This is a genomic window from Pseudomonas sp. PS01303 (assembly GCF_029959385.1).
Classification (GTDB): domain Bacteria; phylum Pseudomonadota; class Gammaproteobacteria; order Pseudomonadales; family Pseudomonadaceae; genus Aquipseudomonas; species Aquipseudomonas rustica.
In genome coordinates this window covers 1-41749 of record NZ_JASCPK010000039.1, presented here as the reverse complement: position 1 = coordinate 41749, position 41749 = coordinate 1, and the positions used below count along the sequence as shown (strand labels likewise).

Annotated in this window: 35 protein-coding genes; 18 read left to right on the top strand and 17 right to left on the bottom strand. The window is 58.9% G+C overall.

The genetic code is table 11. From position 1 onward, the window contains the following. Positions 1 to 244: 244 nt before the first annotated feature. Positions 245 to 709 carry a hypothetical protein gene (locus QMX93_RS13630; protein ID WP_282356533.1) on the top strand — a complete coding sequence of 155 codons (465 nt, stop codon included), beginning with the start codon at positions 245 to 247 and terminating at the stop codon, positions 707 to 709. 136 nt (positions 710 to 845) lie between these two features. Here QMX93_RS13630 and QMX93_RS13625 read toward each other — a convergent pair whose 3' ends face one another. The 8 genes from QMX93_RS13625 to QMX93_RS13590 form a co-directional block, all read right to left on the bottom strand. Beyond that, positions 846 to 1826, bottom strand: a complete 981-nt coding sequence (locus QMX93_RS13625; protein ID WP_282356531.1) for a peptide ABC transporter ATP-binding protein — start codon at positions 1824 to 1826, stop codon at positions 846 to 848. Next, on the bottom strand, positions 1826 to 2794 hold the full coding sequence (locus QMX93_RS13620) for an ABC transporter ATP-binding protein (protein ID WP_129389065.1): 969 nt from the start codon (positions 2792 to 2794) through the stop codon (positions 1826 to 1828). Before QMX93_RS13620 ends, QMX93_RS13625 begins: the two co-directional genes overlap by 1 nt. A 10-nt stretch (positions 2795 to 2804) precedes the next feature. Beyond that, on the bottom strand, positions 2805 to 3731 hold the full coding sequence (locus QMX93_RS13615) for an ABC transporter permease subunit (protein WP_212544085.1): 927 nt from the start codon (positions 3729 to 3731) through the stop codon (positions 2805 to 2807). Between the two features lie 11 nt (positions 3732 to 3742). Beyond that, complete coding sequence (locus QMX93_RS13610) at positions 3743 to 4753, bottom strand: ABC transporter permease subunit (protein ID WP_053117067.1); 1011 nt, start codon at positions 4751 to 4753, stop codon at positions 3743 to 3745. Between the two features lie 73 nt (positions 4754 to 4826). Further along, on the bottom strand, positions 4827 to 6422 hold the full coding sequence (locus QMX93_RS13605; RefSeq protein ID WP_212544084.1) for an ABC transporter substrate-binding protein: 1596 nt from the start codon (positions 6420 to 6422) through the stop codon (positions 4827 to 4829). A gap of 76 nt (positions 6423 to 6498) precedes the next feature. Next, on the bottom strand, positions 6499 to 7917 hold the full coding sequence (locus QMX93_RS13600) for an OprD family porin (protein WP_212549726.1): 1419 nt from the start codon (positions 7915 to 7917) through the stop codon (positions 6499 to 6501). A gap of 174 nt (positions 7918 to 8091) precedes the next feature. Then, positions 8092 to 9690 (bottom strand): ABC transporter substrate-binding protein, encoded by a 1599-nt coding sequence (locus tag QMX93_RS13595; RefSeq protein WP_282356526.1) that lies wholly within the window; start codon positions 9688 to 9690, stop codon positions 8092 to 8094. Between the two features lie 302 nt (positions 9691 to 9992). Next, complete coding sequence (locus tag QMX93_RS13590) at positions 9993 to 11618, bottom strand: ABC transporter substrate-binding protein (RefSeq protein WP_159815357.1); 1626 nt, start codon at positions 11616 to 11618, stop codon at positions 9993 to 9995. Positions 11619 to 12790: 1172 nt separating this feature from the next. Between QMX93_RS13590 and QMX93_RS13585 the strand changes: the two genes are divergently transcribed. Next, positions 12791 to 12979 carry a hypothetical protein gene (locus QMX93_RS13585; RefSeq protein ID WP_282356525.1) on the top strand — a complete coding sequence of 63 codons (189 nt, stop codon included), beginning with the start codon at positions 12791 to 12793 and terminating at the stop codon, positions 12977 to 12979. Positions 12980 to 13056: 77 nt separating this feature from the next. Further along, on the top strand, positions 13057 to 13242 hold the full coding sequence (locus QMX93_RS13580) for a hypothetical protein (RefSeq protein ID WP_282356524.1): 186 nt from the start codon (positions 13057 to 13059) through the stop codon (positions 13240 to 13242). Positions 13243 to 13357: 115 nt separating this feature from the next. Here QMX93_RS13580 and QMX93_RS13575 read toward each other — a convergent pair whose 3' ends face one another. Further along, positions 13358 to 14074 carry an SIMPL domain-containing protein gene (locus QMX93_RS13575; protein ID WP_053117072.1) on the bottom strand — a complete coding sequence of 239 codons (717 nt, stop codon included), beginning with the start codon at positions 14072 to 14074 and terminating at the stop codon, positions 13358 to 13360. 415 nt (positions 14075 to 14489) lie between these two features. On the opposite strand from QMX93_RS13575, the gene QMX93_RS13570 reads away from it, so the two are divergent. Both QMX93_RS13570 and QMX93_RS13565 read left to right on the top strand, forming a co-directional pair. Continuing rightward, the gene (locus QMX93_RS13570) at positions 14490 to 15752 is read left to right on the top strand and encodes an ATP-binding protein (RefSeq protein ID WP_053117073.1); all 1263 of its coding nucleotides are present in this window, start codon (positions 14490 to 14492) and stop codon (positions 15750 to 15752) included. Next, the gene (locus tag QMX93_RS13565) at positions 15745 to 16305 is read left to right on the top strand and encodes a response regulator transcription factor (protein WP_003221630.1); all 561 of its coding nucleotides are present in this window, start codon (positions 15745 to 15747) and stop codon (positions 16303 to 16305) included. Before QMX93_RS13570 ends, QMX93_RS13565 begins: the two co-directional genes overlap by 8 nt. A gap of 65 nt (positions 16306 to 16370) precedes the next feature. Here the strand turns inward: QMX93_RS13565 and QMX93_RS13560 are convergent, their stop codons facing one another. Then, complete coding sequence (locus tag QMX93_RS13560) at positions 16371 to 16715, bottom strand: hypothetical protein (RefSeq protein ID WP_282356522.1); 345 nt, start codon at positions 16713 to 16715, stop codon at positions 16371 to 16373. A gap of 249 nt (positions 16716 to 16964) precedes the next feature. Between QMX93_RS13560 and QMX93_RS13555 the strand changes: the two genes are divergently transcribed. After that, positions 16965 to 18692 carry an ABC transporter ATP-binding protein/permease gene (locus tag QMX93_RS13555; RefSeq protein ID WP_053117074.1) on the top strand — a complete coding sequence of 576 codons (1728 nt, stop codon included), beginning with the start codon at positions 16965 to 16967 and terminating at the stop codon, positions 18690 to 18692. A 194-nt stretch (positions 18693 to 18886) separates the two neighbouring features. Beyond that, entirely contained in the window at positions 18887 to 19633 is a 747-nt protein-coding gene (locus tag QMX93_RS13550) for a FadR/GntR family transcriptional regulator (RefSeq protein ID WP_282356520.1), read from the top strand. 7 nt (positions 19634 to 19640) lie between these two features. On the opposite strand, the gene QMX93_RS13545 is transcribed toward QMX93_RS13550, so the two are convergent. After that, positions 19641 to 19997 (bottom strand): hypothetical protein, encoded by a 357-nt coding sequence (locus tag QMX93_RS13545; protein WP_212544078.1) that lies wholly within the window; start codon positions 19995 to 19997, stop codon positions 19641 to 19643. A 508-nt stretch (positions 19998 to 20505) separates the two neighbouring features. On the opposite strand from QMX93_RS13545, the gene kdgD reads away from it, so the two are divergent. The 5 genes from kdgD to QMX93_RS13520 all read left to right on the top strand — a co-directional run bounded on the left by kdgD (position 20506) and on the right by QMX93_RS13520 (position 27272). Next, the gene (kdgD, locus tag QMX93_RS13540) at positions 20506 to 21417 is read left to right on the top strand and encodes a 5-dehydro-4-deoxyglucarate dehydratase (RefSeq protein ID WP_093435890.1); all 912 of its coding nucleotides are present in this window, start codon (positions 20506 to 20508) and stop codon (positions 21415 to 21417) included. A gap of 62 nt (positions 21418 to 21479) precedes the next feature. Continuing rightward, a complete protein-coding gene (locus tag QMX93_RS13535) occupies positions 21480 to 22925 on the top strand; it encodes an aldehyde dehydrogenase family protein (RefSeq protein WP_212549725.1) in 1446 nt (481 codons plus the stop codon). Positions 22926 to 23150: 225 nt separating this feature from the next. Next, positions 23151 to 24512 carry an MFS transporter gene (locus tag QMX93_RS13530; protein ID WP_053117078.1) on the top strand — a complete coding sequence of 454 codons (1362 nt, stop codon included), beginning with the start codon at positions 23151 to 23153 and terminating at the stop codon, positions 24510 to 24512. 11 nt (positions 24513 to 24523) lie between these two features. Next, positions 24524 to 26077 carry a galactarate dehydratase gene (gene garD / locus QMX93_RS13525; RefSeq protein ID WP_053117079.1) on the top strand — a complete coding sequence of 518 codons (1554 nt, stop codon included), beginning with the start codon at positions 24524 to 24526 and terminating at the stop codon, positions 26075 to 26077. 253 nt (positions 26078 to 26330) lie between these two features. Beyond that, a complete protein-coding gene (locus tag QMX93_RS13520; protein WP_282356514.1) occupies positions 26331 to 27272 on the top strand; it encodes an AEC family transporter in 942 nt (313 codons plus the stop codon). An 83-nt stretch (positions 27273 to 27355) separates the two neighbouring features. Here QMX93_RS13520 and QMX93_RS13515 read toward each other — a convergent pair whose 3' ends face one another. The 6 genes from QMX93_RS13515 to gatC all read right to left on the bottom strand — a co-directional run bounded on the left by QMX93_RS13515 (position 27356) and on the right by gatC (position 32566). After that, positions 27356 to 27733 (bottom strand): carboxymuconolactone decarboxylase family protein, encoded by a 378-nt coding sequence (locus tag QMX93_RS13515; RefSeq protein ID WP_187676762.1) that lies wholly within the window; start codon positions 27731 to 27733, stop codon positions 27356 to 27358. Then, positions 27730 to 28791 carry a calcium/sodium antiporter gene (locus QMX93_RS13510; protein ID WP_282356508.1) on the bottom strand — a complete coding sequence of 354 codons (1062 nt, stop codon included), beginning with the start codon at positions 28789 to 28791 and terminating at the stop codon, positions 27730 to 27732. The genes QMX93_RS13515 and QMX93_RS13510 overlap by 4 nt, the downstream gene beginning before the upstream one ends. Before the next feature lie 46 nt (positions 28792 to 28837). Further along, on the bottom strand, positions 28838 to 29209 hold the full coding sequence (locus QMX93_RS13505) for a septal ring lytic transglycosylase RlpA family protein (protein ID WP_282356506.1): 372 nt from the start codon (positions 29207 to 29209) through the stop codon (positions 28838 to 28840). 145 nt (positions 29210 to 29354) lie between these two features. Next, on the bottom strand, positions 29355 to 30800 hold the full coding sequence (gene gatB, locus QMX93_RS13500) for an Asp-tRNA(Asn)/Glu-tRNA(Gln) amidotransferase subunit GatB (protein ID WP_282356505.1): 1446 nt from the start codon (positions 30798 to 30800) through the stop codon (positions 29355 to 29357). Positions 30801 to 30810: 10 nt separating this feature from the next. Beyond that, on the bottom strand, positions 30811 to 32262 hold the full coding sequence (gene gatA / locus QMX93_RS13495) for an Asp-tRNA(Asn)/Glu-tRNA(Gln) amidotransferase subunit GatA (RefSeq protein WP_025109475.1): 1452 nt from the start codon (positions 32260 to 32262) through the stop codon (positions 30811 to 30813). A gap of 16 nt (positions 32263 to 32278) precedes the next feature. Beyond that, positions 32279 to 32566, bottom strand: coding sequence for an Asp-tRNA(Asn)/Glu-tRNA(Gln) amidotransferase subunit GatC (gene gatC, locus QMX93_RS13490; protein ID WP_007915356.1), 288 nt, complete (start codon positions 32564 to 32566; stop codon positions 32279 to 32281). Between the two features lie 212 nt (positions 32567 to 32778). On the opposite strand from gatC, the gene mreB reads away from it, so the two are divergent. From mreB to QMX93_RS13460, 6 genes are all read left to right on the top strand, one after another. Next, entirely contained in the window at positions 32779 to 33816 is a 1038-nt protein-coding gene (mreB, locus tag QMX93_RS13485) for a rod shape-determining protein MreB (protein ID WP_002555108.1), read from the top strand. 143 nt (positions 33817 to 33959) lie between these two features. Next, the gene (gene mreC / locus QMX93_RS13480) at positions 33960 to 35090 is read left to right on the top strand and encodes a rod shape-determining protein MreC (RefSeq protein WP_282356535.1); all 1131 of its coding nucleotides are present in this window, start codon (positions 33960 to 33962) and stop codon (positions 35088 to 35090) included. Continuing rightward, positions 35090 to 35581, top strand: a complete 492-nt coding sequence (gene mreD, locus QMX93_RS13475) for a rod shape-determining protein MreD (RefSeq protein ID WP_053117085.1) — start codon at positions 35090 to 35092, stop codon at positions 35579 to 35581. The genes mreC and mreD overlap by 1 nt, the downstream gene beginning before the upstream one ends. 86 nt (positions 35582 to 35667) lie before the next feature. After that, positions 35668 to 36264, top strand: coding sequence for a Maf family protein (locus tag QMX93_RS13470; RefSeq protein WP_282356503.1), 597 nt, complete (start codon positions 35668 to 35670; stop codon positions 36262 to 36264). Positions 36265 to 36322: 58 nt separating this feature from the next. After that, complete coding sequence (rng, locus tag QMX93_RS13465; protein WP_053117087.1) at positions 36323 to 37780, top strand: ribonuclease G; 1458 nt, start codon at positions 36323 to 36325, stop codon at positions 37778 to 37780. A 75-nt stretch (positions 37781 to 37855) separates the two neighbouring features. Continuing rightward, positions 37856 to 41659 (top strand): YhdP family protein, encoded by a 3804-nt coding sequence (locus tag QMX93_RS13460; RefSeq protein ID WP_282356502.1) that lies wholly within the window; start codon positions 37856 to 37858, stop codon positions 41657 to 41659. The last annotated feature ends 90 nt before the right edge of the window (positions 41660 to 41749 follow it).

The following is a 41749-nucleotide window of genomic DNA, read 5'->3' as shown; positions in this document are numbered from 1 at the left end:
GCTGCGATCTTTTGATCTGGATTTTATCAATCAGAATCTAAAGATCGCAGCGTGCCGCAGCTCCTACAGTTTTAACAACGTGTTGTCCGGATCGAGCAAGATCGACTTTTCGTCTGGAGCCGTTTGTCAGATTTTCAGGATTATGTAGAGATACCTGTCAGATATGACAGTAGACGGTACGTCGTTGAGTCTTTAAGAATGTCCTTGCAGTCTTGGATTTTTTATGACTAAAAGGAATGACACTATGAGCTTTAAAAAAAGCGAGCATACAGTAGGGGAAATGACGATATCGGGGCTTGATGTTGGAGGTGTTACAACTGAAAATGTTTCAGCCTTGGTGATTAAAGACTATCCCCATTATCAGTTTGCAGGTATTTGGGGTGATGGCAAAAAGATGGTTTTGTATATTGATGCGCACCTTGAAAAAGACGATGTTTACGACATAGGGCCGGGAGAGGAAGGTTCGGTTGGGAGAGTCTCTTATGAGGATGGCAAGAAGTATTATGACGGCCGCTCCGGGACAATCACGATTACAGAATTCAATGGCGAGTTACAGCAGGTCAGCGTTTATGTTGACGTGCTGCTGGGGCGCGATGGCTCAGAAGAGAGTATTGCTGTCAGGATTAAGGGGGCGTTTAAAGGTTTTGACATGCATGGAAAAGACTCGCCTGAAGCGCTTGCTCTAATCAAAAGTGCAAGAATTTCTTAATATCTGTGAGCGCGACAGGTGCAGCCCTTTAATGTGGTGTATGACATTGAATTAAATAACACTTGTCTCCCTTGTTTAAGTTAGAAGAAATATCCACAGCTTGTTGAAACGCCCACCCTTAAGTGGGCGTTTTTTATTACGCCGCGCCGTCGAGGAATTGCTCGGCGTAGTGGCAAGCCACCTGCCGATTATCCAGCGGACGCAGTGCCGGTTCTTCGGTGCTGCAACGCTCGGTCGCGTACGGGCAGCGCTTGTGGAAAGCACAGCCTGGTGGCGGGTTCAGCGGGTTAGGCAGTTCGCCGACGATTTTGATTTTCGGCTTGTTCGGATCCGGGTGAATGGTCGGGGTCGCCGACAGCAGCGCCTGGGTGTACGGGTGCAGCGGGCGTTCGTAGATGTCGTTCTTCGGGCCCATTTCCACCGGGCGGCCGAGGTACATCACCATCACGTCATCGGCGACGTGTTGCACCACCGCCAGGTTGTGGGAGATGAACACGTAGGCGGTGTTGAACTCCTGCTGCAGATCCATGAACAGGTTGAGCACCTGCGCCTGAATCGATACGTCGAGTGCCGAAGTCGGTTCGTCCGCCACCAGCACTTTCGGTTGCAGCATCATCGCGCGCGCCAGGGCGATACGCTGACGCTGGCCGCCGGAGAACATGTGCGGATAACGCTGATAGTGCTCAGGACGCAAGCCGACCTGCTTCATCATCGCCTGGACTTTCTCGCGACGTTCGGCGGCGGACAGGTCGGTGTTGATCAGTAAAGGTTCGCCGAGCTGGTCACCGACTTTCTGCCGTGGATTCAACGAGGCGTACGGGCTCTGGAACACCATCTGCACGTCTTTGCGCAGTTGCTTGCGCTGAGCCTTGTCGGCCCCGGCGACTTCCTGCCCGGCGATTTTCAGCGAGCCGGACGAAGGCTCTTCAATCAGCGTCAACGCACGGGCGAGGGTGGATTTGCCGCAACCCGACTCGCCTACAACAGCGAGGGTCTTGCCGGCTTCCAGTTCGAACGACACGCCGTTGAGTGCGCGCACGGTCGCGTGACCCTTGAACAGGCCACGGGAGACTTCGTAGTGACGGGTGAGGTCGCGGGCGGTAAGTACGACGGCCATTACGCCACCTCCTGGTTCAGCGGGTAGAAGCAGCGGGCGAGGCTGTGGGCTTTCGGATCAAGGCCTGGACGCTGCGCGCGGCAGCTGTCCTGCACGTACGGGCAACGCGGCGACAGCAGGCAACCCTGCGGGCGGTCGTAACGGCCCGGAACGATGCCCGGCAAGGTCGACAGGCGTGAGGCGCCAAGGCTGTGCTCGGGAATCGCCTTGAGCAGCGCTTCGCTGTACGGGTGCGCCGGGATGTCGAACAGTTGCGGCACTTGGCCGACTTCCACGGCTTGCCCGGCGTACATCACGCAGACGCGCTGGGCGGTTTCAGCCACGACTGCGAGGTCGTGAGTGATCAGCACCAGGCCCATGTTCTGTTCTTTCTGCAACGCCAGCAGCAGATCCATGATCTGCGCCTGAATCGTCACGTCCAGAGCCGTGGTCGGTTCGTCGGCGATCAGCAGTTTCGGCTCGCCGGCAATCGCCATGGCGATCGCAACGCGCTGGCTCATACCGCCGGACAGTTGATGCGGGTAGGCGTCCATACGGCTGGCGGCGCCCGGGATTTCGACTTTTTCCAGCAGTTCGATCGCACGTTTGCGCGCTTGCTTGCCGGACATTTTCAGGTGCAGACGCAGCACTTCTTCGATCTGGAAACCGACGGTGTAGCTCGGGTTCAGCGCGGTCATCGGATCTTGAAAAACCATCGACAGGTCTTTGCCGACGATTTGCCGACGCTGACGGTTGCTCAGCTTGAGCATGTCTTTGCCGTCGAAGTTGAGCGAGTCAGCGGTGACGATGCCGGGATGCTCGATCAGGCCCATCAGCGCCATCATGGTCACGGATTTACCCGAGCCCGATTCGCCGACGATGGCCAGTACTTCGCCTTTGTCGACTTTCAGGTCGAGGCCGTCGACCACCGGGGTCGCGGTCTTGTCGCCGAAGCGAACGTTGAGATTCTTGATTTCTAGCAGTGACATGGGAATCTCCTCAGGCGGCGTTCTTGAGTTTCGGGTCGAGCGCATCGCGCAGACCGTCGCCCATCAAGTTGATTGCCAGCACGCTGAGCAAAATGGTCAAACCAGGCAGGCTCACCACCCACCAGGCGCGCTCGATGTAGTCGCGGGCCGAAGCCAGCATGGTGCCCCACTCAGGGGTTGGCGGTTGTACACCAAGGCCGAGGAAGCCCAACGCAGCGGCATCGAGAATCGCCGAGGAGAAGCTCAGGGTCGCCTGAACGATCAGCGGTGCCATGCAGTTCGGCAGCACGGTGATGAACATCAGGCGTGGCAGACCGGCACCGGCGAGGCGCGCGGCGGTCACGTAGTCGCGGTTCAGTTCGCCCATCACGGCCGCACGGGTCAGACGCACGTAGGACGGCAGGGAAACCACAGCAATCGCAATCACGGTGTTGATCAGGCCAGGGCCGAGGATGGCGACAATCGCCACAGCCAGCAGCAGCGACGGCAGGGCCAGCATGATGTCCATCAGACGCATGATGGTCGGGCCAATCATCTTCGGGAAGAAACCGGCGAACAGACCGAGGAGGATCCCCGGAATCAGCGACATCACCACCGACGACAAACCGATCAGCAGCGACAGGCGCGAGCCCTGAATCAGGCGCGACAGCAAATCACGGCCGAGTTCATCGGTGCCGAGCAGGAACTGAATCTGCCCGCCTTCAAGCCACGCCGGCGGCGTCAGCAGGAAGTCGCGGTATTGCTCACTCGGGTTGTGTGGGGCGACCCACGGCGCGAACAGCGCGCAGAAAATCACCAGCAACATGAACATCAGGCCGGCGACCGCGCCCTTGTTCTTGGAGAAGGCTTGCCAGAATTCTTTGTACGGAGACGGGTACAGCAGGCTTTGATCCGCGGTGGTGGCGGACGTCGCTACTGAGGAAGTTGGAGTGCTCATTGGATTGGACCTCAGCGCTGATGACGGATGCGTGGGTTGGCAAAGCCGTAGAGGATGTCCACTACGAAGTTGACCAGAATCACCAGGCAGGCGATTAACAGGATGCCGTTTTGCACAACCGGGTAGTCCCGGGCGCCGATGGCTTCGATCAGCCATTTACCGATGCCGGGCCAGGAGAAAATGGTTTCGGTCAGGACTGCACCGGCCAGCAGCGTGCCGACTTGCAGGCCGACCACGGTAAGTACCGGAATCAGCGCGTTACGCAGACCGTGGACGAACACCACGCGCGACGGCGACAGGCCTTTGGCCTTGGCGGTGCGGATGTAGTCTTCGCGCAGTACTTCGAGCATCGACGAACGGGTCATCCGCGCGATCACCGCCAGCGGAATGGTGCCGAGCACGATGGCCGGCAGGATCAGGTGATGCAGCGCGTCGAAGAACGCCCCGACGTCATCGGCCAGCAGCGTGTCGATCAGCATGAAACCGGTGCGCGGCTCGATGTCGTAGAGCAGGTCGATCCGCCCGGAAACCGGCGTCCAGCCCAGGCTCACCGAGAAGAACATGATGAGGATCAGGCCCCACCAGAAGATCGGCATCGAATACCCCGCGAGGGAGATGCCCATCACCCCATGGTCGAACAGGGATCCTCGCTTGAGTGCCGCAATCACCCCGGCCAGAAGCCCGAGAATGCCGGCGAACAGCAGGGCGGCCATGGACAGTTCCAGGGTCGCCGGGAATAGAGAGGAGAACTCGGTCCATACGCTGGTGCGCGTGCGCAGGGATTCACCGAGATCGCCTTGAGCCAGTTTACCGATGTAGTCCAGATACTGGGCATACAACGGTTTGTTCAGACCTAGGCGTTCCATTGCCTGAGCGTGCATTTCGGGGTCGACCCGACGTTCGCCCATCATCACTTCCACGGGGTCGCCAGGGATCATGCGAATCAACGCGAAGGTCAGCAAGGTGATGCCGAAAAACGTGGGGATCAATAACCCCAGTCGGCGGGCAATAAAACTAAACATCTTGTGTAGTACCTCATCAGCCGGTTAGGCGTGCCCGGCGTCCCTGGGGTCAGGGACGCGGGGAGTTTCTTATCTACTTCACCTGGGTGGTGGCGAAGTTATTGGTTGTGAGAGGGCTGATTTGATAACCCTCTACGTTGTTGCGCATTGCCGTGAACATCCTGGTGTGGGCCATGCTGATCCATGGCTGATCCTGATTAAACAGCACTTGCGCCTGTTCGTAGAGCGCGGCGCGTTCGGCCGGATCTACTTTAGCCCGTGCTTCATCCAGCAGTGCCTGGAATTTCTCGTTGCACCAACGTGCATAGTTTTCGCCGTTCTTGGCCGCTTCACAACTGAGCATAGGCGTCAGGAAGTTATCCGGGTCGCCGTTGTCACCCGCCCATCCGGCAGACACCATGTCGTGCTCGCCGTTCTTGGCGCGTTTAAGCATTTCGCCCCATTCCATCACACGGATGTCGATTTTGATCCCGACTTTCGCCAGATCAGCCTGCATCATTTGCGCGCCGAGCATCGGGTTCGGGTTGGTCGGGCCGCCGCCGTTACGGGTAAACAGAGTAAACACGGTGCCTTCCGGTACTCCGGCTTCCTTGAGCAGGGCGCGGGCCTTGTCCAGATCGCGTGGTGGGTTCTTCAGGTCGTGGTTGTAGCCGAGCAAGGTCGGCGGGTAAGGGTTGACCGCTACGGTAGCGTTGCCCTTGCCGAACAGCGCGTTGACGTAGGCTTCCTTGTCGAAGGCGATGTCGATGGCCTTACGCACGCGCACGTCGCTCATGTATTTGTGCGTGGTGTTCATGGCGATGTACGAGACGGTCATCGCGTCGAGTTCTTCGACTTTCAGGTTGCTGTCTTTCTTGATGCTCGGGATGTCATCCGGCTTCGGATACAGCGCGACCTGGCACTCATTGGCCTTGAGCTTCTGCAGGCGCACGTTGTTGTCAGTGGCGATCGCCAGAATCAGCGCTTCGGCTGGTGGCTTGCCACGGAAGTAGTCCGGATTGGCCTTGAAACGAACCTGCGCATCCTTGGCGTAACGCTGGAAGATGAACGGGCCGGTGCCGATCGGCTTGCTGTTCAGGTCGCCGGTCTTGTTGGCCTTGAGCAACTGGTCGGCGTATTCGGCCGGGTAGATCGAGGAGAACGCCATCGCGATGTCGGCCAGGAATGGCGCTTCGCGGCGGGTCAGGGTGAACTTGACCGTGTTGTCGTCGACTTTTTCTACGCTTTTCAGCAGTTCTTTGAAGCCCATGCTTTCAAAGTACGGGAAGCCCACGCTCGACAGTTTGTGCCACGGGTGATTCGGATCCAGCTGGCGCTGGAAGCTCCAGACCACATCGTCGGCGTTCATGTCGCGGGTCGGCTTGAAGTATTCGGTGGTGTGAAATTTGACGCCTTTGCGCAGATGGAAGGTGTACGTCAGACCGTCTTCGCTGATGTCCCAGGATTCGGCGAGTGCCGGGATCACTTCAGTGCTGCCGGGTTTGAAATCGGCCAGGCGGTTGAAGATGGTTTCGGCCACAGCGTCTGCCGTGACTGCAGTTGTGTACTGAACCATATCGAAGCCTTCCGGGCTGGCTTCGGTGCAGACGACCAAGGGCTTGGCCGAGACGCCAACAGCGACACTCAGCAACGCAGCCGCGATGGCCGCACGTAGGGGAAGCATTTTCATCGATAACCCTCTGCAATCGGTTGAAGACAAAAAGCCGAACGGCCGACTCATCATGAGTCAGCCGTCGGCAGGCGTGTTACAGAATGTTGAACGGAATGGTGGTCACCAGACGGAACTCGTTGATGCTGCCGTCAGCCTGGTTTTCGCTGGCACGGTGAGCGGTGTAAGTGCCGCGAACCGTAGTGGCTTTGAGCGGGCCGCTCTGTACCGCATAGGTTGCACCGATGCCGTATTCATAGTGGGTTTCGCCGTCCATCGCCTGCACGCCGTCGTAGCCGCCACCCTTGTAGTGAGTGCCGTCGATGCCCCAGCCGCGCGCCTGGTAGATGTTGAATTTCAGGCCTGGCACGCCGTATTCGGCCATGTTGATGCCGTAGGAAACCTGGAAGGATTTCTCGTTCGGGCCGTTGAAGTCGGACAGCAGGGAGTTGGCCAGGTAGATGCCGTTGGTTTCGTGCAGGTAGTCGAAGTACTCGTTACCGTTCACTTCCTGATACGAGAAGGTCAGGGTGTGGGCCAGGTGAGTCAGGCCGAACGACAGCGAGTAGGTGTCGTTGTCGATTTCGCCCAGCAGCTTTTTGCCTTCGTCGACGGTTTTGTAGTAGTTCAGGCCGGTGGTCAGGCTCAGTACCGAGCTGTCGCCCAATACGTGCGTGGCGCCGAAGTAGTACTGGTTCCAGATGTCTTCGGCCTGCGTGCCCCAGAGGCTGGTGGTCAGGCTGGCGAATGGCTGGTAGGAAATACCGGCGGTGTTGACGTGATCGGATTCCACCCGGCCGTTGCCGTACTCAGTGCGGAATTTTTGCAGGCTCTGCTCCGAACGTGGCGAGACGCGGTCGAAGGTCGCCACGTCGAACGCCAGGTTGTTGAGCTCTTCGCTGTGGATCGCGACACCTTCGAAGCTCGAAGGCAGGGCACGGTTACCGATCACGTCGACTTGCGGGCTGCTGAAGTTCATGCGGCCGGCGGTCAGGGTGGTGTTGGAAACACGCGCCTTGATGTTGGCCAGGCCCAGTTTGCTCCACTGATCAACGGCGTCGCCGTTGTCTTTGTGGGTCAGGGTACGGTTGTTACCGGAGGCCGGGCCGGTTTTCGGCGCGCCGCCATTACCGGAGGCCAGGTTCTCGCGATCACGCTCCAGCGCGAGGGCGTTGTAGGCCGCGATTTCAGTGCTGAAGCCGACAGTACCCTCGGTGAAGCCCGAGTTGTACTTGACGATGGTGCCCTGAACCCAGTTGATCCGGCGGTCGGTCTCAGCCAGTTGACCGTCCTTTTTGTAGGCGAACTTGGCGCCACGCTTCAGTTGCTCGTTGGCGTACCAGTTACGGGTCGAACCGCTGATCGATTGACCTTCGACGAAACCGGTGGCTTCCGCCTGGGCGCTCTTGTCGTTGATCGTCACCGGGGTGAACGCCTGGCTCTGGGTTTCCGCATAAGCGGTTGCGGTGATGCTGCTTATGGCCAAGGCCAGTATCGCGGTGCTGCTCAGTTTCATGGGTGAAGCTCCTTTACTTTCTTTTTATGCCGGCTTTTTTGGGTTGGCCGGTTATTGGTTTAGAACTCATTCACACATCGCAAACGTTTGCCAATTGCCTGATTGGCGAATTTCGGCAAAGCGCTTGCGTGAGGGGCTAGACGGGCCCCTCAGCGTTGCGGCTAATCGGTTGGGTTAATCGATGCTGACACCCGAGAAAACGTTGCGTCCGAAGGGGCTCACCTTGAACCCTTCGATTTTCGTGCTCAGCGGCTGGTTGACCGTCGAGTGGGCGACAGGCGTGATCGGCACTTGCTGTTTCAGCAACTGCTGAGCCTGTTTATAGAGAACGGTGCGCTGGTCGCGGTCGGTGACGACCTTGGCCTGTTTGATCAGCTTGTCGTACGCCGGATCGCACCACATGGAGTAGTTGTTGCCGCCAATGGCGTCGCAGCTGTACAGCGTGCCGAGCCAGTTGTCGGGATCACCGTTGTCGCCGGTCCAGCCAATCAGGCTGATGTCGTGCTCGCCATTCTTGGTGCGCTTGATGTACTCGCCCCATTCGTAGCTGACGATTTTCACTTTCAGACCGATCTTGGCCCAGTCAGCCTGGAGCATTTCGGCCATCAGTTTGGCGTTCGGGTTGTACGGACGCTGCACCGGCATCGCCCACAGGGTGATTTCGGTGCCTTCCTTGACGCCCGCAGCCTTGAGCAGCTCTTTGGCTTTTTCCGGGTTGTAGGCGGCGTCTTTGATGCTGTCGTCGTAAGACCACTGGGTGGGTGGCATGGCGTTGACGGCCAATTGGCCGGCGCCTTGATAAACAGCGTTGAGAATTCCTTGTTTATTCACCGCCATGTCCAATGCCTGACGCACTTCGAGCTGATCGAACGGCTTGTGGCGGACGTTGTAGGCGATGTAACCGAGGTTGAAACCCGGTTTGGAGATCAGTTGCAGTTTCGGATCGTTCTTCAGCGCGTCGACATCGGCCGGACGCGGATGCAGGGTGATCTGGCACTCGTCAGCCTTGAGCTTCTGCACGCGCACGGAGGCGTCGGTGTTGATCGCGAAAATCAGGTTGTCGAGTTTGACCCGGCTCGGATCCCAGTACTGCTTGTTGCCGGTGAAGCGGATGTTCGAGTCTTTCTGATAGCTCTTGAACACGAACGGCCCGGTGCCGATCGGCTTCTGGTTGATGTCGCTCGGTTTGCCGTCGGCCAGCAGCTTGTCAGCGTATTCGGCGGACAGAACGGCGGCGAAGCTCATGGCGAGGTTCTGGATGAACGCGGCGTCGACGCTGTTGAGCGTGAACTCCACGGTCAGCGGCCCGGTCTTCTCGACCTTGGCGATGTTCTTGTTCAGGCTCATCCCGTTGAAATACGGGAACTCGGTCGGATAAGCCTTACGGAATGGCTGCTGTGGATCAAGCATGCGATTAAACGTGAACAGCACGTCGTCGGCATTGAAGTCGCGGGTCGGCTTGAAGTACGGCGTTGTATGAAATTTCACACCTTCACGTAAGTGAAACGTGTACTTGAGACCATCCTCGGAAATGTCCCACTTGGTGGCCAGACCCGGTACGACATTGGTCTCGCCTTTTTCGAACTCGACCAGACGGTTGTAGATCGGTTCGGCGGCATCGTTATCGGTGGCCGTGGTGTATTGCGCGGTGTCGAAACCCGCGGGGCTGCCTTCAGAGCAGAACACCAGACTTTTGCTGGCGGCGAAACTCGCGGACGTGGCGGCCATCAGGCCGGCGCCCAGCAATGCGGAAAAAACCAAGGTATGGCGCATGACGCTCCCTCTTTTTTTAGTGTTGTGCAATGCGCCGCGTCTCGTCCTGAAACGTTGTGGTCGCATTGAGCTCAATCCAATACGTACGGCAAACCGGTGGCCCACGCAGAAACTGGTCAGAACCCGACGGTATTTGCCGTGGGCCTGGCAGTAAATGCGTAAAAGCCTGAAAACCTCGTAGGAAAAGGCGACGCGGCCCCCCCCCACTGCAGGTGTCTGCAGCGGAATCGGCTGTAGGCAAATTCCTAACTTCCCGGCAGGTAAAACAGCGGCGACGTCATAAACGTCGCCGCTGCAGTGCCTTATTTGCTGACGCTGACGCCGTAGAAGGAATTCAAGCCGAATGGGCTGATCTTGAAGTCCTGCACGTTGGCGCGCATGGGTTGGTACACCGTCGAGTGAGCGATAGGTGTCATTGGGACTGCATCTTTGAGGACGTGTTGTGCCTCCTTGTACAGTTCGGTGCGCTTACCTTGGTCGGTTGTACGCTTGGCTTCTTTAACGAGGCCGTCGAACTTCTTGTCGCACCACTTGGAGAAGTTGTTGCCGCTGAGCGAGTCGCAGCCGAACAGCACGTTCAGCCAGTTGTCCGGATCACCATTGTCACCGCTCCAGCCAATGATCATGGCCTGGTTCTCGCCACCTTTGGAGCGCTTGATGTACTCGCCCCACTCGTAGCTGGTGATCTTCACTTTCAAGCCGATCTTGGCCCAGTCGGACTGGAGCATTTCGGCCATCAGTTTAGCGTTCGGGTTGTATGGACGCTGAACCGGCATCGCCCACAGAACGATCTCGGTACCTTCCTTGACGCCGGCTTCCTTGAGCAGCTGTTTGGCTTTCTCAGGATCGTACTTGGCATCTTTAATGGTGGTGTCGTAAGACCACTGGGTCGGCGGCATGGCGTTGACGGCCAGTTGGCCCGCGCCCTGGTAAACCGAATCGATGATCTGTGGCTTGTTCACCGCCATGTCCAGCGCCTGACGCACGCGCAGGTCAGCCAGTGGGTTGGCCTCGTTGCTGCCTTTGACCTTGTCCATCACGTTGTAGGCGATGTAACCCAGGTTGAAGCCGGCCTGGTCAGGCATCTTCAGTGCTGGATCTTCTTTCAGCGCTTTCAGGTCGGCCGGACGCGGGAACAGGGTGACCTGGCACTCGTTCTTTTTCAGCTTCTGAATACGTACCGACGGGTCGGTGGTGATGGCGAAGATCAGGTTGTCGATCTTCACGTCTTCAGGCTTCCAGTAGTCCTTGTTCCCGGTGTAGCGGATGTTGGAGTCTTTCTGGTAGCTCTTGAACACGAACGGGCCAGTGCCGATCGGCTTCTGGTTGATGTCGGCGGCTTTGCCTTCCTTGAGCAGCTGGGCAGCGTACTCGGCGGATTGCACCGACGCGAAGCTCATGGCCATGTTCTGGATGAACGCTGCGTCGACTTCTTTCAGGGTGAACTTGACGGTGTGGTCGTCGACTTTATCGATCTTGGTGATGTTGGTGTCCATCCCCATGTCGGTGAAGTACGGGAATTCGGTCGGGTACGCCTTACGGAACGGGTCATCCTTGTTAATCATGCGATTAAAGGTGAACAGCACGTCGTCGGCGTTGAACTCACGAGTCGGCTTGAAATACGGGGTGGTGTGGAACTTGACGCCTTCACGCAGGTGGAAGGTGTAAGTCAGGCCATCGTCGGAGATGTCCCACTTGGTCGCCAGACCAGGAATCACAGCGGTGCCGCCGCGTTCGAACTGGGTCAGACGGTTGAACATGGTTTCAGCTGAGGCGTCGAAGTCGGTTCCGGTGGTGTACTGGCCCGGGTCGAAACCGGCCGGGCTGCCTTCGGAGCAGAACACCAGGTTAGTCGCAGCGGATGCGAAAGGTGCGGAGGCTAACAAGCCTGCGCCGACTAGAAACGGAATGACCGCGTGTTTAAGCATGTTGGCCTCATGATTTGTTGTCATTTTTTAGTAGTGAGGTACGACCTCGTGAGTCGTGCCTGCGGATACTTATGCAGGGGCCATACCCATTGCAAGATCCAGAGTGTGTGCGAGCGTTAAACGGTGGCACGTACGTACCTTAATGTCGCATCTGTGTAAGTTTTGACGCATTTGACCGTTTGCGCGGGTTTTTTACGGTGCAAATGGAGCCCCAAAACGGTGCGTTGGTCACGTTGTGTGCGCCGGGGTGGGGCTGGGTGTTACTTATTTATACTGTTGGTTTTTGTAGGATTTTTCTGAGGTTTGGGTGGGGGCTTGGTGGGGGTTGGGTTGGGGATTTTTTTGGAGGTTGTACTGGGTGCAACTGGGGTGCTTCTTTTGGTAGCGCCTTGGGTGAATATCCGGTTTTTCGGGTGTTGCGGATTATGGTTCCGCCCTTACGGCGGGTCACTTTGGCAAACGCCGGAGTGCCGGCCCAGCCCAAAGTAACCAAAGGTCTATGCCCTGACGTCCGGCCCTCGCTAGGGCTCGGGTTCCTTCGCTTCGGGTTCATCCGGGGGCATCGCCTACGGTTTGCTTCGCTGCACCTCCTCTCGATGCTTTCCCCGTATGAATCCCTCCCGCTCAGCCTCCCGACGGGCTCTAAGATCAAAAGCAGGCGAGCTGACACTCGGCCTAATTGAGTGCGAGTTCGCCGCGATTCCATGTAGGAGCTGCCGAAGGCTGCGATCTTTTGATCTTCGTTGGATTCGCCCCTCACCCCCAGCCCTCTCCCGAGGGAGAGGGGGCCGATGGTGGGCTTCTCAAAATCTGAGTTCGACTCGATATCTCACGTCGGCGTACCTCGCCCATACTCCCCGATCAGTCCCCTCTCCCTCTGGGAGAGGGCTAGGGTGAGGGTTTGCTTTTGGCTGTTTAAGTTTGCATCCGTGTTTCAGGGGCGAGTTCAGACTCTAGTGCACTGGAAGGACTTACTTTCGCTCACTGTTTTCAAATATAAAACGGAAGATATTTATTTCGAATAGTTCTCCGAACTTTACGTATTTCGACGGCTACCTGTTACTTCTGACAGTAGACGGATTTTCTGATGTTGGGTTGAATGCCACTGCGCCTGTGCGTTTTTTCTTTTACGGGCATCGATGGATTGCAGAACATCTACAGGAAGGGATGATATGAGTTACCCAATTGTAACTGACTATAAAGGCTTCGAGATTCACGAAAATAACCCAAGCGATGCAGGGGATCATTTTCAAGGGTTTTACGCGGACGGTCGGCAATTTACCGGCCTTTGCAAATCCAGATCCGAGGTTGAGCACCTGATTGATGCCAGCCGAGCATACATCGGCCGTGCAGGCGAGTAACTGTCTTGTAAACCAGACGGATCACTGATGCATAGTGATAAAGAGTGTTTACCACTTTTTTGCACGGAGTGATGGTTATGAACTATCCAAAAGTTATCGAGTACAAAGGGTGTTTGATTAAAGAATATGACCCGCAGTATCAGGCTAACTCTTTTCAAGTGTGTTACATGAACGGGGAACCTATGGGAGGGCTGGAGAAAACCTTAGCTGATGCGAAAGCGCAAATCGATGACATGGATGTTAGTTATTACGATGAAAGTTGAGTCGATGGGGAATGTTAATTAGTTCATAGTCAGATCTGGCCAATCTGCTCTGCAAGTCACAAAAAAACCGGCAATCACTGCTGATCGCCGGTTTTTCATTCAGCCCAAAATCAAATCACTGCATCAACACTTCAATCGAGCCATCCGCCGTCATGCTGACCTGGCTTGTACCCGCTTCAACTTCCGGCGTTACCGGCGCTGCATCCATCGCCGCCGCTTTCATCATCATCGGGGCGCGCAGGTACGGTTGTGGGTAACCGTTGCTGTTGAGGTTCAGGTTGACGATTTTGTAGCCCTTGCCGCCGAGTGCGTCGGTGGCCAGTTGGGCGCGGTTTTTGAAGGCGGTGACGGCTTCTTTGAGGAGTTTGTCTTCGCTGGCCTTGCGGGTCGGGTCGGCGATGGCGAAGTCCATGCCGCCCATTTTCAGGTCGCCCAGCAGTTCGCCGGTGAGTTTGGACAGGGCGGCGAAGTCGGAGCTTTCCAGGCGCAGTTCGGCGCGTTCACGCCAGCCGGTGATCTTTTGGCCTTTGGTGTCGTAGATCGGGTAGCTGTTGCGGCTGCCCTGGCGCAGGGTGATGTCTTTGACTTGTTTGGCCTGGCCGAGGGCCTTGTTCATGGCGGTGCTGATGTCGGCGGCGAGTTTGGCCGGGTCGGTGTTTTGTTCTTCGGTGTAGAGGGTGACGATCATCAGGTCGCGGGCGACTTCCGTGCTGACTTCGGCGCGCAGGGAGATCTGGTTGTAGTGCAGCTCATCGGCGGCCAGGGCCGGGAGGCTGGCGACGCTGCCGACGGTCAGGGCGAGAAGGGCGGCGCTGCGGCGAAATGTGTGCATGAAAGCTCCTTGATGAGGGCGCAGGTGATGGTTCGGGGGCCTGCGTGAAACCATCAGACTCTAGCTTTTATGATCCGGTTCGCCCAGTTACAACTTCTATACAGATACCGCGGATCCCAAGTTCAGAGAGCTTTTGTGGCGAGGGGATTTATCCCCGTTCGGCTGCGCAGCAGTCGCAAATCCGGCTGATGCGGTATGTCTGGTTGAATGAGGTCGCATGATTTGGGGCGGCTTCGCCACCCAGCGGGGATAAATCCCCTCGCCACAATTGATCTCCGATAGCCCCCGGAATTTTCTTCAACTCAGATGAATTCTCCATCGTCGCCATGTGGTCGTTTGCCGCACTTTCGCCTCTCAAGCCCGCGGCTTGGTTATACTCCGTGCGATCCGCCTGGAGCGCTCATCAGGAGAGCTCATGCTCGCCCCCGTACAACTGACTTCCGCCACTCGCCAGAACCTCTGGCGGTTGACGTTCATCCGCACCTTGGTGCTCGCCGCGCAGGCTGGCTCCGTAGGCTTGGCCTACTGGCTGCAGCTGTTGCCGTTGCCGTGGGTGCAACTGGCGATGACCCTCGGCTGCTCGACGCTACTTTGCGTGTTCACCGCCGTGCGCCTGCGCACCTCGTGGCCGGTGACCGAGCTCGAATACGCGCTGCAACTGGCCTGTGATCTGGTGATCCACAGTGCGCTGCTGTATTTCTCCGGCGGTTCGACCAACCCGTTCGTTTCCTATTATCTGGTGCCGCTGACCATCGCTGCGGTGACGCTGCCATGGCGTTATTCGGTGGTGCTGTCGGGTATCGCGCTGGCCTTGTACACGGTGATGCTGACGCGGTTCTATCCGCTGGAAACCTTGCCGATCGCCCGTGAAAACCTGCAGGTCTACGGCATGTGGCTGAGCTTCGCACTCGCCGCTGCGGTCATCACCTTCTTCGCTGCGCGCATGGCCGAAGAGCTGCGCCGTCAGGAAGAGTTGCGGGCGATTCGCCGTGAAGAAGGTCTGCGCGATCAGCAGTTGCTCGCCGTTGCGACGCAAGCCGCCGGCGCTGCCCATGAACTCGGCACGCCGCTGGCGACCATGAGCGTGCTGCTCAAAGAGATGCAGCAGGATCACCCCGATCCGCTGCTGCAGGACGATCTGAAAGTGCTGCAAGATCAGGTCAAACTCTGCAAGGAAACCCTGCAGCAACTGGTGCGCGCCGCCGAAGCCAATCGTCGTCTGGCGATCGATATGCAGGACGTCACCGACTGGCTCGATGAGGCGCTTAATCGCTGGCACCTGATGCGTCCCGAGGCGAGCTATCGCTTCCATCGTCTCGGCCAAGGCACGGTACCGCGCATGGCGCCGCCGCCGGATCTGACCCAGGCGCTGCTCAATCTGCTGAACAACGCCGCCGACGCCTGCCCGGAAAACCTTCAGGTAACCCTGGATTGGGATGCCGAAGACGTCACCATCAGTATTCGTGACCACGGCGCCGGTGTGCCGCTGGCCATCGCCGAGCAGATCGGCAAACCGTTTTTTACCACCAAGGGCAAAGGTTTCGGCCTGGGCCTGTTTTTGAGCAAGGCCAGCGTGACACGCGCCGGCGGCTCAGTGAAACTCTATAGTCATGAGGAAGGCGGCACGCTCACCGAGCTGCGCCTGCCCCACGGCGCCCGAGGAGACCAACATGAGTGACGAAATCCAAGTCGAAGGCGAAGAACTGCCGCATTTGCTGCTGGTCGATGACGACGCAACGTTCACCCGCGTCATGGCCCGCGCCATGGCCCGTCGTGGCTTTCGCGTCAGCACCGCCGGTTCCGCCGAAGAAGGCCTGACCATCGCCCAGGCCGATCTGCCGGACTACGCTGCGCTCGACCTGAAAATGGACGGCGACTCCGGTCTGGTGCTGCTGCCCAAGCTGCTGGAGCTGGATCCGGAAATGCGCGTGGTGATCCTCACCGGTTATTCGAGCATTGCCACCGCGGTCGAAGCGATCAAACGCGGCGCCTGCAACTACCTGTGCAAACCGGCCGACGCCGACGACGTGCTGGCCGCGCTGCTCTCCGAGCACGCCGACCTCGACAGTCTGGTGCCGGAAAACCCGATGTCGGTCGACCGCCTGCAGTGGGAACACATCCAGCGGGTGCTCACCGAGCACGAAGGCAACATCTCCGCCACTGCCCGCGCCCTGGGCATGCACCGCCGCACCCTGCAGCGCAAACTGCAGAAGCGTCCGGTTCGTCGCTGACGTCTGATTTCACCGGCTCGACTTCACAAGGAAGCAACCCGGCTTCGCAGGTTGCTCCCTTGTCGTCACTCTTCGACTAAAAAGGTGGTTTTAGGCGAAGAGAAGTGTCTGCCACTGCCGTCATTCAGAAAAACGTCATATTGGACGTACATTGATATGCCTAAATAGGGCTCCATGTCCTCTTTCAGCCACTTCACATCAGCGTCCAACAGCGGCGAGATGTGTTCGGGGGCCTGATCGGATTTTGATGGGGTAGCGTAGTTAATCCAAAAGGATCTGAGCGATGTGTTCGGGTATTCGGAAAACACCTTGAAGTAAAAAAACGGCCCGTCTATTGCGCTAAGTTTCAATATTCCGTTTTTGATGTGTTCACATGTGGGAGCCTGGATCGGGTCTCGAATGTCTACCATGATGAATTCCCTTTGACGTTCAGGTTGGCTCTGCGCAACGCAAGAGGTCAACGCAGTCGATCACAGCTGAATTTTGCCTTCTACTGTCAACTCTGACAGTCGTGACTAGCGGTATGTGCTCTGTTTGCCTGGCCGAAACTCCTCTGAATCTGAACAATCCCTGAATGAGCCTGTCCCACCCTCGCGATAATTCGCCCCGATCTACTATGATCGGTGCGTGTCTGTTCTTTTCTATATCGAGCCTTTTCCATGAATCAGAACGCTGAATATTCCGCGGTCAACGATGCTGTGCGCGGGCAGTTTTTTCGCAAGGTGTGGGCGATCATCACGCCGTATTGGCGCAGTGAAGAGAAGGGCAAGGCCTGGACGCTGTTGATTGCCGTGATTGCGCTCTCGCTGCTCAGCGTGGGCATCTCGGTGTGGTTCAACACCTGGTACAAAGACTTTTATAACGCGCTGCAAAAGAAAGACGAGGCGGCGTTTTGGCAATTGATTCTGTACTTCTGCGGCATTGCCGCCGTGGCGATTATCGGCGCGGTGTATCGGCTGTATCTGACCCAGATGCTGACGATTCGCTGGCGTGCCTGGCTCACCGAGAAGCATTTTTCACGTTGGCTTTCCGACAAGAATTACTACCAGTTGGAGCAGGGCGGTTATACCGATAACCCGGACCAGCGGATTTCCGAAGACCTCAATAACTTCACTTCCAACACCCTCGAGCTGGGCATCGGCCTGCTGCGTAATATTGTCAGTTTGGTGTCTTTTTCTATTATTTTGTGGGGCGTGTCGGGCAGTATCGAAGTCTATGGCGTGACCATTCCCGGCTACATGTTCTGGTGCGTGCTGGTTTACGCGATCGTCGGCAGTTGGCTGACGCATTTGATCGGGCGTCGCTTGATCGGCCTGAACAACCAACAACAACGCTTCGAAGCCGACCTGCGTTTTTCCATGGTGCGGATTCGTGAGAATGCTGAAAGCATCGCGTTGTACAACGGCGAACCGAATGAAAATCGTCGCTTGAGCGGCCGCTTCGGCAATGTCTGGCACAACTTCTGGGACATCATGAAAGTGTCCAAGCGCCTGACCTTTTTCACCGCCGGTTACAGCCAGGCGGCGATCATTTTCCCGTTTATTGTGGCGTCGCCGCGTTACCTTGCCGGCAAGATCGAGCTCGGTGAACTGATGCAGATCAGCTCGGCGTTCGGCAACGTGCAAGAGAGTTTCAGCTGGTTCATCAGTGCCTATCAGAGCCTCGCTTCGTGGCGCGCCACGTGTGATCGTCTGCTGAGTTTCCGTCAGGCGATGACCGATAACGAAGAGCGCAAGCCTGCGATTGATGTGCAGAATCAGGGCAGCGAATTGAAGGTGCACAACCTCGGTCTGGATCTGGCCGACGGTCGTCATCTGCTGACCAGCGCCGACATGACCGTTGAACCGGGTGATCGAGTGATGCTCAGCGGGCGTTCCGGCAGTGGTAAATCGACACTGCTGCGGGCGATGGGGCATTTGTGGCCAGCGGGGCACGGCAACATTCGTCTGCCGGCGGCGCGTTATCTGTTCCTGCCGCAAAAACCGTATCTGCCGATCGGCACGTTGCGCGAAGCATTGAGTTATCCACAACCGAGCGAGACCTACGCGCCTGAGCGTTATGCCGAGGTGCTGGAAACCTGCCGCTTGCCACATCTGGTGGCGCGACTGGACGAAGCCAATCACTGGCAGCGCATGCTGTCGCCGGGTGAGCAGCAACGACTGGCCTTCGCCCGCGCGCTGCTTTATGCGCCGCATTGGCTGTACATGGACGAAGCCACATCGGCGATGGATGAAGAAGACGAGGCGACGTTGTATCAGGCGTTGATCGATCAGTTGCCGGGGTTGAGCATCGTCAGCGTCGGCCACCGCAGCAGTTTGAAACGTTTCCATCCACGGCACGTGCGCATAGACAGTGGCCATCTGGTGGAGCAACCCGTCACCGCCTGATCCCACACAAATCCCCTGTAGGAGCAGAGCTTGCTCGCGAAGACGTCATGCCAGCCGAAAAACAGGCTGACTGACACGACGCCTTCGCGAGCAAGCTCTGCTCCTACAAGGGCAATGCGTTGGCAGGAAGTGATCGTACAACCGCCTTGCGCTATGATGCGCCCAAGCCGAATTCTCGAGACAAGACGTAAACCATGGAAAACTCGCTCAACGCCCCACGCTTCCCGCGCAAGCGCCGCAGCCTGGCACAGGAACTGGTGACGGTGCTGACCGAGCAGATCCGTGACGGCCTGCTCAAACGGGGCGATAAGCTCCCCACTGAATCGGCGATCATGCAGGAGCACGGCGTCAGTCGCACCGTGGTGCGCGAGGCGATCTCCCGTCTGCAAGCCGCCGGGCAAGTGGAAACCCGCCACGGCATCGGCACGTTTGTGCTCGACACACCGAGCCCGAGCGGCTTTCGCATCGATCCGGCCACCGTCGTCACCTTGCGTGATGTTTTGGCCATTCTCGAATTGCGCATCAGCCTCGAAGTCGAGTCCGCCGGCCTCGCCGCGCAACGCCGCAGCCCCGAGCAACTGGCAACCATGCGCGCCGCCCTCGATGCACTGAACGACAGCGTCGCCCACGCCAGCGATGCCGTCGCGTCCGATTTCGCCTTCCACCTGGAAATCGCGCTGTCGACCGGCAACCGCTACTTCACCGACATCATGACCCACCTCGGCACCAGCATCATTCCGCGCACGCGGCTGAACTCAGCACGTCTGGCCCATGACGATCAGCAGCACTACATGAATCGCGTCAGCCGCGAGCATGAAGAGATTTATCAGGCGATTGCCCGGCAGGATTCCGATGCGGCAAGAGCGGCGATGCGGCTGCATTTGACGAATAGTCGCGAGAGGCTGCGCCAGGCGCATGAAGAGGCGCAGGCGCAGGGGTGACGGTTGCTTAGTATTTGACGTAAACACTAAGTACAGCGGATTTGTAGACAATTTTTTCGCGCGTCACCGTATAAACGAGATCGGCAGTGGCTCCGGGATCAGGTTTTTCTCCAAACACTGATTTAGGGATCTGGAATACGAAAGGGTCGAGAGAGGGCGTTACTACAAGTATGTCTCGCCATAGCCGTCCTGCCGAAGTGGTGACCGTAAATTCGATCACATCTCCCGCCGCAGCATTTACATACGGCTCGACGTCGCCGTGGGCCGGGTCGTTCAGATTGTGGACATAAAGAACGGTGTCACTGCCCACAATCAGCGCCTCCCGGAGCACGGGGGCAGCGAGTGCGTTGTCTTGAAAATTCATGATTCAAAATCCTTTTGTTTAGCCAATCAAACCATTGAAGCAGCCATGAGTCTGCGTTTCGGAGTCGGTTTGTTCTCTCCTGACGGCATTAGGGCAGGAGTAGCAGAAGCCGGGCACCTGTAAGAACTACCAGTTTCGACGAACGGTTATCCATTTCCGGTGCTTTCCATCGTCCTGAAATCGCCATCGCGAGCAGGCTCACTCCTACCTTGAAATGCGTTCCACTGTGGGAGTGAGCCTGCTCGCGATGGGGCCAATCCGGGCTGCTTGATTTTCAGTCCTAGGACAACATCCCTCAAAACGCCCACTGAACAAGCCTTCCACTCAGGTGGGGCGAAGGCTCTACAGCGCCATCGAATAGCTGAAGAAACAATTTTGTCGGACAAAAACCACCCACAACGATGAAATGCAGTTGACGGTTATCTTTTAAGTTGTACGATGACCTACAACTTCGGCGAAGGCTGAACGTGACAATCACAACAATATTGCTACCCAGGGTGTTCGAATAATGAATCCACAAGAACTGAAGTCCATCCTCTCTGCCGGCCTGCTGTCCTTCCCGGTTACCGATTTCAACGCGCAGGGTGATTTCAACCGTGCGGGCTACATCAAGCGTCTGGAATGGCTGGCCCCGTACGGCGCTTCGGCTCTGTTCGCAGCGGGCGGCACCGGTGAGTTCTTCTCCCTGGCCGCCAGCGAATATTCGGAAATCATCAAGACTGCCGTCGACACTTGCGAAACCAGCGTGCCGATTCTCGCCGGTGTCGGCGGTTCGACCCGTCAGGCCATCGAATACGCACAGGAAGCCGAGCGTCTGGGCGCCAAAGGCTTGCTGTTGCTGCCGCACTACCTGACCGAAGCCAGTCAGGACGGCGTTGCCGCACACGTTGAAGCCGTGTGCAAATCGGTCAACATCGGCGTGGTCGTCTACAACCGCAACGTTTGCCGCCTCAACGCGCCGCTGCTGGAACGTCTGGCCGAGCGCTGCCCGAACCTGATCGGTTACAAGGACGGTCTGGGCGATATCGAGTTGATGGTGTCGATCCGTCGCCGCCTCGGTGATCGTTTCAGCTACCTCGGTGGCTTGCCGACCGCCGAAGTCTACGCCGCTGCCTATAAGGCGCTGGGCGTGCCGGTTTACTCCTCGGCGGTGTTCAACTTCATTCCGAAAACCGCGATGGATTTCTACCACGCGATCGCTCGCGAAGATCACGCCACCGTCGGCAAGATCATCGACGACTTCTTCCTGCCGTACCTCGACATCCGCAACCGCAAGGCCGGTTACGCCGTGAGCATCGTCAAGGCTGGCGCCAAAATCGCTGGCTATGACGCCGGCCCGGTGCGCGCACCGCTGACCGACCTGACCGGCGAAGAGTACGAAATGCTCGCCGCGCTGATCGACAAGCAAGGTGCGCAATAACCCCCGAACAAACCGAGGCCGCTGAGCAATCAGCGGCTTTTGCGTCGAGAGGAGATAAGGCTGTGACTGATTCCAAGCGTTACGACAATTACATCAACGGTGAGTGGGTTGCCGGTGCCGATTACTCGGCCAACATCAACCCGTCCGAGTTGAGCGACACCATCGGCGACTACGCCAAGGCTGATCTGACTCAGGTTCATGCCGCCATCGACGCCGCCCGTGCCGCGTTCCCGGCGTATTCGACTTCGGGTATTCAGGCTCGCCACGATTCGCTGGATAAAATCGGCACGGAAATCCTCGCCCGTCGCGAAGAACTCGGCACCCTGCTGGCTCGGGAAGAGGGCAAGACCCTGCCTGAAGCCATCGGCGAAGTGACCCGCGCCGGCAACATCTTCAAGTTTTTCGCCGGTGAATGCCTGCGCCTGTCCGGCGATTACGTGCCGTCGGTGCGTCCGGGCGTCAACGTCGAGGTCACCCGCGAAGCGCTGGGTGTGGTCGGTCTGATCACCCCGTGGAACTTCCCGATCGCGATTCCGGCGTGGAAGATTGCTCCGGCGCTCGCCTACGGTAACTGTGTCGTGCTGAAACCGGCCGATCTGGTGCCGGGTTGCGCTTGGGCACTGGCCGAAATCATCTCTCGCGCGGGCTTCCCGGCCGGCGTGTTCAACCTGGTGATGGGCAGCGGTCGAGTGGTTGGCGATGCGCTGGTGCAGAGCCCGAAAGTCGACGGCATCAGCTTCACCGGTTCGGTGGGCGTGGGTCGTCAGATCGCCGTTAACTGCGTCTCGCGTCAGGCGAAAGTGCAGTTGGAAATGGGCGGCAAAAACCCGCAGATCATTCTCGATGACGCCGACCTTAAGCAAGCGGTCGAGTTGTCGGTACAGAGCGCGTTTTACTCCACCGGTCAGCGTTGCACCGCGTCGAGCCGCTTGATCGTCACCGCCGGGATTCACGACAAATTTGTCGAAGCGATGGCCGAGCGCATGAAGTCGATCAAGGTCGGCCACGCGCTGAAATCCGGCACCGACATCGGTCCAGTGGTTTCGCAAGCACAGCTTGAACAGGACATGAAGTACATCGACATCGGTCAGTCCGAAGGTGCGCGTCTGGTCAGCGGCGGTGGTCTGGTGACCTGCGACACCGAAGGTTATTTCCTCGCGCCAACGCTGTTTGCCGACAGCGAAGCGTCGATGCGCATCAGCCGTGAAGAGATCTTCGGGCCGGTGGCCAACATTGTTCGCGTGGCCGATTACGACGCGGCGCTGGCGATGGCCAACGACACCGAGTTCGGTCTGTCGGCGGGTATCGCGACGACGTCACTGAAGTACGCCAACCACTTCAAACGCCACTCGCAGGCCGGCATGGTGATGGTCAACTTGCCGACCGCCGGCGTCGATTACCACGTTCCGTTCGGTGGCCGTAAAGGTTCATCCTATGGCTCACGTGAGCAAGGCCGCTATGCCCAGGAGTTCTACACCGTGGTGAAAACCAGCTACATCGGCTCCTGAATGCAGCACGCGGTGTCGACCCTGACACCGCAATCCCTGTAGGAGCTGCCGCAGGCTGCGATCTTTTGATCCTGATCTTAAAAACAAGATCAAAAGATCGCAGCCTTCGGCAGCTCCTACAGGGAACCCGAAATACGGACATCCCGTAATACAGGGACACCCGGTAAACCGGGCACCAAAGAAGATTCACCCGCGCATAAAAATAATCAGTGGGAGTACATCTACATGCAATCGTCCAAGCCGACTCACGTCCGCTATTTGATCTTGCTCATGCTGTTCCTCGTGACCACGATCAACTACGCCGACCGCGCCACGATCGCCATCGCCGGCTCCAGCCTGCAAAAAGACCTCGGCATCGACGCGGTCACCCTCGGCTACATCTTCTCTGCATTCGGTTGGGCCTACGTGGCCGGGCAAATTCCTGGTGGCTGGCTGCTCGATCGTTTCGGCTCGAAAAAAGTTTACGCCCTGAGCATTTTCACCTGGTCGCTGTTCACCGTGCTGCAAGGCTTTGTCGGTGAGTTCGGCATGTCCACGGCGATCGTTGCGCTGTTTATGCTGCGCTTCCTCGTTGGTCTGGCTGAGGCGCCATCGTTCCCGGGCAACGCACGCATCGTAGCGGCGTGGTTCCCGACCGCTGAGCGCGGTACCGCGTCGGCGATCTTCAACTCGGCGCAATATTTTGCCACCGTGTTGTTCGCGCCGCTGATGGGCTGGATCGTGTACTCCTTCGGTTGGGAGCACGTGTTCATTGTCATGGGGATTCTCGGGATTGTGTTTTCGCTGGTCTGGCTGAAAGTGATCTACAGCCCGCGTGAGCACCCACGCATCAACGAAGCCGAGTTCAAGCACATCGCTGAAAACGGCGGCATGGTCGACATGGATCAGACGGGCAAAAAGTCCGACGGCCCGAAATGGGACTACATCCGTCAGTTGCTGACCAACCGCATGATGCTCGGCGTGTATCTGGGCCAGTACTGCATCAACGGCATCACTTATTTCTTCCTGACCTGGTTCCCGGTGTACCTGGTGCAAGAGCGTGGCATGACCATTCTCAAGGCCGGTTTCATCGCCTCGTTGCCGGCGATCTGCGGCTTCATTGGCGGCGTGCTTGGCGGGGTGATTTCCGATTACCTGTTGCGTAAAGGCCACTCGCTGACCTTCGCCCGCAAAGCGCCGATCATCGCTGGTCTGCTGGTGTCCAGCAGCATCGTCGCCTGCAACTATGTTGATGTGGAATGGATGGTCGTCGGCTTCATGGCCCTGGCCTTCTTCGGCAAAGGCGTTGGCGCACTGGGTTGGGCGGTGGTCTCCGACACCTCACCAAAACAGATCGCCGGTCTGAGCGGCGGCCTGTTCAACACCTTCGGCAACATTGCTTCGATTACCACACCGATCGTGATTGGCTACATCATCAGCTCCACCGGTTCGTTCAAATGGGCGCTGGTGTTCGTCGGTGCCAACGCACTGGTGGCGGTGTTCAGCTATCTGGTCATCGTTGGCCCGATCAAACGTGTGGTACTCAAAGAGCCGCCAACCAACGGCGGTGTTGAAGCCAGCGGTAAATTGTCTCAAGCGCATTCCTGAGGAGCGGCGTCATGCAGTTGATTGAACATTCCGACTCGCCGCGCCACATCCGCCTGCACGAGCGGGACAATGTGGTGGTCGTGGTCAATGACCAGGGCGCACCGGCCGGCACTGAATTTGCCGATGGTCTGGTGACCGTGGAATTCGTGCCGCAGAGCCACAAGATCACTCTGGAAGACATTGCCGAGGGCGGTCAGGTGATTCGCTACGGTCAGGTTATTGGCTACGCGTTGCAGCCGATTCGCCGGGGCAGTTGGGTCAAGGAAGATCAACTGCGCATGCCGACCGCGCCGCCACTGGACAGCTTGCCGCTGTCCACCGACGTGCCGGACGCGCAGGCACCGCTGGAAGGCTTCACCTTCGAGGGCTATCGCAACGCTGACGGCACCGTCGGCACGCGCAATATTCTCGGCATCACTACCACCGTGCAGTGCGTCACCGGCGTGCTCGATCACGCGGTGAAACGCATCAAGGATGAGCTGCTGCCGAAGTACCCGCACGTCGATGACGTGGTGGCGCTGACGCACAGTTACGGCTGCGGCGTGGCGATCACCGCCACCGACGCCTACATCCCGATTCGCACCGTGCGCAATCTGGCGCGCAACCCGAACCTCGGCGGCGAGGCGTTGGTGATCAGTCTGGGCTGCGAGAAATTGCAGGCCGGGCAGGTGATGCACGAGGACGATGCGTCGGTCGATCTCAGTGATCCGTGGCTGTATCGCTTGCAGGATTCCAGTCACGGTTTCACCGAGATGATCGAGCAGATCATGCAACTGGCCGAAGTCCGTTTGAAGAAACTCGACCAGCGCCGCCGCGAAACCGTGCCGGCGTCCGAGTTGATCCTCGGCATGCAGTGCGGCGGCAGCGATGCGTTCTCCGGGATCACCGCCAACCCGGCGCTGGGTTATGCCTCGGACTTGTTGTTGCGCGCCGGGGCGACGGTGATGTTTTCCGAAGTCACCGAAGTGCGTGATGCGATTTACCTGCTGACCTCTCGTGCCGAAACCAAAACCGTCGCCGAAGAACTGGTGCGCGAGATGGATTGGTACGACCGTTATCTGGCCAAAGGCGAGGCGGATCGCAGCGCCAACACCACGCCGGGCAACAAGAAGGGCGGGTTGTCGAACATCGTCGAGAAGTCGCTGGGATCGATCGTCAAATCCGGCAGCAGCGCGATCAATGGCGTGCTCGGCCCGGGCGAACGTTTCAAGCAGAAGGGGCTGATTTTCTGCGCGACGCCGGCGAGTGATTTTGTCTGCGGGACGTTGCAGTTGGCAGCGGGGATGAATTTGCATGTGTTCACCACGGGGCGGGGTACGCCGTATGGTTTGGCGATGGCGCCGGTGGTGAAAGTGTCGACGCGCACTGAGCTGGCGCAGCGCTGGCCGGATCTGATTGATATCGACGCCGGGCGGATTGCCACCGGGCGGGCGACGATTGAGGAATTGGGTTGGGAGTTGTTTCACTACTATCTGGATGTTGCGAGCGGCAAGCAGCAGACGTGGGCGGAGAAGCACAAGCTGCATAACGACATTACGTTGTTTAACCCGGCGCCGATTACCTGATGGTTTTGGGGTAGGGCAAAAGCTACCCTCACCCCAGCCCTCTCCCGGAGGGAGAGGGGGCCGACCGAGTTGTCTTGCGCAATACATCGACCTGAAATACCGAGTTGATTATGGATTCAACGAAGTCATTTCAGGTCGGCGGATTTTTTGAATATCCCCCGGTCAGTCCCCTCTCCCTCCGGGAGAGGGCTAGGGTGAGGGGCTTTTGCTTTATCATTGCCACCTAACGACGCTCACCCAAGGCTCTCTCGGCATGCTGGCAATCTTCCTCGAAACCCTGAACATCACCGCGCCGGTGTTTGCCATGCTGTTTCTTGGTGTGCTGCTCAAGCGCATCGACTGGATCAACGACAACTTCATCCACACAGCCTCGGCGCTGGTGTTCAACGTGACCATGCCGGCGCTGTTGTTCCTCGGCATTCTGCACGCCGACCTGCACGCCGCGTTGCAACCAGCGCTGCTGATCTACTTCTCCGTCGCCACGCTCGTCTGTTTCGCCATCGCCTGGGGCTGGGCGATTTTCAAGTGCCCGCGTGAAGATCGCGGCATCTACACCCAAGGCGCGTTTCGCGGCAACAACGGCGTGATTGGTCTGGCGCTGGCCGCGAGCATGTACGGCGATTACGGGATTTCTCTCGGTGCGATTCTCGCGGCGTTGGTGATCCTGTTTTACAACACGCTGTCGACGATTGTGCTGGCGGTGTACAGCCCGGTGATCAAGTCCGATCCGTGGAGCATCTGCAAAAGCGTGTTCAGCAATCCGCTGATCATCAGCGTGATTGCGGCGGCGCCGTTTGCCTATTTCAAGATCGGTTTGCCGGGGTGGCTGGAGACCTCAGGTCAGTATCTGGCGCAAACCACCTTGCCGCTGGCGCTGATTTGCATCGGCGGCACGCTATCGCTGGCGGCGTTGCGCAAGAGCGGCAACATGGCGCTCAGTTCGAGTCTGATGAAGATGATCGGTTTGCCGGTGCTGGCGACGCTCGGGGCGTGGTTGTGCGGCTTTCGTGGGGCGGAGTTGGGGATTCTGTTTCTGTACTTCGGCAGCCCGACAGCGGCGGCGAGTTTTGTCATGGCGCGGGCGGCGCAGGGCAATCATGAGTTGGCGGCGGCGATTATTGTGCTGACCACGTTGATGGCGGCGATTACCACCAATGTCGGGATCTTTGTTTTGCAGTGGGGTGGGTGGATCTAAAGGGCAACATCAAAAGATCGCAGCCTGCGGCAGCTCCTACATGGGCATGCGTTCCTGTAGGAGCTGCCGAAGGCTGCGATCTTTTAGCTTTTCTGGTAGGTATCGATCACTTCCTGCGCCGCGCGAAACGCATCTATCGCCGCCGGCACGCCGGCATACACCGCGCAATGCAGCAGCGCCTCACGAATCTCGTCCACCGTGCAGCCGTTGTTCAGCGCCCCACGCACATGCCCCTTCAGCTCTTGCGGACACTTCAGCGCCGTCAGCGCGGCCAGGGTAATCAAGCTGCGCGTCTTCAGCGGCAAACCTTCGCGATTCCACACGCCGCCCCAGGCATGTTCATTAACGAAATCCTGCAACGGCTGGGTGAACTCGGTGGCGTTGCCCAACGCGCGATCGACAAACGCATCGCCCATTACCTGGCGGCGAACTTCTACCCCGGACTTCTTCGATTCGGTCATGGCATATCACTCTTGTGGTGTTGGCGGCGCCAGGCGCGGATGGACGTAAACAACAAATACCCCAGCAGCGGCGGCAGAACGTAAAACAGCATCAGCCGCTCCAGTTTGCCGGCCAGCGGCATGCCGGTGGTGAACGACACCACGTGCAGCCCGTAGACCAGATACAAACCGAGCAGCAACAAACCTTCGGCGCGGGTCACGCGGTAGCCGGAATAGAACACCGGCAGGCACAGCGCGGCGACGCCGAGCATCACCGGCAGGTCGAAATCCAGTGCGTTCGGCGATACCGACAATGGTGTCGGCGCGATCAACGCGGTGAGGCCGAGCACGCCGAGCAGGTTAAACAGATTGGCGCCGATCACGTTGCCCACGGCGATGTCGCGTTGGCCGCGCAGGGCGGCGATCAGCGAGGTCGCCAGTTCCGGCAGCGACGTGCCGACAGCGACCACGGTCAGACCGATCACCCGTTCCGAGAAGCCCAGATCCGTCGCCACTACCACAGCGGCGCCGAGCAGCAGATGCCCGGCGAATACCAGCATGGCGAGGCCGACGATGATCATCAGAACGCTGGCAAGCCATGAGGTTTTGGCCGCGTCGGGTTGCGCGGAATGCGGTCGCGCCGAGTGCCGTGACTGGCGCAACAGCAAGCCGAGATACAACGCCAAAGCGCCGAGCAAGAGAATGCCGTCGGAGCGGCTGATTTCCTCGTTCCACGCCAACACAAACACCAGCAGACTGGCGCCGATCATCAGCGGAATGTCGAGACGCACCAGTTGCCGCGACACGCGCAATGGAATGATCAGCGCCGACAAACCGAGAGTCACAAGGATGTTGAAGATGCTGCTGCCGACCACACTGCTGACGGCGATATCGGGGTTGTGCCCCAGCGCGGCTTGCACGCTGACGGCCATCTGCGGCGCACTGCTGCCGAGGGCGACAATGGTCAGGCCGATGATCAGTGGACGCACATGCAGACGCTCGGCCAGACGCACCGCCGCGCGCACCATCAGTTCGGCGCCGAAGATCAGCAGGCACAGGCCGGCGAGCAATTCGATCACGCTGATCAGCGGTAAATCGGTCAGTCCGAAAATGGTCAGCGCTCCATCAGTCGAGGGCCTGCACGCGAACCCGCGCGGTACCGCTGCTGAGCATACCGAGTTGTTTGGCGGCTTCGCGTGAAACATCAATCAGGCGTCCACGCGTATGCGGGCCACGATCGTTGATGCGCACCACAACGGACTCATCGTTTTTCAGGTTGGTGACCTTCACCCGCGTGCCAAAGGGTAGCTGGCGGTGGGCGGCGGTCAGGGAATTCTGGTTAAACGGCTCGCCACTGGCAGTGCGTTTACCGTGGTGCTTGGCACCGTAATAAGAAGCGACGCCGGTCTGGTCGTAACCGTGCGGGTCGATGGTGTCGGTACTGGCACAACCGGCCAGCAAAGAGAGCAGGGCGCAGGCGCCGAGCAGACGTTTCATTCAGATACTCCAAAGTGATCGTTCCCACGCTCCAGCGTGGGAATGCATCCCGTGACGCTCTGCGTCACACCGCAATGGACGCGGAGCGTCCGGGGCGGCATTCCCACGCAGAGCGTGGGAACGATCCCCGAGCGCGGGGCCAGAATCAGCCTTCGAGCTTGCTTTTCAGCAGTTCGTTCACTTGCTGCGGGTTGGCTTTGCCTTTCGACGCTTTCATCGCCTGACCGACAAAGAAGCCGAACATCTTGCCGCGTTTGGCTTCATCCGCCGCACGGTACTGTTCAACTTGCTCAGCGTTGGCCGCAAGCATTTCGTCGAGCACCGCCGAGATTGCGCCGCTGTCGGTCACTTGTTTCAGGCCGCGTTTTTCGATGATCTCGTCTGCGCTGCCTTCACCGTTAGCCATCGCTTCAAACACAACCTTGGCGATCTTGCCGGAGATGGTGTTGTCCTTGATGCGCAGCAGCATGCCGCCCAGCAGTTCAGCGGAAACCGGCGACTCGTCGATGTCCAGGCCTTGCTTGTTGAGCAGGCTGCCCAACTCGACCATCACCCAGTTCGCCGCCAGTTTGGCGTCGCCGCCGATGCTCGCGACTTTCTCGAAGTAATCGGCTTGCTCGCGGCTGGTGGCCAGCACGCTGGCGTCGTAGACCGACAGACCGAATTGCTCCTGGAAGCGCCCGCGTTTCTGCGGGGGCAGCTCCGGCAGGGTGGCGCGCACTTCGTCGAGGAACGACTCTTCGATGACCACCGGCAGCAGATCCGGATCGGGGAAGTAACGGTAGTCGTTGGCTTCCTCTTTCGAACGCATCGGACGGGTCTCGTCCTTGTTCGGATCGTACAGACGAGTCTGCTGAATCACTTTGCCGCCGTCTTCGATCAGCTCGATCTGACGCTGGATCTCGGAGTTGATCGCCTTCTCGATGAAGCGGAACGAGTTGACGTTTTTGATCTCGCAACGCGTGCCGAATTCAACCTGACCTTTCGGGCGGATCGACACGTTGCAGTCGCAACGCAGCGAACCTTCGGCCATGTTGCCGTCGCAGATGCCCAGATAACGCACCAGCGCGTGGATCGCCTTGACGTAAGCCACGGCTTCCTTGGCGCTGCGCATGTCCGGCTCGGAAACGATTTCCAGCAGCGGCGTGCCGGCACGGTTCAGGTCGATGCCGGTGGCACCGTTGAATTCTTCGTGCAGGCTCTTGCCGGCGTCTTCTTCCAGGTGCGCGCGGGTGATGCCGACACGTTTGACCGTGCCGTCTTCCAGCGCGATGTCCAGGTGGCCCTTGCCAACGATCGGCAATTCCATCTGGCTGATCTGGTAGCCCTTCGGCAAGTCCGGATAGAAGTAGTTTTTACGGGCGAACACGTTGTGCTGACCGATCTCGGCGTCAATCGCCAGACCGAACATCACCGCCATACGCACCGCTTCCTGGTTCAGCACCGGAAGAACGCCGGGCATGCCCAGATCGATCAGGCTGGCCTGGGTGTTCGGCTCGGAACCGAATGTGGTGGAACTACCGGAAAAGATTTTCGACCGGGTGGTGAGCTGGGTGTGAATCTCCAGCCCGATCACGACTTCCCATTGCATGTGTGTCTCCTCAGAAGCCGGTTGGGGTGCGGGTGTGCCAGTCAGTGTTGAGCTGATACTGGTGCGCAACATTGAGCAAACGGCCTTCCTGGAAATACGGCGCAAGCAACTGCACGCCCACCGGCAGACCGTCGACAAAACCGGCCGGCATCGACAGGCCCGGCAGGCCCGCGAGGTTGGCGGTGATGGTGTAGACGTCTTCCAGATAAGCAGCGACCGGGTCACTGTTCTTGGCGCCAAGCTTCCAGGCCGGGTTCGGCGTGGTTGGGCCGAGGATGATGTCGACTTCATTAAACGCAGCCATGAAGTCGTTCTTCACCAGACGACGGATCTTCTGCGCTTTCAGGTAGTAGGCGTCGTAGTAACCGGCGGACAGCGCGTACGCACCGACCATGATCCGGCGCTGCACTTCCGGGCCGAAACCTTCGCCACGGGAGCGCTTGTACAGGTCGATCAGGTCTTTCGGTTGTTCGCAGCGATGACCGAAACGCACGCCGTCGAAACGCGACAGGTTCGAGGAGGCCTCTGCCGGCGCGATCACGTAGTACGCCGGAATCGCGTGCTGCATATTCGGCAGGCTGATTTCCTTGATCACGGCACCGAGCTTCTGCAGCTCTTTAATGCTGTTCTGGATCAGCTCGGCGATGCGCGGGTCGAGACCGGCGCTGAAGTATTCCTTCGGCACGCCGATGCGCAGGCCTTGCAGCGAATCGCCGAGGCTTGCGGAGTAATCCGGAACCGGCTCATCGATGCTGGTGGAGTCGTTCTGATCGAAGCCAGCCATACCTTGCAACAAAATTGCGCAGTCTTCAGCCGTGCGCGCCAACGGGCCACCCTGATCGAGACTGGAGGCGTAAGCGATCATGCCCCAGCGCGAAACGCGACCGTACGTCGGTTTCAGGCCGGTGAGGTTGGTGAACGCTGCTGGCTGACGAATCGAACCGCCGGTATCGGTGGCCGTCGCCGCTGGCAACAGACGAGCGGCAACTGCGGCCGCCGAACCGCCGGACGAACCGCCCGGTACGTGTTCCAGATTCCACGGGTTTTTTACCGCGCCGTACCAGCTCGACTCGTTGGCCGAACCCATGGCGAATTCGTCCATGTTGGTCTTGCCCAGGGTCACGGCGCCGGCAGCGGCCAGTTTCGCGACCACGGTGGCGTCGTACGGGGCCTTGAAGTTGTCGAGCATCTTCGAGCCGCAGCTGGTGCGAATGCCCTGGGTGCAGAACAGGTCTTTGTGGGCGATCGGCGCACCGAGCAGGGCGCCGCTCTCACCGTTGGCGCGGCGGGCATCGGCGGCTTTCGCCTGCTCGAGGGCCAGCTCTTCGGTGAGGCTGATGAAACTGTTGAGCTGCGGATCGAGCTGGGTGATACGCGCCAGCAGGACTTTGGTCAGCTCTTCGGAGGAAAACTTTTTATCGGCGAGACCGCGGGCGATCTCGGCCAGAGTCATTTGATGCATTGCAGGCTCTTTCCCTTTAGTCGATGACTTTCGGAACCAGATACAGGCCGTTTTCGACCGCTGGTGCGATGGACTGGTAGGCCTCGCGGTGATTGCTCTCGGTCACGACGTCGGCACGCAGGCGCTGACTGGCTTCCAGCGGGTGGGCCAGAGGCTCGATACCGTCGGTATTAACAGCCTGCATTTCGTCGACCAGCCCGAGAATGCTGTTGAGGGCGGAAGTAATGTGTGGAAGATCAGCATCATTGAGGCCAAGGCAGGCCAGATGAGCAATCTTTTCCACGTCGGAGCGTTCTAGCGCCATCGGGATTCTCCAGTGGAAAACAGAACACACGGCGTCCGTGTGTTAGATTGTTCGGAACACTACCGCACTTCTACGGTCATAAGGCCGCGATTGTGGGGCTTGGTGCACAGAAAAGCGGCCAATTTAACATATTGGCGCCTTGCCCAAAATCCCTGTCGTTGTTAGAGTTTGCCGCACTTTTTTACCCACGCGTTGCCTAGGGTCCCTTTCCCATGTTCAAGAAACTGCGTGGCATGTTTTCCAGCGATCTTTCCATTGACCTGGGCACTGCCAACACCCTTATTTACGTGCGCGAGCGCGGTATCGTCCTGAATGAGCCATCGGTTGTGGCTATTCGGACACACGGTAATCAGAAAAGTGTCGTCGCTGTCGGCACCGAAGCCAAGCGCATGCTCGGTCGTACGCCGGGCAACATTGCTGCCATTCGTCCGATGAAAGACGGCGTGATCGCCGACTTCAGCGTCTGCGAAAAGATGCTGCAATACTTTATTAACAAAGTTCACGAAAACAGCTTTCTGCAGCCTAGCCCTCGTGTGCTGATCTGCGTTCCATGCAAATCCACCCAGGTTGAGCGTCGCGCCATCCGTGAATCGGCCCTCGGTGCCGGTGCCCGTGAAGTGTTCCTGATCGAAGAGCCAATGGCCGCTGCGATCGGTGCCGGCCTGCCGGTCGAAGAAGCGCGCGGATCGATGGTCGTGGATATCGGTGGTGGTACCACTGAAATCGCACTGATCTCCCTGAACGGTGTGGTCTATGCCGAATCCGTACGCGTTGGCGGCGACCGCTTCGACGAAGCGATCATCACCTACGTGCGCCGTAACTACGGCAGTCTGATCGGTGAATCCACCGCTGAGCGCATCAAGCAGGAAATCGGTACTGCCTACCCGGGCGGCGAAGTTCGCGAAGTCGATGTTCGCGGTCGCAACCTGGCCGAAGGCGTTCCACGCGCATTCACCCTGAACTCCAACGAAGTGCTGGAAGCTCTGCAAGAGTCCCTGGCAACCATCGTTCAGGCCGTGAAAAGCGCGCTGGAGCAATCGCCGCCGGAACTGGCTTCCGACATCGCCGAGCGTGGCCTGGTGCTGACCGGTGGTGGCGCGTTGCTGCGTGACCTCGACAAGTTGCTGGCGCAGGAAACCGGTCTGCCGGTGATCGTTGCCGAAGATCCGCTGACCTGTGTTGCTCGCGGCGGTGGCCGTGCATTGGAAATGATGGATAAGCACACCATGGATCTGCTCTCCAGCGAATAAGTGCTGGGTTGCAATACGTGGGTGAGCGCGCGCAGGCAGCACTTTGCAGTGCTGCCTGTTGGCGTTTATCTTCTGTCAGTCTTCATCCAGGCCGGTTTGATGCCGTATGAATAAACAGAACATTTGCCTGGGAGGAGCGGCTTATTAAACCGCTTTTCGCCAAAGGCCCTTCGTTGGGTGTGCGCCTGTTGGTGCTGGCCGTGCTGTCGGTCGCGCTGATGGTCGTCGATGCCCGCTTCAGTCTGCTCAAGCCTGCACGCAGCCAGATGTCGCTGGTGCTGATGGATGCCTACTGGATCACTGACCTGCCCGGACGTTTATGGGAAGGCGTGGCCAGTCAATTCGGCAGCCGTACCGAGCTTGTCGCCGAAAATGAAAAACTCAAAACCGAAAACCTGCTGCTGCAGGGTCGCATGCAAAAGCTTGCCGCCCTCACCGAGCAGAACGTTCGGCTGCGCGAGTTGCTGAATTCTTCCGCACTGGTCAACGAAAAGGTCGAAGTGGCCGAGTTGATCGGCATGGATCCCAATCCCTTCACCCATCGCATCATCATCAATAAAGGTGAGCGCGACGGCGTGGTGCTCGGTCAACCGGTGCTCGATGCACGCGGCTTGATGGGCCAGGTGGTCGAGTTGATGCCTTACACCTCACGTGTATTGCTGTTGACCGACACGACTCACAGCATTCCTGTGCAGGTGAACCGTAACGGTCTGCGTGCGATTGCCAGCGGCACCGGTAACCCGGAACGTCTGGAATTGCGCCACGTTGCCGACACCGCCGACATCAAAGAAGGCGATCTGCTGGTCAGCTCCGGTCTCGGCCAGCGTTTCCCGGCCGGTTACCCGGTGGCGACGGTCAAGGAAGTGATCCACGATTCCGGTCAGCCCTTCGCCATCGTCCGCGCCGTACCGACGGCAGCCCTGAATCGCAGCCGCTACATGCTGCTGGTATTCAGCGACACCCGCACGCCGGAAGAGCGCGCCAATGACGCCGCGCAAGCCCAGGAAAATCTCGACGCGCAGGGCGGTGGCCCGGTGATTCCGGCCACTGTGCCGAAAACCGTGACGCCACCTGCCGCCGCTGCGGCGACTCCAGCAGCAACGTCCGCCGCACCGGCCGCTGCCGCTGCGACACCGGCCAAGCCGGCTGCGAGCAAACCGCCAGCGGCGTCAAAACCGCCCGCCGCCAGTAAACCTCCGGCCGCTCAGCCGGCTGCACGGCCAGCGGCGAAACCGCCGGTGACTGCGCCCGCCACCACCGGGAGACAAGAATAATGGTCGGAGCGACTGCCTCGCGTAACGGCTGGATCGTCTGGCTGACCTTTGCCATCGGCCTGCTGCTCAGTGTTTCGCCGTTGCCGCAATTCATGGAAATCCTCCGCCCGCTGTGGCTGGCGCTGCTCCTGACATTCTGGGCGCTGTACATGCCGCAAACGGTCGGCATGGTCACCGCGTTTTGTCTGGGTCTGGCTGAAGACGTGCTCTACGGCACGCTGCTGGGGCAGAACGCCTTGATCCTGACGCTGATTACTTTCCTCGTCCTCTCGTTGCAGCAGCGCTTGCGCATGTTCCCGATGTGGCAGCAGTGCCTGGTGATTCTGGTGATCTTCGGCCTCGCCCAGCTCGTGCAGCTGTGGCTCAGCGCGTTGACCGGCAACCGTCAACCGACGCTGGCGCTGGTATTGCCGGCACTGGTCAGCGCCTTGCTCTGGCCGTGGATCAGCTTCGCTCTGCGTGGATTGCGCCGCCGCTACAAGATCAATTGAGTCGATCAGGCATGTGCCCGCACCGGTGACGCCGCCAACAGGGAAGAGTATTTGTGAGGCAGGGCACTAAACAGGGAGATGTCGTGATGAAGTCGCTTTACCTTGCCTCAGGTTCGCCGCGTCGGCGTGAATTGCTCACGCAGATCGGCGTGCCGTTCACCGCCATCAGCGCGGACATCGATGAAACCCCTTTAACCAACGAATCCCCTTTGGCCTACGTCGAGCGTCTGGCGCGCGGCAAAGCCGAGGCCGGGCGACGCACGCTCGTGTCCGCCGAACAGCATTGTGTGCTGGGCGCGGATACCGCTGTGGTGCTCGACGGTAAAATTCTCGGCAAACCGGTGGACGAAGCCGACGCATGCGCCATGCTGATGATGTTGTCCGGCAAGGAGCATGAAGTGCTGACGGCAATCGCCGTACTCGACGACGAGCGTTGCGAGTCGCGCGTGGTGCGCAGTCTGGTGCGGTTCCGCCCGATCAGTCGTGAAGAAGCCGCGGCCTACTGGGCCAGCGGTGAACCCCGCGACAAGGCCGGTGGCTATGGCATTCAGGGCCTCGGCGCAGTGTTTGTCGCCGGGCTCAATGGCAGTTACTCGGCGGTGGTCGGGTTGCCTGTTTGCGAAACCGCAGAACTGCTGGGCCATTTCGGCATACCCTGTTGGCAAAACCTAAGCGCGCAATGAGCGTCGTACGAAACCAGATGCGGCCATTATCGTGAAAATGTCTGAACGAGATCCTGCCATGAGTGAAGAGATTCTGATCAACATCACGCCGATGGAGTCGCGCGTGGCGGTGGTCGAAAACGGTGTGCTGCAAGAAGTCCATGTCGAGCGCACGCAAAAACGCGGGATCGTCGGCAACATTTATAAAGGCAAGATCGTGCGGGTACTGCCGGGCATGCAGGCGGCATTCGTCGACATCGGTCTGGATCGCGCCGCGTTCATTCATGCCTCGGAAATCTCCCTGCGCGAAGGCTCCTCCGTTGAAAGCATCAGCGCGCTGGTGCACGAAGGCCAGAGCCTGGTGGTGCAAGTCACCAAAGACCCGATCGGCTCGAAAGGCGCACGCCTGACCACGCAACTGTCGATCCCGTCGCGCTATCTGGTGTACATGCCGCGCACCGCCCACGTCGGCATTTCCCTGAAAATCGAAGACGAAGCCGAGCGCGAACGCCTGAAAAAAGTGGTCAGCGATTGTGTGGCCAAAGAAGGCATTCAGGAGGCGGGCGGCTTTATTCTGCGCACGGCGGCCGAAGGTGCCGGCGCTGAAGAAATCCTCATGGACATTCGTTATCTGCGCCGTTTGTGGGATCAGATCAACGAACAAATCAAAACCATCGGCGCGCCGAGCGTGATCTACGAAGACCTCGGTCTGGCCTTGCGCACGCTGCGTGATCTGGTCAGCCCGAAGATCGAGAAGATCCGCATCGACTCGCGGGAAACCTTCCAGAAAACCACGCAGTTCGTCGCCGAGCTGATGCCGGAGATCGCCGATCGTCTGGAACATTACCCGGGCGAGCGACCAATTTTCGATCTGTATGGCGTTGAAGACGAAATCCAGCGCGCCCTTGAGCGCAAAGTCCCGTTGAAATCCGGCGGCTATCTGGTGATCGATCCGGCGGAAGCCATGACCACCATCGACGTCAACACTGGCGCGTTCGTCGGTCATCGCAACCTCGAAGAAACCATTTTCAAGACCAACCTTGAAGCCGCCACCGCGATTGCCCGGCAGATGCGCCTGCGCAATCTGGGCGGGATCATCATCATCGACTTCATCGACATGGAAGATGAAGAGCACCAGCGTCAGGTGCTGCGCACGCTGGAGAAACAACTGGAGCGCGATCACGCCAAGACCAACATCATCGGCATCACCGAGTTGGGCCTGGTGCAGATGACCCGCAAGCGCACCCGCGAAAGTCTTGAGCAAGTGCTGTGCGAGCCGTGCAGCAGTTGCCAGGGTCGTGGCAAATTGAAGACTCCGGAAACCATCTGTTACGAGATTTTCCGCGAGATTCTGCGTGAGGCCCGTGCCTATCAGGCCGAGGGTTATCGCGTACTGGCGAACCAGAAAGTGGTTGATCGACTGCTCGATGAAGAATCGGGTAACGTCGCCGAACTTGAAGGGTTTATCGGTCGCACCATTCGCTTCCAGGTGGAAACCATGTATTCCCAGGAACAATACGACGTGGTGCTGCTCTGATCCCCTGCGTCACATTTTTTCTACCGCGGCTGGCCTCAGCTTTTCGCAGTTTTATTGCCATGGGAGCCATCTGACATGGAGCGTCTGACACGCATTCTGGCCGCACTCACCCGTTGGGGGCTGGGCCTGTGCGCGTTGGTTCTGGTGTTGATGGCGTTGTACGTCAGCCTCGGCCGCGAGCTGACCCCGCTGGTCGCCGAATACCGCACCGACATCGAAGACAAGGCCAGCGCCGCCCTTGGCATGCCGTTGCAGATCGGCGAGCTGGAAGGTAACTGGAGCGGCTTCGCCCCGATTCTGCTGGCACGCGATGTGATGGTCGGCAGCGGCGCCAATGCGTTGCGTCTGGATCAAGTGCGCGCCGTGCCTGATCTCTGGGCCAGCCTGTTGGCCCGTGAAGTGCGCATTGCCCATCTGGAACTCAATGGCCTGAAGATCAGCCTCAAGGAAGCCGAGGACGGCAGTTGGGCGCTGGAAGGTCTGCCGGTGCAGAGCGATCAACCGCTGGATGCGCAGCAGTTGTTCAATCGTTCGCTAATGATTCAGCAACTCTCGGTGCTCGACAGCCAGGTCACCCTGCAGCCGCAGGATCACGCGCCGATGACCCTCACCTATGTCGGCATCAACCTGAAAACCGGCGCCAGTCGCCAACGTCTCGATGCCCGTTTGACTCTGCCGGACGGCCAGCCCGTGGCGATCAATCTGCGTACGCGCCTGCGCCCCGAGCAATGGCAGGACAGCACGGTCGAGGGCTACGCCAGTCTGCCGCAAAGCGATTGGGCAAAATGGTTGCCCGAGCGCCTGACCCAGCAGTGGAATTTCTCCGAGATCAAGGCCGGCGGTGAGGTCTGGATCGATTGGGCCAAGGGCACGCTGCAAAGCGCCTCTGTTCGCTTGAACGCGCCGCAAGTCACCGGCGCCTATGGCGAGCGCAAGCCTATCAAGATCAACAACCTCGCCATCAACGCGTACTACCGCGACGGTGGCGACGGCGCGGCGGTGACGTTCGATTCGCTGGCGATGAATTTCGGCGAAACCCGCTGGGAATCCCGCGTCCAACTGCAACAGACCCGCGCCACCGACAAAGTGGAAGAGCTCTGGCATCTGCAGGCTGATCGTCTGGATCTGACGCCGATCACGCCACTGCTCAACGCGCTCGGGCCGTTACCCAAAGGTTTCGCCGAAGTGGTCGATCACCTGAAAGTGACCGGTGGCCTGCGTAACGTGCTGCTGGATTTCCGTCCGGCGGCCACTGACGGCACAAAATTCAGCTTCGCCGCCAACCTCGACAAGGTCGGCTTCGATGCCTATCACGGCGCCCCGGCTGCACGAAATGTCAGCGGCAGCCTCAGCGGTAACCTCGACGGCGGCGAACTGCGCATGGACAGCAAAGATTTTGTCCTCCATCTCGATCCGATTTTCGCCAAGCCGTGGCAATACATTCAGGCCAACGCGCGCCTGACGTGGAAACTTGATAAAGACGGATTCACCCTGATCGCGCCGTACCTCAAGGTGCTCGGCGAAGAGGGCAAGATTGCCGGCGACTTCCTGATTCGTCTGCATTTCGATCACAGCCAGGAAGACTACATGGACTTGCGTGTCGGTCTGGTCGACGGCGACGGTCGTTACACCGCCAAGTACCTGCCGGAAGTCTTGAGCCCGGCGCTCGACGAATGGCTGCGCACGGCGATCCTGAAAGGCGCGGTGGACGAAGGTTTCTTCCAGTATCAGGGCTCGCTGAGCAAGGACGCCAAAGAAGCCGATCGCAGCATCAGTCTGTTCTTCAAGGTGCATGACGCCGAACTCGCATTCCAGCCGGGCTGGCCGCACGTCAGCAAGGTCAGCGGTGATGTGTTTATCGAGGACAGCGGCGTACGCATTCTGGCGAAAAAGGGTCAGTTGCTCGACACCCAGGTCAGCGATGTCTCGGTCAATATTCCGCATGTGCCGTCCGGGCAGAACTCGCACTTGCTGCTGGATGGCGCGTTCGCCGGTGGTCTTGGCGATGGCTTGAAGATTCTGCAGGATGCGCCGATCGGCACGGGCGAAACCTTCGCCGGTTGGGAAGGCTCAGGGGATCTTCGTGGCAAGCTCAAACTCGACGTGCCGCTGGGCAAAGGCGAGGAGCCGAAAGTCCTCGTTGATTTCAAAACCGCCAACGCGAAGTTGAAACTGGCCGAGCCGAAGCTGGAGCTGAGCCAACTCAAGGGTGATTTCCGCTTCGACAGCGCCAAAGGCCTCAGCGGGCAGAACATCAGCGCGCGGGCCTTCGACAAACCGGTGACCGCGCAAATCTTTGCCGACGGCAGTCCGGGCAAACTCAAAACGCGTGTTGCGGCGACCGGGCAGGTCGAAGTCAAGAAGCTCACCGACTGGCTGGCGGTGACGCAACCGTTGCCGGTATCCGGGACGATTCCGTATCAACTGCAATTGAATCTGGACGGCGCCGACAGCCAATTAATGGTCAGCTCCAACCTCAAGGGCGTGGCGGTGGATCTGCCGGCACCGTTCGGCATGGCGGCGGATGTCGGGCGCGACACGGTGTTCCGTATGACCTTGCAAGGGCCGGAGCGGCGTTATTGGGTCAATTACGATCAACTGGCCAATTTCACCTATGCCGCGCCATCGAGCGGTTTTGCTGACGGTCGCGGTGAGTTGTTCCTCGGGGCGGGCGAGGCGGTGTTGCCGGGCGCCAAGGGTTTGCGCATCCGCGGTGTGCTGTCGGAGCTGGACGTCGCGCCGTGGCAGGATCTGGTCAACAAGTACGCCGGGCAGGATCCGGGCGGCAGCGCCAACAAATTGCTCAACAGCGCGGATATCAAAGTCGGCAAGCTGACGGCGTTCGGCACCACGCTGGATCAGGCGTCGGTGCAGCTCAATCGCAAACCTGGCGCGTGGGCGTTGGCCCTCGACAGTCAGCAGGCTAAAGGCACCGCCAGCCTGCCGGACGCCAAGGGCGTGCCGATTGCGGTGAACATGCAATACGTGAAGCTGCCGGCGGCGGATCCGAATGTGCAGACCGACGAGAACGCCCCCGATCCTTTGGCCTCGGTCGATCCGACGAAGATTCCCGCGCTGGATATCACCATCAATCAATTGTTCCAAGGCCAGGATCTGGTCGGTGGCTGGTCGCTGAAAATTCGCCCGACTGCCAAAGGCATTGCCTTGAACAACCTCGACATGGGCCTCAAAGGTATCCTCTTGCAGGGCAACGGCGGCTGGGAAGGCGCGGCGGGCTCGAGCAACAGCTGGTTCAAAGGGCGGATCAGCGGCAAGAACCTCGCCGATGTGCTCAAGGGCTGGGGTTATGCGCCGAGCGTGACCAGCGAAGATTTCCACATGGACGTCGATGGCCGCTGGCCGGGCTCGCCGGCGTGGCTGGCGACCAAGCGCTTCTCCGGCACCCTCGATGCCTCGCTGAACAAAGGTCAGTTCGTTGAAGTGGATGGCGGCGCGCAGGCGTTGCGCGTGTTCGGTCTGCTCAACTTCAACTCGATTGGTCGTCGCTTGCGCCTGGACTTCTCCGACCTGTTCGGCAAAGGCCTGAGCTACGACCGGGTCAAAGGCCTGCTGGTGGCGACGAATGGTGTTTACGACACCAAGGAGCCGATTCGCCTGACCGGGCCGTCGAGCAACATCGAACTCAACGGCAAACTGGACATGGTTGCGGAGCAAGTCGACGCCAAGTTGATGGTGACCTTGCCGGTGACCAACAACCTGCCGATTGCCGCGCTGATCGTCGGAGCCCCGGCGATTGGCGGTGCTTTGTTCCTGATCGACAAGCTGATCGGCGACCAGGTGGCGCGCTTCGCCAGCGTCAAATACACCGTCAAAGGCCCGTGGAAAGAGCCGAAAATCACTTTCGACAAGCCTTTTTGAGTAGCATGACGCTATCCCCGTGTAGGAGCTGCCGCAGGCTGCGATCTTTTGATGTTGTTTTTTAAAAGCCAGATCAAAAGATCGCAGCCT

Excerpts from the sequence above, each read along its gene's own strand:
- QMX93_RS13575 (WP_053117072.1), bottom strand. The coding sequence starts at position 14,074 with ATGCACACATTTCGCCGCAGCGCCGCCCTTCTCGCCCTGACCGTCGGC.
- mreB (WP_002555108.1), top strand. The coding sequence starts at position 32,779 with ATGTTCAAGAAACTGCGTGGCATGTTTTCCAGCGATCTTTCCATTGAC.
- QMX93_RS13600 (WP_212549726.1), bottom strand. The coding sequence starts at position 7,917 with ATGAAACTGAGCAGCACCGCGATACTGGCCTTGGCCATAAGCAGCATC.
- QMX93_RS13555 (WP_053117074.1), top strand. The coding sequence starts at position 16,965 with ATGAATCAGAACGCTGAATATTCCGCGGTCAACGATGCTGTGCGCGGG.
- mreD (WP_053117085.1), top strand. The coding sequence starts at position 35,090 with ATGGTCGGAGCGACTGCCTCGCGTAACGGCTGGATCGTCTGGCTGACC.
- QMX93_RS13545 (WP_212544078.1), bottom strand. The coding sequence starts at position 19,997 with ATGAATTTTCAAGACAACGCACTCGCTGCCCCCGTGCTCCGGGAGGCG.
- QMX93_RS13515 (WP_187676762.1), bottom strand. The coding sequence starts at position 27,733 with ATGACCGAATCGAAGAAGTCCGGGGTAGAAGTTCGCCGCCAGGTAATG.
- QMX93_RS13570 (WP_053117073.1), top strand. The coding sequence starts at position 14,490 with ATGCTCGCCCCCGTACAACTGACTTCCGCCACTCGCCAGAACCTCTGG.
- QMX93_RS13565 (WP_003221630.1), top strand. The coding sequence starts at position 15,745 with ATGAGTGACGAAATCCAAGTCGAAGGCGAAGAACTGCCGCATTTGCTG.
- kdgD (WP_093435890.1), top strand. The coding sequence starts at position 20,506 with ATGAATCCACAAGAACTGAAGTCCATCCTCTCTGCCGGCCTGCTGTCC.
- QMX93_RS13550 (WP_282356520.1), top strand. The coding sequence starts at position 18,887 with ATGGAAAACTCGCTCAACGCCCCACGCTTCCCGCGCAAGCGCCGCAGC.
- QMX93_RS13595 (WP_282356526.1), bottom strand. The coding sequence starts at position 9,690 with ATGCGCCATACCTTGGTTTTTTCCGCATTGCTGGGCGCCGGCCTGATG.
- QMX93_RS13580 (WP_282356524.1), top strand. The coding sequence starts at position 13,057 with ATGAACTATCCAAAAGTTATCGAGTACAAAGGGTGTTTGATTAAAGAA.
- gatA (WP_025109475.1), bottom strand. The coding sequence starts at position 32,262 with ATGCATCAAATGACTCTGGCCGAGATCGCCCGCGGTCTCGCCGATAAA.
- QMX93_RS13585 (WP_282356525.1), top strand. The coding sequence starts at position 12,791 with ATGAGTTACCCAATTGTAACTGACTATAAAGGCTTCGAGATTCACGAA.
- QMX93_RS13610 (WP_053117067.1), bottom strand. The coding sequence starts at position 4,753 with ATGTTTAGTTTTATTGCCCGCCGACTGGGGTTATTGATCCCCACGTTT.
- gatC (WP_007915356.1), bottom strand. The coding sequence starts at position 32,566 with ATGGCGCTAGAACGCTCCGACGTGGAAAAGATTGCTCATCTGGCCTGC.
- QMX93_RS13530 (WP_053117078.1), top strand. The coding sequence starts at position 23,151 with ATGCAATCGTCCAAGCCGACTCACGTCCGCTATTTGATCTTGCTCATG.
- QMX93_RS13590 (WP_159815357.1), bottom strand. The coding sequence starts at position 11,618 with ATGCTTAAACACGCGGTCATTCCGTTTCTAGTCGGCGCAGGCTTGTTA.
- QMX93_RS13505 (WP_282356506.1), bottom strand. The coding sequence starts at position 29,209 with ATGAAACGTCTGCTCGGCGCCTGCGCCCTGCTCTCTTTGCTGGCCGGT.
- gatB (WP_282356505.1), bottom strand. The coding sequence starts at position 30,800 with ATGCAATGGGAAGTCGTGATCGGGCTGGAGATTCACACCCAGCTCACC.
- QMX93_RS13470 (WP_282356503.1), top strand. The coding sequence starts at position 35,668 with ATGAAGTCGCTTTACCTTGCCTCAGGTTCGCCGCGTCGGCGTGAATTG.
- rng (WP_053117087.1), top strand. The coding sequence starts at position 36,323 with ATGAGTGAAGAGATTCTGATCAACATCACGCCGATGGAGTCGCGCGTG.
- QMX93_RS13605 (WP_212544084.1), bottom strand. The coding sequence starts at position 6,422 with ATGAAAATGCTTCCCCTACGTGCGGCCATCGCGGCTGCGTTGCTGAGT.
- garD (WP_053117079.1), top strand. The coding sequence starts at position 24,524 with ATGCAGTTGATTGAACATTCCGACTCGCCGCGCCACATCCGCCTGCAC.
- QMX93_RS13625 (WP_282356531.1), bottom strand. The coding sequence starts at position 1,826 with ATGGCCGTCGTACTTACCGCCCGCGACCTCACCCGTCACTACGAAGTC.
- QMX93_RS13620 (WP_129389065.1), bottom strand. The coding sequence starts at position 2,794 with ATGTCACTGCTAGAAATCAAGAATCTCAACGTTCGCTTCGGCGACAAG.
- QMX93_RS13560 (WP_282356522.1), bottom strand. The coding sequence starts at position 16,715 with ATGGTAGACATTCGAGACCCGATCCAGGCTCCCACATGTGAACACATC.
- QMX93_RS13460 (WP_282356502.1), top strand. The coding sequence starts at position 37,856 with ATGGAGCGTCTGACACGCATTCTGGCCGCACTCACCCGTTGGGGGCTG.
- QMX93_RS13630 (WP_282356533.1), top strand. The coding sequence starts at position 245 with ATGAGCTTTAAAAAAAGCGAGCATACAGTAGGGGAAATGACGATATCG.
- QMX93_RS13520 (WP_282356514.1), top strand. The coding sequence starts at position 26,331 with ATGCTGGCAATCTTCCTCGAAACCCTGAACATCACCGCGCCGGTGTTT.
- QMX93_RS13615 (WP_212544085.1), bottom strand. The coding sequence starts at position 3,731 with ATGAGCACTCCAACTTCCTCAGTAGCGACGTCCGCCACCACCGCGGAT.